Origin of the sequence: Bradyrhizobium sp. CCBAU 25360 (assembly GCF_028128695.1) — a bacterium.
GTDB lineage: Bacteria > Pseudomonadota > Alphaproteobacteria > Rhizobiales > Xanthobacteraceae > Bradyrhizobium > Bradyrhizobium ottawaense.
On the sequence record NZ_LBJA01000045.1, the window covers coordinates 783588 to 840750 of the forward strand.

Here is a 57163-nt window from a genome sequence, read left to right on the forward strand (position 1 = left end):
CGGTCGAGGTCGCCGATCGCGCCCGTCTCACCCAGGTGCTGGCCGCGCGGACCGAGGCCGAGCGCAAATCGACGGAGCTGATCGTCGCGGCCGAAGCCGAGAAGAAGGCCTCGCTCGATCGCGCCGAGGCCGTGAAGACGCTGGCCACGGCCGAAGCCGAGTCCAACAAGATCAAGGCCGTCGGCGTGCGCAACATCGGTGAGGCGGAAGCTGCCGTCATCACCATGAAGAACGAGGCGCAGAACAAGCTCGGCAGCAACGTCATCGACTTCGAGATCGCCAAGAAGCGGATCGAGACGATGCCGTCGGCGCTGGCCGAGATGGTCAAGCCGATCGCCAACCTCAAGGACGTCCGTATCCTGCACACCGGCGGCGCCTTCGGCGGCAACGGCGCCGGTGGAGGCAATGTCGGCTTCGGCGAGGGACTCGCCGGCGAACTCCTCAAGGTGCATGCGCTGCGTCCGATGATCGACGAGATCCTGCGCCAGAGCGGCTTTGCGCCCGACGACGATCCCGTGAAGGCGCTGGTCGGCGCCGTGACGGGGAAGAGCAACGGCGCCGCCGTGCCGGCTCCGGCACCGGAGAAGACGAACACCGCCGATCTATGAATGCCCGTTCATTGCTGCGGAGAATTCGAATCGATAAACAGGCTGAGCGCGTCTCGCGTCGCGCAACGTGCCGGAGTGACGATCGATCGTCTTGAACCTTCGATCGCACTCCGGACGAACCTTCCAAGGCAACGACATTGGTTGCCGCGGCGCCTGCGCCGATCGACGCCAGGCGCTGAAGCCTGTTTCGATCGGGGAATTTCATATGAAATATTTTCTGTCTGGACTGATCGCGATCGGCCTTTCGATCGCCGCCATGCCCTCGTTCGCGGCCGATGCCCGCAACGTCACCGTCGTCAACGAGACCGGCTATGCCATCAAATTCCTGGGCTTCAACGCGCCGGACGATGGCCTGGACGAATGGGACAATGAACTCGAGAAGGTTTTGCAGAACCAGGCCAGCACCTATGTCGAGTTCGACGAGGACGACGAGGGCTGCGTCTGGAACATCCGCGTCGACTGGCAGAACTACGACGAAGCCGTGCTCTGGAAAAACGTCAACCTCTGCAAGATGACCGCGCTTCGGCTGCGCTACGATCCCGGCACCAAGACCACCTCGTTCCTCGCCGAGTAGCGTTTGGCCGACACGGCCCGGAGGAGGGGGCGTCCCAGCCTTCCTCCGGCGCATTGCGGATGATGACGAATTCGTCCTTTGCAAGCGCAAGCGGCTTTGTTATACGCAGCCGCGCGCGAACGACTGGTTCGCCTTTTCCTCGGTAGCTCAGCGGTAGAGCATCCGACTGTTAATCGGATGGTCGCTGGTTCGAATCCAGCCCGGGGAGCCAAATTCTGCCGCAGATTCAATGATTTATGGCCGCGCCCTCATGTAGCGCGCGACGTCGTTGTCTTGCTCTCTGAGCCGCGCATCCATAGATTCTTGCCCGGAATCATCCTCAAGCAGATGTGTGCATGGGCGCCGTCACGCCATGCGGGTGGCGCCAAATCGACTCAATTGAAATCGAGCCTCGGGTTTGCCGGATCTCAACGGAGCTGATTCCCATGCCAGACATCCAGGTCGACCATATGGCCCCCTCGATTCTGCCGGCCGACATTCCCGAGCTCAGCGACGACGAATGCCTCGCCTGTCTGGCGCGTGCGGTCGAGACGCCCGATTCGGCGCGGCTGGACGAAGTCGCCGCTCTCATCGGCCGCCTCGCGGTGGCCATCGAATAATCCGTCCCGACCCTGATGCGGTAACATGCGGATGCCCTAGCTGCGCAGGCTAACGGCCGTGTTGCGTTTTGGCCGTGCATGCTCCAAAGATGCCGCGAATTTCGTCCGCGGCATCGTCCGCCTTGCAGGGTCCGCAAATGTCCGGTTTCTCGACCGCGCGCCTCAAAATGGTCGATGGCCAGGTGCGCACCAATGACGTCACCGATCGTCGTGTTCTCGATGCCATGCTCACGGTTCCACGCGAGGCCTTCGTGCCGGCCGACCGGCAGGCGCTGGCCTATCTCGATCTCGATCTCGACGTGAGCGAAGGCGCTGCAAAGCGGTTCCTGATCAAGCCGCAGCTGACCGGCAAGCTGCTCCAGGCCGCCGAGATCGGCGAGGGCGACAACGTGCTGGTGGTCGGTTGCGCCACGGGTTACCTCGCCGCGCTGACCGCCAAGCTGGCCGGCCAGGTCACCGCCACCGAATGCGATTCGGCTTTGGCCGCGAAAGCCAAGGCCGCCCTGAACCTTGCCAACGTCACCTGCAAGGCTGCGGCCTGCGCCGACGGCGATCCGTCCGCCGCTCCCTATGACGTGATCATCCTCAATGGCGCGACTGAGGTGACCCCGGAAGCGCTACTCGGGCAGCTGAAGGAGGGCGGGCGTCTGGTGGGGGTGTCGGCCGAATCCAGGCCGCCGCGCGCCATAATCGTGACCCATACCCATGGTGAATTCGGCCATCGGGCCCTGTTCGACGCTGCCGCTCCGGTCCTTCCCGGGCTGGAGCGGGCGGCCGCCTTCGTCTTCTGACGCCTAAAACGCGATAAAATCCCGTTCTGAATCAGAAGTGTGGCCGGGATGCTGCACGTGAAGAGTTTCCACCGAGAACTACCCTCAGGTAGTTCCGTCGCGCTTGACCGCGTCTTATGTTGCGGCGGGGCAACGACTCCACTCGTAGACGGTAACCCAGCTCGCGGGCACGAGCCGGGCGTTAGAATGAACGGAATTTTTGGGATGCATGGGGTGAAGCTCTTCACCGGAGCTGCGGTTTCGGTCCTGCTGCTCGCGCTTGCCGGGCCGACGCCTGCCTTGGCGGACACGATCGAGTCCGCGCTGGTGCGCGCCTATCAGAACAATCCACAGCTCAACGCACAGCGCGCCCAGGTGCGCTCGACTGATGAAAACGTGCCGCAGGCGCTGTCGGGATATCGCCCGAAGGTCTCGCTGACGGCGAGCGGGGGCATTCAGTACTCGGACTTCAAAAGTGCCACCAACAGCGATCCGATTAACGGTAAGGGCTATCCCCGAAGCGTGGGACTGACTGCCACCCAGACGCTCTACAACGGCAACCAGACCGCCAACAGAACGCGCGCCGCGGAGAGTCAGGTTTCCGGCTCCCGCGAAGCGCTGCGCAGCCTCGATCAAACCGTGCTGCTCCAGGCCGCCACGACCTACATGGATTATCTGCGCGACGCGGCGACGCTCGAAGTCCAGCGCAGCAACGTGCGGGTGCTCGAGCAGACGCTCAAGCAGACCCGTGACCGCTTCAATGTCGGCGAGGTGACACGCACCGACGTTGCGCAATCGGAAGCACAGCTGGCGGCTGGCAGGACGCAGGCCCTGACCGCGGAAGCAAATCTCACCACGACGCGCGCGAACTTCCGTCGCATCATCGGCAACGAGCCGACGAATCTGGCACCCGGCTCGCCGGTGGATCGTTTTCTGCCCGCGACGCTCGCTGCCGCGGTCGAGCTCGGCCTCGTCGAGCATCCGAACGTCACGGCCGCGATGTTCGGCATTGACGTCAATTTCTTGCAGGTCAAGGTTGCCGAGGGCGCTCTGCTGCCCACGGTCACCCTGCAGGCGGGCGTGACCCAGGCCTACGAACAATCTTTGATTCAGTACCGCTCGCTCAGCGCTTCCGCGCTCGCGCAGATCTCGGTGCCGATCTATCAGGGCGGTTCCGAATATTCGCTGATCCGCCAGTCCAAGGAAAACCTGGCGCAGCAACGTCTCAACCTCGAAAACACGCGGGATCAGACCCGCGCGACCGTCGTGCAGTGGTGGGGTTCGCTGCAGGCCGGCAAGGCGCAGGTGCAATCGGCGCAAGCGCAGGTGACGGCGTCCGAGATCGCGCTGAACGGCGTGCGTGAAGAGGCAAAGGCCGGTCAGCGCACCACGCTCGACGTGCTCAACGCGCAGCAAGCGCTGGTCAATGCGCGCGTCGCGCTCGTGACCGCGCAGCACGACCGTGTCGTCGCATCGTACAACGTCCTCGCCGCCGTCGGCCGTCTGGCGCCGCAGGTCCTCGGCCTTGGGACGACGGTTTATGATCCCAGCGTTCACTACCATCAGGTCCGCGATAGCTGGGCCGGCGTGCGTACGCCTGACGGGCGCTGATTCCCGTACTCGTCCGGTCGGCCTCGTGAATTGCCGAGGCCGACCGGCGCTTTGCTTGCAATCACCAAAATCCCTGACATAGCCTTGCCAAGACGATGCGGGTCGATTCGCCTCGCAGTGATGCCGTATGCGTAAAGCTTGAGTGCCGGGGGCAGGGGCGCACCGCTGCACGTTGAGCCGTGATCTGGGGACAAGTCGGGCTGCCGCGACGAAAATGTCGGGCCACCCATCCGGAACCGGCCAATCCTGTCGTGCTTGGTGTAAAACAACGCATGCGAGGGCGTTGATGATGTGGAGTCGGAGATGACGCAGCCTGCAAAGGTCACAGAACCCTCGATGGAGGAGATTCTGGCCTCGATCCGGCGCATCATTGCCGACGATGAGGCCAAGCCGCCGCCGGCTGAGGCTGCAAAGCCGGCGCCAGCTCCTGCAGCGCCCGCACCCAAGCCGCAGGCGATGAACGACATTCCGCCCTCCAAGGTTGCCCCTGCCAAGCCTGCCGCTGAAAAGCCCGCGCCACCCCCTGCCGCAAAGCCAGCACCGGCCGCACCGCCTGCACCTGCGGCGGATGCATCCAATAACCAGGACGATATCGACGCGCTGCTGGCGGGGCTCGATACGGCAACACCTGCGCCGGAGGTCCGCGAGCCCGAGCCGGAGCCCGAGCCTGAGCCCGACGTGCTCGAATTGACCGACGAGATGGCGATGGACCCGACGCCGCCTCCGCCGCCGCCGAGCTTCCGCAAGGTCGAGCCGCGCGACGATCTCGAATTCGCCGAATCGCCGCCGCCGCGTCCGACCCCGCCGTCGTCCTACGCGCCGGTGGACTTCGATGCCCCGCCGCTGCCGCCGCAGCAGCCCATGCTCGCGCAGTCGACGGTCTCGGCGGTCGAATCCGCCTTCAACTCCCTGGCCCATACGGTGCTCAGCAGCAATGCACGGACGCTGGAGGATCTGGTCAAGGAGATGCTGCGTCCGATGCTGAAATCCTGGCTCGACGACAATTTGCCGGGGCTCGTTGAACGCATCGTGAAGGCCGAAATCGAGCGGGTCTCGCGCGGTGGCCGCTGAGACGGTCGTGCGGCCCCGATAAAGCCCTGCTCCTGTGGCATATTCGGTCTGCGGACCGGGCTGGAAAGCCTTTGCCGCTGAGCTTCCCGTTGACTTGACCCGCACACGCGGCTTTCTAACAGCCCCATGATCGAGAAAAATTACCAGCCCGCCGATATCGAAGCCCGCATGTCCGTGGTGTGGGAGGACAGCCTTGCCTTCAAGGCCGGCCGCCCCGACCGCCGCGACGCCGTGCCCTTTACCATCGTGATCCCGCCGCCGAACGTGACGGGCTCGCTGCACATGGGCCACGCCCTCAACAACACGCTGCAGGACATCCTGTGCCGGTTCGAGCGCATGCGCGGCCGCGACGTGCTGTGGCAGCCCGGCACGGACCATGCCGGCATCGCCACCCAGATGGTGGTCGAGCGGCAGCTGATGGAGCGCCAGCAGCCCGGCCGCCGCGAGATGGGCCGCGAGAAGTTTCTCGAGCGCGTCTGGCAGTGGAAGGCCGAGAGCGGCGACACCATCATCAACCAGCTCAAGCGGCTCGGCGCCTCCTGCGACTGGTCGCGCGAACGCTTCACCATGGACGAGGGCCTGTCGAAGGCCGTCGTCAAGGTGTTCGTCGAGCTGCACCGCGACGGCCTGATCTACAAGGACAAGCGGCTGGTGAACTGGGACACCAAGCTGCTGACCGCGATCTCCGATCTCGAAGTGCAGCAGACCGAGGTGAAGGGCCATCTCTGGTATCTGCGCTATCCGATCGAGGGCAAGACATTCAGCCCTGAGGATCCCTCGAGCTTCATCGTCGTCGCCACCACGCGCCCCGAGACCATGCTCGGCGATACCGGCGTTGCCGTGCATCCCGAGGATGAGCGCTACCTGAAGCTGGTCGGCAAGAACGTGATCCTGCCGCTGGTGGGCCGCAAGATCCAGATCGTCGCCGACGATTATTCCGATCCCGAGAAGGGCTCGGGTGCGGTCAAGGTGACGCCGGCGCACGACTTCAACGACTTCGAGGTCGGCAATCGCCACGGCCTGCGCCGGATCAGCGTGATCGACAGGGAAGGCTGTCTCGATCTCGTCGACAACGAGGACTATCTGCGCGACCTGCCGGAAGGCGCCGGACAGTTCGCCGAGGAATTCCACAAGGTCGACCGCTTCGCCGCGCGCAAGCGCATCGTCGAGCGGCTGGAATCGTTCGGCTTCGTCGAGCGGATCGAGCCGCACACCCACATGGTCCCGCACGGCGATCGCTCCAACAGCGTGATCGAGCCGTATTTGACTGACCAGTGGTACGTCGACGCCAAGACGCTGGCAAAGCCCGCGATCGCGGCGGTGCGTTCGGGCGAGACGTCGTTCGTGCCGAAAAACTGGGAAAAGACCTATTTCGAGTGGATGGAGAACATCCAGCCCTGGTGCATCTCGCGCCAGCTCTGGTGGGGTCACCAGATCCCGGCCTGGTACGGACCTGACGGCAAGGTGTTCGTCGCCGAGACCGAGGAGGAGGCCGTCAGCCACGCGCTCGGCTACTACGTCGAGCAGGAAGTCATCACGGCCGAGCAGGGCCGCGAGATGGCGCTCGACCGCAACAAGCGCGAGGGCTTCATCACGCGCGACGAGGACGTGCTCGACACCTGGTTCTCCTCGGCGCTGTGGCCGTTCTCGACGCTCGGCTGGCCCGAGGATGCGCCCGAGGTGCAGCGCTATTACCCGACCAATGCGCTGGTGACCGGCTTCGACATCATCTTCTTCTGGGTCGCCCGCATGATGATGATGGGCCTGCACTTCATGAAGGAGGTGCCGTTCTCGACCATCTACATCCACGCCCTCGTCCGCGACGAGAAGGGCGCCAAGATGTCGAAGTCGAAGGGCAACGTCATCGATCCGCTCAACCTGATCGACGAATACGGCGCCGACGCGCTGCGTTTCACGCTGGCCGCGATGGCGGCGCAGGGCCGCGACATCAAGCTCGCCACCAGCCGCGTCGAAGGCTACCGCAATTTCGCGACCAAGCTCTGGAATGCGTCCCGCTTCGCCGAGATGAACCATTGCGCCGTGCCCGAGGGTTTCGAGCCGGCGAAGGCCAAGGAGACGCTGAACCGCTGGATCGCGCATGAGAGCGCGCACACCACGCGTGAGGTGACCGAGGCGATCGAGGCCTATCGCTTCAACGATGCCGCCGGCGCGATCTATCGCTTCGTCTGGAACGTCTATTGCGACTGGTATGTCGAGCTCGCCAAGCCCGTGCTGCTGGGCCCCGACAGCCCCGCCAAGGACGAGACCCGCGCCATGGTCGCCTGGGCGCGCGACGAGATCCTGAAGCTGCTGCACCCCTTCATGCCTTTCATCACAGAAGAGCTGTGGGAGGTGACGGCCAAGCGCGACGGTCTGCTCGCATTGGCGCAATGGCCGCTGAAGCCGGCCGAGCCGACCCCGGAGCAGCTCGCAATCCTCGCCGCAGCGGCCGGACCGACCGAACCGCTGATGTCGCCGATGCTGGTCATGCCGATCTTCGACCACGCGGACTTCACCGATCCCAAGGCGGAAGCCGAGATCGGCTGGGTGATCGACCTGATCACGCAGATCCGTTCGGTGCGTGCCGAGATGAACATTCCGCCGGCGACGCTGACGGCGCTGGTGCTCGTCGGCGCTTCCGCCGAAACCAGGGAGCGCGCGCCGCGCTGGACCGACGTCATCAAGCGCATGGCGCGGCTGTCGGACATCTCCTTCGCCGATCGCGCGCCCGACGGAGCGGTTCAGCTGCTCGTCCGCGGCGAGGTGGCCGCGCTGCCGCTCAAGGGCGTGATCGACGTCGCCGCCGAGCGCACGCGTCTCGACAAGGAGATCGGCAAGGCCGACGCCGACATCAAGCGCGCCGAGTCCAAGCTCGCGAACGAAAAATTCGTCGCCAACGCGGCCGAGGAGGTCGTCGAGGAGGAGCGCGAAAAGCGCGAGACCGCGCTGGCGCGCAAGGCCAAGCTGCTCGAGGCGCTGGAGCGGCTGAAGCAGGCGTCCTGAGACGCTATTTCGGGAACGGCTTGCTCAAAAACTTCGAGCCCCTGACGCCATAGCGCCAGGGCAGCTCGACGGCCTTGGTGATGCCGATCCGGATGCCGGCAACCACCTCCAACTCCTCGGTCCTCGCATGCAGCGCGATCGGAGACCGGTCCAGCGGCAGCGTGTTGTGCGCGATGGTGATGCCGAGCGCCTCGGTCAGCTTGCCCGGACCCGAGCACAGCGCGTGCGCATCCTGGAGGTGACGCCGGCGGCGCATGACGGCGATCCCGTGCGTCGGCTCCAGCGCGCGGATCAGCACGGCGCTGGCCGAGCCTTCCTCCTCGCAGACGAAGTTCACGCACCAGTGGATGCCGTAGGAGCGATAGACATAGGCATAGCCGGGCGGGCCGAACATCACCTGGTTCCGCGGCGTCGGCCCGTTGTAGGAGTGCGCCGCCGGCTCGGTATGATGATAGGCCTCGACCTCGACAATGAGGCCGCCGACGCCGTCGACCAGCATGGTGGCACCGATCAGGTCCCGGGCGACCTCGCGGACGTCGCGGTTGAAAAAGGCCCGCTTCAGAACCTTGCCGAGCCGCGGTGTGGAAGTCTTCGATACTGGAGCCATTCGAGGTGAGAATCGCCTGAGAACAGAGCAAGATATTGCCCATATCTGCCATGTTCCCTGAAGCGGCGCGAGCCGGGTTGCGATGCGTGGCGAGACCGACTAGGTAGGACCTGAACAGACCGGACACCCCATGGTCGTTATTGTCGATACCATCACGAACCCGCTGCGCCCGCGCCACCCCGAAAAGGTGAATCGCCCTGACTCCGCTTCGCCGCCGAAGCCGGACTGGATCCGCGTGCGCGCGCCCAATACCCGCGGCTACGGCGAGACCCGCAACATCGTGCGCGCCAACGGCCTGCACACGGTGTGCGAGGAAGCGGGCTGCCCGAACATCGGCGAGTGCTGGGACAAAAAGCACGCCACCTTCATGATCATGGGTGACACCTGCACCCGCGCCTGCGCCTTCTGCAACGTCAAGACCGGCCTGCCCAATGCGCTGGATGCAGCCGAGCCTGAGAACGTCGCCGAGGCGACCGCCAAGCTCGGCCTTGCCCATGTCGTCATCACCTCCGTGGACCGCGACGATCTCGCTGACGGCGGCGCCGAGCATTTTGCCCAGACCATCCGCGCGATCCGGGCGGCGTGCCCCTCGACCACGATCGAGATCCTGACGCCGGACTTCCTGCGCAAGGAGGGGGCGCTCGAGGTGGTCGTTGCCGCCAAGCCCGACGTCTTCAACCACAATCTCGAGACCGTGCCGTCGCGCTATCTCACGGTGCGGCCGGGCGCGCGCTATTTCCATTCGATCCGGCTGTTGCAGCGGGTCAAGGAGCTCGATCCCACCATCTTCACCAAGTCCGGCATCATGGTCGGCCTCGGCGAGGAGCGCCACGAGGTGCAGCAGGTGATGGACGATCTGCGCTCCGCCGAGGTCGATTTCCTGACCATCGGCCAGTACCTGCAGCCGACCCGCAAGCACCACGCCGTGATGCGCTACGTGCCGCCGGACGAGTTCGCCTCTTACGAGAAGGTCGCCTACACCAAGGGCTTCCTGATGGTGTCGGCGAGCCCGCTCACCCGCTCGTCGCATCATGCCGGCGAGGATTTTGCGAGACTGAGGGCCGCGCGGGCCGCAACCGCCCGCTGAACCGCCATGCCCAAATTTTCGAGCAAGCGCCGTGTCAATCACAGCGCCTCCGAGATGTTCGATCTGGTCGCCGACGTCGAGCGCTACCCGGAATTCGTGCCGCTCTGCAGCGCGCTGAAGGTGCGCCAGCGCATGGCCAAGCCTGATGGCACCGAGGTGCTGGTCGCCGACATGACGGTCTCGTTCAAGCTGGTCAAGGAATCCTTCACCAGCCGCGTGAGCCTCGACCGCGCCAATCAGAAGATCCTGGTCGAATATCTCCAAGGTCCTTTCAGCAACCTGGAAAACCGCTGGACGTTCGAGCCCAAAGGTGAGGGCGTTTGCGACGTCGGTTTCTTCCTGTCTTACGAATTCAAGAGCCGCATGCTGGCGCTGCTGATGGGCTCGATGTTCGACGCCGCCTTCGCGCGGTTTTCGAGCGCGTTCGAAAAGCGCGCGGATGCGATCTACGGCCGGCCGAAGCTGGCGTCGTCGTAGGTAACTCTCGTGTCCCGGACGCGCTGCAACGCCCTCGGCGTTGCTGCGCAGAGCCCGGGACCCACGCCGCCCGAACGCCTCGGAGAGATGGGCCCCGGCTCTGCAGCGCACCGCTGAAGCTGCGCTGCGTCCGGGGCACGAGAGCCATCCTCAATCCACCGCCTTCACCACATCAGGCGGCTGCGAGGCGTAGTACGCCGCGGCCTGCTCGATCTCCTGCGGCGTCATTCCGCGGGCGATGTTGCGCATCTGCTGGCTGATGTCGTTGCGCCGTTCACCGGAGGCGAAGGCGTGAAGCTGCGCCTTCATGTAGGCTTCGGACTGTCCCTCTAGCCACGGGCTGCCGGTCTTGTTGTCGAGGCTGCCATGGCAGGAGCCGCAGGGCGCGATCCCGCGCATCGGCGCGCCGTAGATGACGATGTTGGGTTTCGGCAGTTGCGGCGTCGGATGATAGGCTGGAAGCCGCGGCAGATAGGCGTAATAGTTGGAGAGATCGGCGATCTCCTGGTCGGTCAGGTTGATCGCGAACGGCGACATCACGGCATTGGCGCGCGCACCGGAGCGGAAATCGTGCAGCTCCTTGTAGATCACGGCCGCATACTGGCCGGCGAGATTGGGCGAGTCCGCGCGGCTGACGCCGGTGGGGCCATGACAGATCGCGCAGCGCTGCGCCAGCGTCGCGCCGCGCCCGATCGCCTCCTGGCTCGGACGTGACAACGTGTTCGAGGTCAGCACGACCTCGGACAGGCGTTTTGCCTGCTCGGGCGCCGTGACGCTGGCCGCACGCTGCGGTACGCCGGCGGCGCTGCAGATCGCATCCCAGACGCCGGCGAACTGAACCCAGGGCTGTGCGAAAGGCAGCACAATGAAGCCGGCAATCGCGGTGACGACGAGGATCGCGGCGGTGATGCCGACGCCAGTCCTGAAATGGCTGTTGCGGAGAGTAAAGAGGTCGCGCGTGCTCATCACTGCGCTCCCACATAGACGGCCGGCACCGAGGTGCCCGAACTCAGCGCCAGATTCAGGATCGGATAGCCGTAATTGGTGAGGGTGAGGCCGATCATCAGTGCCACCCATAGCGCGTGGGTGTTGAGTGCGACCGGCACCGTCTTTGGTTCATGCACGGCGAGCGCGAAGCGATAGGGCCCGGCGTCGATTTGAGGCGCGCGCATGCCACGCGCCAGGATGACGATGAACATGATGCCCGAGGCCAGCAGGATGAAGCCGCCGATCGCCGACAGGGTGACGGAGAATGCCTGCGGTGCGATCGCGGGATCGCCGAAGTCGAAATAGGCCATGCGGCGCGGCATCCCCAGAATGCCGACCCAGTGCCACGGGAACGTCGTCACGATCATGCCGATGAACCACAGCCAGAGCTGGGTGCGGATCAGGCGGATATCGATCAACTCCCGGCCCGTCAGATGCGGCCAGAGATCATAGGCGATCGCGAAGTACATGATGACGATGGCGCCGCCGAAGATCAGGTGGAAATGCCCGGTGATCCACTGCGTGTTGTGGATCGAGGCATCGAGCTGATAGCTCATGTTGATGAGGCCGCCGGCGCCGCCGAAGCCGAGCATGATGAAGGAGAACGCCAGCGCCAGCATCATCGGATTGTCCCAAGGCAGGGCCCCGATCCAGCCGAACATGCCGCGGCCGCCGCGCAGCCGCGCCGCGATCTCGACCGAGGCGCAGATCGTGAATACGGTCAGCAGCGTCGGCAGCGCGACCAGCGCCGTGAAGGCGGAATGGATGAACTTGAAGCCGGCGCCTACTTGCGGATCGGCAAAGGTGTGGTGCATGCCGATCGGCATCGCCACCACCAGGAACAGGATGAAGGAGATCCGCGCCATCGAGTCGGAATAGACGCGACCGCCGATCGCGCGCGGCACGATGGTGTAATAGGCGATGTAGGTCGGCATCAGCCAGAAATAGACGATGGCGTGCAGCGTCCATGAGAAGAAGATGCGCGCCAGGCCGGCATCGATGGTGGCCTTGAGGCCCGCCGCAACCGGAATGATCTGGAGCAGCAGCTCGAGCGCGGCGCCGACCGCGGTCCAAGCCCACAAATACGAGCCCGCGACGTTGGCGAACATGGCGAGCGGCACTGGCGCGCCGGGATTGGCCTTGCGCCAGACGCGCAAGTTAATCGACATCAGCGCGACCCAGATCCACGAGCCGACCACCACCAGGACGACGCCGAGATAGTAGAAGACGTTGCCGATCAGCGGCGGATAGAAGGTGTAGAGCACCGAGGCACGCCCCATTGCGATCGGAATCACCGCCATGATGCTGCCGGCGACGATCAACCAGAATCCTGCCCAGGCCCAGCGCACGCCGACCAGGCGCTGCTGCAGCGCGGACTCGCTGATGGCGTAGCCGAATGCCATCGCCACCAGGGTCGGGAAGACGTAGCCCATCACCGTGCCGTGGGCGGTCAGCGAGCGGTAATAGAGCTCGGGGTTGGAGAGCCAGGTGCCGATCGGGCTGCGGATGAACATCTGCCAGGCGCCGAGCGTGAGCGCGATGCCGAATACGGCGAAGGCCAGCCAGAAATGGGCGAGGATGAGCTTCCTATTGACCAACACAGCTCAGCCTCCCGCCACCCTTCGCGCGATCGGCGAAATCGGTCTTGTCGATCACCTTGACCTTGCCCCACATGCCCTCGTGGCCAAAGCTGCAAAACTCCTGGCAGGGCATCAGATAGTCGCCGGTTTTCGCGAAGCGCATCAGCTGCTCCGAGATGTAGCCCGGCACCAGCATGGTGTTGACGTTGGTGCCCTGAATGAGGATGCCGTGGACGACGTCGGCGCTGGTGGCCCGCAGCGTGATCGGCGTATCCGCGGGCACCACGATGCAGGCAGGCGTGAAGGAATATTGCTGGCCGATTGCACGCACCGTGACGTTGCCGTTGGCCTCCAGCACGCTGCCGAGATTGCTCTCGACGAATTCGCCGGACAGATGCAGGCGCGAGGGATCGGTGATCTCGACGCGCGGCTGCGGCATGGTCGCGCGATGGATGCCGGCGAAAGCCGCCAGCAGCGCCATCATCACGATGATGATCACGGCGATGGTCGCCCAGCGCCGCTCGACGCGGGCCGCGACCTCGGCGCTGTCGTGATGAGTTTCCTCTGCGCTCATTGCAGCGATCCGCGGGGCAGGAAGACGAACAGATAGAAGGCGAGCCACATCGCGACCACGCAGGCGGTGGCGATGCCGGCGAGCACGATCGCGCCGGACGGGCCTTGCGCGACGACCTCCTCGACGGCCTGGTCGGCGCTAGCAGGGCTGGTCGGCGGATCGGAGTTGATCATGTGATTCTCAATTCAGCGGTGCGGAGCGCAGCTCGTTGGCCTCGCGCGCCGAGACCGGCGTGCCGCGATTGCCCCAGGCGGTGCGGATGTAGGAGACGACGGCGGCGATCTCGTTGTCGGACAGGAGGCCAGCGAAAGGCGGCATGCCGTAGGGCATCGGGTTGCCCCTGGTGCCCGGTGGATAGCCGCCATTGAGCACCATGCGGATCGGATTGACCGCCGACTGCATCTCGATCGACTGGTTGTTGGCGAGCGGCGGCCAGTGCGGCGGCTTGCCTTCGCCCTGCGTGCCATGACAGCTCGCGCACTGCTTGTCGTAGACGGTCTTGCCGAGGCTGATCAGCAGGCTGCTCTCGGTGGTCGGCAGCGTCGAGCTTGCCGGCGGCGGAGGCGAGGGCTCCGCGATGCCCTTGAGGTACACCGCCATCGCCTTGGTGTCCTCGTCGTTGAGATATTGCAGGCTGTTGTGCACGACCTCGGCCATCGGACCGTAGACCACGCCGCGCATGGAGACGCCGGTCTGCAGCAGGTCGGTGATGTCCTTGATGCTCCAGTCGCCGAGGCCGGCCTCGCGGTTTGAGGTGAGCGAGGGCGCGTACCAGTTCTGCATCGGGATCAGGCCGCCCTTGAAGGCATCCGATTGCGAGGTGCCGCCGAGCGCGTTGATCGGCGAATGGCACATGCCGCAATGGCCGAGGCCTTCGACCAGATAGGCGCCGCGATTCCATTCCGCTGATTTCTTCGGATCGGGCTTGAACTCGCCTTCGCTGAAGAACAGCGTGCGCCAGCCGAGGATGAGCTGGCGGTTGTCGTAGGGAAAGCGCAGCTCATGCGGCTTGTTCTTCTGATTCACCGGCGCGATCGAGCGTAAATACGCGAAGATCGCATCGCTGTCGGCGCGCGTGACCTTGGTGTAGGACGCGAACGGCATGGCCGGATAGATCAACCCGCCGTCCGGGAAACGGCCGCTGTGCATGGTCTTGTAGAAGTCGTCGGCGCTCCACTTGCCGATCCCGGTATCCGGGTCCGGCGTGATGTTGGAGGTGTAGAGTGTACCGAACGGCGTCGGCATGGCGCGGCCGCCGGCGAACAGGCGGCCCTCCGGCGCGGTATGACAGGCCGTGCAATCGCCGGCACGGGCGAGATATTCGCCGCGGGCGATGATGTCGCTGCTCTTGTCTTGAGCCTTGTCTTGCGCCTGCGCGGCCGTGGTGAGCGCGGCGAGGGCCAGGAGCTTGATCGATATGAGTGCGGTCGATAGTTTCGAGCCCATCATCCGCCTCGTCAGTTGGGCTGGCTGCCGCAGCCGAAAGGCAGCGCGTAGCTGCCTTTCGGCACGGGAGCCGGGTTCGTGGGCGCCGGTCGTGTCGCGAGCCAGGCCGCGACCGCGGTGACGTCGGCCTCGGTCAGATGGCCTGCGACTTGCTGCATGCAGTCTGGCGATTTCGCCGTGCGGGTGCCGTAGCGCCAGGCGCCGAGCTGGGCGCTGATGTAATTGGCGCGCAGGCCGAGCAGGCCGGGGATGCCGGGTTGCATGCCTGCGAGTCCCGGGCCATGGCAGCTCACGCAGGCCGGAATATTGCGGCTGGCATCGCCGCTGGTGGCGAGCAGCTCGCCCTGCGCCAGCACGTCCTTGCTGACCTCGCTCGGCGCCGGCTGCGGCAGCGGCGGATGTTCGCCGGCAAAATATTCCGCCATCGCCTCCAGATACGGATCAGGCAGAAACTCCAGCAGATAGTTCATGGGCGGATATTTGCGGCGGCCGCTGCGGAAGGCGAGCAGTTGATTGTAGAGATAGCCGGCGGGCTTGCCGGCAAGCCGCGGGAAATAGACGTCGCTGGTGCCTTCGCCCTTGTTGCCGTGACAGGGCGTGCAGGCCTCGACCCGCGCCGCCATCGTATCCGGCGGCTGGTTCGCCGTTTGTGCGGCCGCACCGTCAATGGTGGCCAAGGTGATGGTGGCCAAGACAATGGCGGCCAAGACAACGGCGGCCAAGGTGATAGTCACGGCGACCGAGGCCGCAGCGCGAGCGAACAATTTCGTCGCCCTCCAAAATGCTGGTCCGGTTGATTCCGGATCACAACGTAGAGCGGCATTATTGCGCCAATATTTTCTCGCGCAAGATCGGAGACGCGTGATGACGTTTGGTCGCGCCGTCTGCATTCGCGATTCCGATCGAATTGGACGAACTTGCGTGCTTTTTTCGAAAACTGAACATAACGCTGCGGTCTCGCGACAGTTCCTGCCCGAGTCCTGCATTGGTCATGTCGCCCTCAGATGTCAGAGGGCGCAGGGAAGGCCGGGTGCCGGCTGGCACCCGCGGTCCACTGTGCGAAACCTGCGTGACAAGAATCTGCACAGCGGCATACAGGTGTAGCCAAGACAACCCGGCCTTCCCTGCGCAGTGGTTTGACGGCTTATGCCGAGCTCTCCCCGGGGAGCGATGCACTATTGCCCCCGTCGCCTCACGAATAGCTGACGCGCGCACCCGGTCGGGCAACGCGCATCACCGCAAGACTTGACGCACAGACCCCGGGCGTCAGGACGACACGGTTTTGCCGTACGCAGATCACACCGGTCGTGTGCGCAAAAGGCTCGTCGCTCACGGTTTGCCCGCCCTGCGATGCCTCTCGCGCCGATGTGACTAGCGTCCACCGCAGCTCACCCCACGTTTCGTGACGATCGCGATACGCCCCTCTGACCGGGGTGAGGTGGCGGGACAATGCGACAAAGCCGAAATTCTGTAAAGGCGAATATTTTCGCCTGCGCGCCTTGCCCTACCGCTAGCGTGTTTTGCCCGTCGGGCAACGCAACCGCTTGTAGGTGCGCGGGGTGGGTTGGGAGAAGGCGTAATCCACCATGTCTGCCGAGCAGGCATGAGAAGAGGTGGATGACGCTTCGCTAATTCCCCTACGACGTGTTTCGTGCCGTGTTCCGCTTCGATCCGCACCGCGATCATGTCGCGGCATCGCGAGTTCTCAACGTGCTGTTCGTGCCGAAGCTGGAACGAAACTAATTCCAAGCAGCGCGCTGTTTGTCCCAGCGCAACCAGATTCCCGGTGCGCGCGGCGAGCTTCGCGCGAGATCGCGACGGCGTTCAGCGTCGCCCGCGGGAAAAAGTGGGGCTGGAGTGGGAAGTAGGATCATGAGTCCGTCGTTGGGGCGAGGGCGTTCGTGGCGCACAGGCAGAACGCAAGGCACGGTGCTGCTGTCCTGGACAGCGTCTGCCTTGCTGCTGCCGGCCCTTGCCGGAGAGGCTTGCCTGGCGCAATCGGCGGCGCCGGGCGCGGCGGTCCAGCTCGATCCTGTCGTGGTGGAGGCGCCGAAGAGCGCGGCGAAGCCCGCGGCGGTATCTCGCGAGCGGGTCGCGGCGCGGCGCCGGGCCGCCGAGCCGCAACCGCGCGGCGGTGCCAACCTCGGCGACGAGGTTGCGGGGCCGGCTGCCCCGGCCGCATCGGTGCAGGAGCGCTTCGAGGCGCTCGCGGGCGGCGTCGCGCTGGTCCGGCGCGAGGATCTCTCACCCACCGGCAATCCGACCGCGTCGCGTGCCCTCAGCGGGGTTCCCGGTGTCGTGGTGCAGAACTTCTTCGGCGGCAACGACCAGCCGCGTATCCAGATCCGTGGCTCCGGTCTGCAGCAGAATCCGGTCGAGCGCGGGCTGCTGGTGCTCCAGAACGGCCTGCCCATCAACCGGGCCGACGGCTCCTACATCGTCGGCTTCGCCAACCCGCAACAGGCGGAGGCCATCGAGGTCTATCGCGGCTACATCGCCAACCGCCTCGGCGCCACCGTGCTCGGCGGTGCGCTGAATTTCGTATCGCCGACGGGATCGTCCTCGCCGGGCACGCAGGCCGCCATCAGCGGCGGCAGCTTCGGCCAGATCAATGCCAGCGCGCAGACCGGCGGCAGGAAAGACAATGTGGACGCGCTGGTGCAGGCCGATTTCAGCCGTCGCGACGGCTTTCGCGACTACAACAGCTCCGAGCGCAGCAGTTTCAATGCCAATGTCGGCGCCGTGCTGTCCGAGAACGTCAGCACGCGCTTCTTCATCGGCTACACCGATCTCGGCTTCGATGTGGCGGGACCGCTGACCAAGAGCGCAATGCAGGCCAATCCGCGGCAGGTGTTTGCCGGGCCGACCTTCATCCCGCCGTCGACCTCGATCAATCCCGGCCCCAACGTGGTGCGTGACCGGCCGCGCCGCGAGGCCGAGCAGTTCGTGGCGGGCTCGCGGACCACCGCGACGTTCGACGCGCATCTGTTCGACGTCGCGCTCGGCTATACCCACACCGACGACATGTTCCGCTTTCCGATCTCCTCAGGCGTTCGCGCCACGCGGGGTGACGATGCGACCGGCGTCTTCCGCTACGCCTACAAGCCCGACAGCGCGGCGGCGTTACCGCTGCTCGAAACGACCGCGCAATATTCGGTGGGATCGGCGGATCGGGAGAATTTCATCAACCAGGCCGGGCAGACCGGCGCCAAGTTCGGCGAGAGCCGGCTCGATGCCACCACGCTGGCGCTGCATACCGGCCTCAATCTGCCGGTCTGGGACCGGATCACCGTCTCGCCGGCGATCGCCTATGGCTACGCCACGCGCGACAATGACGACGTCTACCGGAGTGCGACGCGGCCGACGATTGCCTACAATCCGGCAAATCCGACGATGCTGCTGCCGAACGGCGCGGTGCCGACGCAGAGCTCGAGCTATGCGCTCAGCTATTCGGCGTGGAGCCCCAGCCTCGGCGTGACCTTCCGCCCCGTGGCCGGCCAAACCATCTTTGCCGCGGTCAGCCGCAGCTTCGAGCCGCCCTCGCATGACGATCTGCTCGCGACGGTCAACGGGACGCCGAACAGCAGTGCCGGGCGGCCGACGCCGGGCAATCCGGGCCTCGTCGCAGCGGCATTCGCGACGCCCGATCTGAAGGCCCAGACCGCCACCACCGTTGAGGGCGGCTGGCGCGGCCGCGCGGGCATCCTGTCGTGGGACGCGGTCAGCTACTATTCCTGGGTCGACAACGAGCTCTTGAGCCTGCGCGACTCCACCGGCGCGCTGATGGCGGCGTTCAATGCCGACCGCACCACGCATCTCGGCGTCGAGCTCGGCCTCGGCGTCAGGATCACGCCGCGGCTGACCGGCCGCGTCGCCTACACCTACCAGGACTTCCGCTTCGACAACGATCCGCTGCGCGGCAACAACCGTCTGGCCGGCGCGCCGCCGCATCTCGTCAACGCGGTCCTGCAATATCAGGCGACCGACGCCTGGAAGCTGGAAGGCGCGGTGCGCTGGAGCCCCGGCCACATGCCGGTCGACAACATGAACACGCTGTTTGCCGATCCGTTCGTGGTCGCCGATGTGCGCACCGAGTACCGGATCAGCGAGCGCTTCGCGGTGTTCGGCGAGATCACCAATCTGTTCAACGCGACCTATGCCGCGTCGACCCTGATCGTCGATCAGGCGCGGCCGGACCAGGCCGCGTTCATCCCCGGCGACGGACGCGGCTATTACGGCGGCATCCGGGCGCGGTTCTAACTTGCAAAGGAGACACCCATGATTGCAGACCACACGATGCCATCGGTCGACCTGCCGGGCGCTGATCTCGACGTGGCGAAGATGCCGGGCCATTGGCTGCTGGCCCGGCTAGGCAAGCGCGTGCTGCGTCCCGGCGGGCTTGGCCTGACGCGCGCGCTGCTGCACGGGCTGGTGATCGGCGCCGAAGATGATGTCGTCGAGTTTGCGCCGGGGCTCGGCGTCACCGCACGCCTGATCCTGGAGCGAGGCCCGCGGCGCTATGTCGGCGTCGAGCGCGATGCGCAGGCTGCGGCGTGGACGAGCCGGCAGCTTCCGGCGAAGGGAAACGTCTCGGTCGTCGTCGGGACCGCCGATCAGACGCCCCTGCCGGCCGGCTCTGCATCGATCGTGATCGGCGAGGCGATGCTGAGCATGCAGCCCCAGGAGCAGAAGCGCCGCATCGCGGCGGAGGCGTTCCGGCTGCTTCGCCCCGGCGGGCGTTACGGCATCCACGAGCTCGCCGTGACGCCGGACGACATGCCGTTCGGCCAAAGGCAGGAGATCGATCGCGCTCTCCGGAGCCATCCATGTCGGGGCACGTCCGTTGTCCGGCGAAGGATGGAGAGGGCTGCTGGAGAGCGTCGGCTTTCAGATCGAGGCGGTCGAGTTCGCGCCGATGCATCTGCTCCGACCGCGGCGCCTGGTGCAGGACGAGGGCCTGGTGGGCGCGTTGCGGCTCGCCAGGAACCTGCTGCTGGATCGGGCGGCGCGGCGCCGGGTGCTGGCAATGCGGCGGGTGTTCGAGCAGCATCGCGCCAATCTGGCTGCGATCCGTGTGATTGCGCGCAAGGTGTAAGCGGGGGTGCTCAGCCCCGCGGCGACCGTGGCGTCCGGCGTTTGGCCACATGTCGGCGCGGCGAGCGTGTCACGCGCGGGCGCAAGCGGGTGACTGCGGCGGCGCGTTTCGGCTTGGCGGCAACTTGCGGGCCGCGGGCCAGATCCATCAGCATGCGCAACGCCTCGACCACCGAACGGGCGCGGACCGCGCTGCGGCCGATCGCGCCGAAGCGATGCTCGCGGTGGATGATGCGGCCGTCGCGCGCGGCGACGGCGAAATGCACGAGACCGATCGGCTTGCCGGGCGTCGCGCCGCCGGGACCGGCAATGCCGGTGATGGCGACGGCGAGATCGACGCCGGCACGCTCCAGCGCGCCGACCGCCATCGCGGTCGCGGTCTCCTTGCTGACGGCGCCGAAGTTCGTGAGCGTGCCGGCTTCGACGCCGAGCATCGCGCGCTTGGCGTCGTTGGAATAGGTGACGAAGCCGCGGTCGATCACATCGGAGGAGCCGGGGATATCGGTCAGCGCGCCGGCGACGAGGCCGCCGGTGCAGGATTCAGCCGTCGCGATCGTCAGCTTGCGCATCCGGCACAGGTCGAGCAGCGAGCGGGAGAGGGCGCGTGCGTCGCTGCCGCCCATGGCCTAGACGCTCCAGGGAAGACGGATGGTGGCGCTCGCGGTGGCCGCGATGCCTTCCTCACGGCCGGTGAAGCCGAGCCGCTCGCTGGTGGTCGCCTTCACCGCGACGCGCGAGATGTCGACGCCGGAAATCTCGGCGATGCGCGCGCGCATGGTGTCGCGCAGCGGACCGATCTTCGGCCGCTCGCAAATCATGGTCACCTCGAGATTGGCAACGCGGCCACCGCGCTGAGTGACGCGTTCGATGGCGTATTTCAGGAACTGGTCGGAGGAGGCGCCCTTCCACTTCGCATCGCTCGGCGGAAAGTGCGAGCCGATGTCGCCGTCGGCGAGCGCGCCGAGGATGGCATCGACCAGCGCATGCAGGCCGACGTCGCCGTCGGAATGGGCGAGAAAACCCTTGGTGTGCGGCACGCGTACGCCGCAGAGCATGAGATGGTCGCCTTCGCCGAAGGCGTGCACGTCATAGCCGGTGCCGGTCCTGATATCGCCGAGCTGGGCAGCCAGGCGCGCTTCCTCGCGCACGAAATCCTCGGGAGTGGTGAGCTTCATGTTGGCAACATCGCCTTCAAAGGTTGCAACCGTCAATCCCGCCCATTCGGCAATCGCGGCATCGTCGGTGAAATCGCTGCGGCCGTCCTTCGCCGCGCGACGATGCGCTTCGAGGATGACGTCGAAACGAAAGGATTGCGGCGTCTGCGCGATTCGCAGGCGCGCGCGGTCCGGCGTGCCCTCGACATTGCCGCCATCGCCGGTGAGCTTGATGGTGTCGGTGACGGGAACGGCGGGGATCGCAGCGCCAGTGCGGCTCGCCGCCTCGATCGCACGCGAGATCAATCCTTCCGAGACGAAGGGGCGCGCGGCGTCGTGGATCAGCACGATATCGGGCTCGTGCTTGACCAGCGCCTCGAGGCCGGCAAGCACCGAGGCCTGCCGGGTCGCACCGCCATTGGTCGGCGGCTCATGCTTGAGCCCCGCGACCGCGGCCGTGAACATGGCGCTGTCATCGGGGTTCACCACCGGCTGCACCACAAACACGTCGGCGTGGCGGCTGAAGGCTTCCATGGCGCGATAGATCACGGGCACGCCGCCGATCTCGCGATATTGCTTCGGCCCGCCGGCGCCTGCACGCAGTCCACGCCCGGCTGCCACGAGGACGACTGCGGTGCGTTGTGATTTCGCCATAGGACTCGAATACTCGGTTGGTGATGAAGAGTCGGGGAGTGGGGTGATTGCCGCATGCCTCTAGCACGGCAGGCCCGCAAAAAAAGGGGGTTTCCCCGGATTGTTGGAAACAGCATTTTGCTGCACTGCACTTGAAAGATTTGCAGAATTGTCTAAACTGTAGGCATGACGCTTGACTGCACAAGAATTGTGCGCAAGATAGGTCATGGCAGGCGCGATGAGGCCCTGCCCAGTCAACGAGACCCCTGTGACCGGTTCGGCAGCATCCGGCTCTAAGCCGTTGAAAATAGGCGATATTGATGTCGCCACCCCGGTCTTCCTGGCACCGATGTCGGGGGTGACGGACTCGCCCGTCCGCCGGTTGGCTGCCGAGCTTGGCGCGGGTCTCGTCGTGTCCGAAATGACGGCCAGCGATGAGCTCGCGAGCGGCCACCGGATGTCCCGGTTGCGCTGCGAAGCCACCGGGATCGGCCCGCACGTGGTCCAGCTCGCCGGGTGCGAGACGCACTGGATGGCGGAGGGCGCCCGGATCGCCGAAGCCGAGGGCGCCGACATCATCGACATCAACATGGGCTGTCCGGCCCGCCACGTCACCGGCGGCCAGTCCGGTTCGGCCTTGATGCGCGACCTCGACCATGCCGTCAGCCTGATCGATTCGACTATCGCGGCGGTGAAGGTGCCGGTGACGCTGAAGATGCGGCTCGGCTGGGACGACCGCAGCCGCAACGCGCCGGAACTGGCGCGGCGCGCGGAAGCCGCCGGCGTCAAGCTCGTCACGGTGCATGGCCGCACCCGCAGCCAGTTCTACAAGGGTGAGGCCGATTGGGATGCGATCCGCGCCGTGCGCGAGGCCACCTGCCTTCCACTCGTCGTCAACGGCGACATCACGACTTACGACAAAGCGCTTGCGGCGCTCGAGGCCTCCGGCGCCGATGCCGTGATGATCGGCCGCGGCGCACAGGGCCAACCCTGGCTGCCCGGCCAGATCGGCCGCCGCCTGAACGGCGGGGCGGCTGAGGCCATGCCGACGCTCGCCACCCAGCTGCATTACGTCCGCACGCTTTATGAAGGCGTCTGCGCGCTTTACGGCCTGCGCGTAGGCCTCAAGCACGCCCGAAAACATCTCGGCTGGGCGCTCGACGTCGCCGCGGCTGCGAGCGGCGCTCCGGTCGAGAAGCTGAAATCCTGGCGCCAGAAGATCCTGACCTCGGAGGATCCGCGCCTCGTCCAACAGTCGCTGCAGGATGCCTTCGACGATTTCGGATGGAGCGCTGCTGCATGAGCTCCGCCGCTGACCATCGCCGGCCCGCCGACAGCGACGCGATCCTGGATGCGTTGCCCAATCCCGTGCTCATGATCGGGCCGGACGGCAAGATCGTCGCCGCCAATATCGCGACCGAAGCCTTCTTCGACATCTCGACGCAGTTCCTGAAGCGGCAGTCGCTGAAAGAGCTGGTGCCGTTCGGCAGCCCCTTGCTGGCGCTGATCGACCAGGTGCGCTCGTCGAACTCGCCGGTGAACGAATACAAGGTCGATCTCGGCACGCCGCGGATGGGCGGCGACCGCCAGGTCGATCTGCATGTCGCTCCGCTGACCGAGCGGCCCGGCCATATCGTGGTGATGCTGCAGGAGCGCTCCATCGCCGACAAGATGGACCGCCAGCTCACCCATCGCAGCGCGGCGCGCTCGGTCATCGCACTGGCCGCGATGCTGGCGCACGAGATCAAGAATCCGCTCTCCGGCATCCGCGGCGCGGCGCAGCTTCTCGAGCAGCAGGCCTCGTCCGAGGACCGCATGCTGACGCGCCTGATCTGCGACGAGGCCGACCGCATCGTGACGCTGGTCGACCGCATGGAGGTGTTCGGCGACGAGCGTCCCGTGTTGCGCGGCCCCGTCAACATCCATTCGGTGCTCGACCACGTCAAGCGGCTGGCGCAGTCCGGCTTTGCCCGCAACATCCGCTTCATCGAGGACTACGATCCCTCGCTGCCGCCGGTGCTGGCGAACCAGGACCAGTTGATCCAGGTGTTCCTCAATCTCGTGAAGAACGCCGCAGAAGCCCTGATCGACGTCCCCGACGCCGAGATCCAGCTCACCACCGCGTTCCGCCCCGGCGTGCGCCTGTCAGTCCCCGGTCAAAAATCCCGGGTATCCTTGCCGCTCGAATTCTGCGTGAAGGACAACGGACCAGGCGTGCCCGACGATCTTCTGCCCAACCTGTTCGATCCCTTCGTGACCACCAAGCAGACCGGCTCGGGGCTCGGCCTGGCGCTGGTCGCCAAGATCGTCGGCGATCACGGGGGCATCATCGAATGCGAATCTCAGCCGCGCAAGACCACCTTCCGCGTGCTGATGCCGATGTATTCCACATCGGTGAAACATGCCGATCAAAGCAGTCGCGCCGACTCTGCCGGGAAGCCGTCGCCTGCGTCACAGGGGGCGAAATGAGGATTAACGATGCCCGCAGGTAGCATTCTCGTAGCCGATGACGATACCGCCATCCGCACCGTTCTCAATCAGGCACTGTCCCGCGCCGGCTATGAAGTGCGGCTGACCGGCAATGCCGCAACGCTGTGGCGCTGGGTCAGCCAGGGGGAGGGCGATCTCGTCATCACCGACGTGGTGATGCCGGACGAAAACGCCTTCGACCTCTTGCCGCGGATCAAGAAGATGCGGCCGAATCTGCCCGTCATCGTCATGAGCGCGCAGAACACCTTCATGACGGCGATCCGCGCCTCCGAGCGCGGGGCCTACGAATATCTGCCGAAGCCGTTCGACCTCAAGGAGCTGATTGCCATCGTCGGCCGCGCGCTGGCCGAGCCGAAGGAGCGGGTCTCGACGCCGGACGAGGACGCCGAGATGGAGGCGATCCCGCTGGTCGGCCGCTCGCCCGCGATGCAGGAAATCTACCGCGTGCTCGCGCGCTTGATGCAGACCGATCTCACGGTGATGATCACGGGCGAGTCCGGCACCGGCAAGGAGCTGGTGGCGCGCGCGCTGCACGATTACGGCAAGCGCCGTAACGGCCCGTTCGTCGCGGTCAACATGGCGGCGATCCCGCGCGACCTCATCGAATCCGAACTGTTCGGCCATGAGCGCGGCGCCTTCACCGGCGCCAACACCCGCGCCTCCGGCCGGTTCGAGCAAGCCGAGGGCGGCACGCTGTTTCTCGACGAAATCGGCGACATGCCGATGGAGGCACAGACCCGTCTGCTGCGCGTGCTGCAGCAGGGCGAATACACCACCGTCGGCGGCCGCACCCCGATCAAGACCGACGTGCGCATCGTCGCGGCCTCCAACAAGGATCTGCGCGTCCTGATCCAGCAGGGCCTGTTCCGGGAAGATCTGTTCTTCCGCCTCAACGTCGTGCCGCTGCGGCTGCCGCCGCTCCGCGAGCGCATCGAGGATTTGCCCGATCTCATCCGTCACTTCTTCGCGCTGGCCGAGAAGGACGGCCTGCCGCCCAAGAAGCTCGACGTGCTGGCGCTGGAGCGGCTGAAGCAACACCGCTGGCCCGGCAACGTGCGCGAGCTGGAAAACCTCGCCCGGCGCCTCGCCGCGCTCTATCCGCAGGACGTGATCACGGCTTCCGTCATCGATGGCGAGCTCGCGCCGCCCTCGGTCAGCCCGGGTGCCGCGGTCCAGCAGGGCGTCGACAATCTCGGCGGCGCCGTGGAGGCGTATCTGTCCTCGCACTTCCAGGGCTTTCCCAACGGCGTGCCGCCGCCCGGCCTCTATCACCGCATCCTCAAGGAGATCGAGGTGCCGCTGCTCACGGCCGCGCTCGCTGCCACCCGCGGCAACCAGATCCGCGCCGCCGACCTGCTCGGCCTCAACCGCAACACGCTGCGCAAGAAGATCCGGGATCTCGATATTCAGGTCTATCGGAGCGGGGGCTAGTTCCCTCGCGACAAACGCTAAACGCGTTTACGCGGACGGTGGCTCAGCTCCCCCTACCAAAGCGGAGCTGAGCCTGTCCGGATCGCGCTGGCCGTTTTGGCTGACGCGGTGAGCAGAAGTCGGAAGGGGGCCGAAATGTTCCGCGGTCACACATGTTCCGCGGTCACACAAGGGTGAGGAATTCAGCCGCCCGCGACGGCAATCCATCACCTGAACAGTCGTTCGGTCGACGGCACCAGGCGCGCTACGTCTGTCGTCGGCTCCTGCAGACCAGGACCGTTGACCAGCAGATCGGACGCCACGATCAGCAGCAGAACGGCAGAAACCATTATCGCGAGGAAGAACCTATCCATGCCGGGTCAAGCCGGAAGGGCCGGAAACAGTTCCCCGTCTGACATTATCGATCTACCTCTAGAAGGTTCTAAGGTTCTGGCGTCCGCTATGCCCGGAACCGCCGACCGTTGACCTATGTCAACGTCGCCGGTGACATCTCTCCTTGACTGGCCTCGCACGACAACGAGGTCAGATTGCGATGGAAAATCTGAAGCTGCCTGCCGGTCCCATGTCGGGGTTGGTCACCTCCGCCGTGGAGTATCTGGTCGATGCCGGACAGCGGAGCGTGTTGTTTCTGGATATCATGCGACAACGCGGCGACCAATATCGCGAGCACGTCGCGCAGACCGCACCGCATGTGCTGCAATATGCCGCCGAGTTGATTACGGACGGCCGCAAACTCGACGAGCCTGTCAACTACGCGCTCGTGCGCATCATCCCGCCCAAGAATGTCGCGATCGACATGAGGCGGCGGCCGTTCGTCGTCGTCGATCCGCGCGCCGGCCATGGTCCCGGCATCGGCGGCTTCAAGGCGGACAGCGAAATCGGTGTCGCGATGAAGGCGGGACATCCCTGCTACTTCATCGGGTTTCTGCCCGAACCCATGCCCGGCCAGACGATCGAGCGCATTGCGCGAGCCGAAGCGAAGTTTCTTGAAACTGTCATCAGCCGTCACCCCGACGCCGACGGCAAGCCTTGCGTCATCGGCAATTGTCAGGCCGGCTGGGCGATCATGATCCTGGCGTCGCTAAGGCCGGAGCTGTTCGGACCGCTGATCATCGCCGGCGCGCCGCTCGCTTATTGGGCGGGCGTCCATGGCAAATATCCGATGCGCTATTCCGGCGGCCTCTTGGGCGGAAGCTGGCTGACGGCGCTGACGAGCGATCTCGGTGCCGGCAAGTTCGACGGCGCCTGGCTGGTGCAGAATTTCGAGAACCAGAACCCCTCGAACACGCTCTGGACCAAGCAATACAACGTCTATTCCAAAGTCGACACCGAGGCCGACCGTTATCTGGACTTCGAGCGATGGTGGGGCGGTCACGTCAACCTCAATGCCGAAGAGATCCAGTTCATCGTCGACGAACTGTTCATCGGCAACAACCTCGCCGCTGGCCGGATCGAAATGTCGGACGGGGAGAAGGTCGACCTGCGCAATATCCGCTCGCCGATCGTGGTGTTCTGCTCCAAGGGCGACAACGTCACCCCGCCGCAGCAGGCGCTGGACTGGATTCTCGACTGCTACGCCGACGTCGATGAGATCAGGGCATATGGCCAGACCATCGTTTACACCATTCACGAAAGCATCGGTCATCTCGGGATCTTCGTGTCCGGCGGCGTCGCCAACAAGGAGCATGCCGAATTCTCCAGCAACATCGACCTGATCGACGTGCTCCCGCCCGGGCTCTACGAGGCGACGTTCGAGGCGAGGGGCAGCGAGACGCTCAACGCCGACCTTGCAACGGGACAATGGGTAATGCGTTGCGAGGCCCGAACGCTCGGCGACATCCGGGCCATGGGCGGCAATTCCCCCGAGGACGAGCGGCGGTTCGCCACCGCCAAGCGCATCTCGGAGCTCAATCTTGCAGCCTATCAGAAATTCGTGCAGCCCTGGATCAAGAAGATGGTGACGCCAGAGGCGGCCAACTGGGCGCGCGGCATGCATCCGCTGCGAATGCAATATGAGGCTTTCAGCAGTCAGAATCCATGGATGTCCATGGTGAAGGCGGCGGCCGATCGCGCCGAAGAGAAGCGCAGGCCGGTATCGCAGGACAATCCGTTCCTGGCCTTCCAGGAGCAGGTGTCGAAGCAGATTGTGCATGCGCTCGATAGCTGGCGCGATGCCCAGGAGGCGTTAAGCGAGACCCTCTTCCTCAACGTCTATGGCTCACCTGCGCTCCAGGCCGCGGTCGGCATCGACCCCAACGCCGTGCCGACACGGCGCCGCGAGATGTCGGACGAGCATCGCGCCATGCTCGAAAGCAGGATTGCGGAGTTGAGGGCGAAGATTGGTGACGGCGGCCTGCGGGAGGCTGCTATCCGCGCGCTGCTCTATATCGGCTCCGCGCGCGGCATGGTGGACGAGCGCAGCATCGAGGCGCTGCGCCAGGTCAGGCGCGACCATGCCGGCTCCCGGATGACCCTGTCCGAATTCAAGATGCTGGTACGCGAGCAGTTCTTCATGCTGCTGCTCGACCGCGAGGGCGCCGTGGCGGCCATTCCAAGGTTGTTGCCCGAGGACATGAACCGGCGGCGCGCGGCCTTCGCGGCGATGCGCGAGGTGCTCTCGGCAAGCGCGGACATCACCGGCGAGCGCGCCAATCGCCTGAGGCGAGTCGCCGAGTTGTTTGGCCTGGACGGAGAGGGCGAGATGACGTCGAACGTCGCGCCATTCGATCCCCAGGCAAGAGCGTCGTAGCGCGGTTTGGCGAAAGCGGGAGTGACCTCATGTCGGCCGATATGACGCACGAGACCGGCGGCAAGTACGACCGGCTGATCGCGGCGGCGAGGGCTGCGCCCCCGACATCGACCGTCGTCGTGCACCCCTGCGACGAGACTTCGCTGCGCGGGGCGATCGACAGCGCCGGCGCGGGGATCATCCGTCCGATCCTGGTCGGGCCGGAAGGGAAGATCATGGACACCGCCGCGAGGTTCGATCTGGACATATCAAGCTTCGAGATCGTGCATGCCGCCCATAGTGACGACGCCGCGGCCAAGGGCGTCGAGCTCATCCAGGCCGCCAGAGGCGAGCTGTTGATGAAGGGCAGCCTTCACACCGACGAGTTGATGCGCGCGGTCACGGCAAAGACCGGCGGCCTGCGCACGGATCGGCGCATCAGCCATGTCTTTGTCATGGATGTGCCGACTTATGCCGAGACGATTTTCGTCACCGACGCCGCGATCAATATCTTTCCCGATCTCGATGCCAAGCGCGACATCATCCAGAACGCGATCGACCTCTACAATCAGGCCGGCTTTGGCCGAACGCCGCGCGTGGCGATCCTGTCGGCGGTCGAGACCGTGACGTCCAAAATTCCGTCGACCATCGAAGCCGCCGCCCTCTGCAAGATGGCCGATCGCGGCCAGATCACCGGTGGCGTGCTCGACGGTCCCCTGGCGTTCGACAACGCCATCGACCCGGAAGCGGCACGTATCAAGGGCATCGAGTCCGAGGTCGCCGGTCGTGCACAGATCCTGGTCGTTCCAGATCTGGAGTCTGGCAACATGCTGGCCAAGAATCTCGCCTATTTCGCCAAAGCGGATGGTGCCGGCATTGTCCTTGGCGCGCGGGTACCCGTCGTCCTGACGTCGCGCGCCGATACGCCGCGTGCGCGCATGGCCTCCTGTGCTGTGGCGGCGCTCTACGCGCACGCCCGGCGCCAGAAGGCGCCGTCAGTGGCCGCGTGATCGCCATGGACACGATCCTGGTCGTCAATGCCGGCTCTTCGAGCGTCAAGTTTCAGGTCTATTCGGCATTGGGCGACGGTGCGCTCCGGCGTCAGATCAAGGGACAAATGGACGGCATCGGCAGCCGCCCGCGCCTGCGCGCCAGCGGTGCGAGCGGCGATGCGCTGGCCGATCGCGCCTATTCGGTTGAAGCTGTGCCCGATGTGCCCGCCGCCATGTCGGTTGCCGGCAACTGGCTGCGCGACGAGCTCCGGATTACGCCGATCGCGGTCGGTCATCGCGTCGTTCATGGCGGGCCGGACCATGTCCGCCCGGTCCTGATCGACCACGGCGTCGTCTCCCGCCTCGAACGCCTTGTCGACTTGGCGCCGCTGCATCAGCCGCACAATCTCGCGCCGATCCGCTCGCTGCTCGCGAATTTCCCTGGGCTGCCGCAGGTGGCGTGCTTCGACACGGCATTTCACCGCACGCATGATCTCGTCGCCGATCACTACGCGATTCCGCAGCAGCTCTATGCCGAGGGTGTGCGGCGCTACGGCTTTCACGGGCTCTCCTACGAATACATCGCCCGCGCGCTGCCCGGCGTGGCGCCCAAGATCGCCAAGGGGCGGGTCATCGTTGCCCATCTCGGCAGCGGCGCCTCGATGTGCGCGATCAAGGAGGGGCGCAGCGTCGAGAGTACCATGGGGTTCACGGCGCTCGACGGGCTGCCGATGGGAACGCGTCCAGGGCAGATCGATCCCGGGGTCATCCTCTATCTCATCGCCGAGAAGGGCATGCCGGCCGCGAAGGTGCAGGACTTCCTCTATCGAGACTGCGGTCTGAAGGGGCTTTCCGGCGTCAGCAACGACATGCGCGAGCTGGAAGCTAGCACGGACCCGCGTGCGCGGCTCGCAATCGACCATTTCGTCTACCGGATCGGCCTCAACGCGGGCATGCTGGCTGCCGCCTTGCAGGGCCTGGATGCCTTCGTCTTCACTGCCGGCATCGGGGAGAACTCGGCATCGATCCGCGCACGTATCGCCGAGCAGCTCGGTTGGCTCGGCGTCCGCCTCGATGCCGGTGAGAACGCCCACCATGCGCCCCTGATCTCGGCAGCCGACAGCCGCGTCCCCGTCTACGTCATTCCGACCGACGAGGAGCTGATGATCGCACAGCATACGCTATCGCTATTGATGGACGGTCAGTTGATCAACACGAGACCTAAGAGGGTGTCATGATCCCAGTATTTCCGGACAGCAAGGTCGCCCTGAAGGGAAAGAAGGGACTGATCGTCGGCATCGCCAACGACCAGTCGATCGCCTGGGGATGCGCGCGCGCGTTTCGTGCGCTCGGTGCTGATCTCGCGGTGACCTATCTGAACGACCGCGCCAAGAAGCATGTCCAGCCGCTGGCGCAGGCGGTGGAAGCGCCGATCTTCATGCCGCTGGACGTGATGGCCGAAGGGCAGACCGAGGCGGTGTTCGAGCGCATCGCGTCGGAATGGGGGCAGCTCGATTTCATGCTTCATTCCATAGCCTTCTCGCCGAAGGAAGCGCTGCACGGCCGTGTCGTCGACGTCGGCCGTGACGGCTTCCTCAAGACCATGGACGTCTCGTGCTGGTCGTTCTTGCGGATGGCTCATCTCGCCGAGCCGCTGATGAAGAACGGCGGCACGCTTTTCACCATGACCTATTACGGCAGCCAGATGGTGGTGGAGAATTACAACGTGATGGGTGTCGCGAAAGCCGCGCTGGAAGCCTCGGTCCGCTATATCGCCGCGGAGCTCGGCCCGAAGGGCATCCGCGTGCACGCGATCTCGCCGGGTCCGCTAGCCACCCGCGCGGCTTCGGGGATTCCCGAGTTCGATGAGCTCATGGACAAGGCGCAGTCGAAGGCGCCGGCGCGCAGTCTCGTCAGCATCGACGATGTCGGGAATGCCACCGCGTTCCTCGCGCTCGACGGCGCCAAGCTGATCACGGGCGGCGTGCTCTACATCGACGGCGGCTATCACATCATCGATTGAGGCCGCCGACGGATCAGACGTTCATTTCCGGGACGTTGTCGGGAACAGCCAGCTCGGCTTCCGTGAGCGCCATGACGTCGCCGACACTGACCCCGGGCGCGGTCTCCAGCAGCGTCGCCTTGCCGCCGGAGAAGCCGATCACGGCCAAGTCCGTGACGACGAGATCGACCGACCGCGCCGAGGTCAGGGGCAGGGTGCATTTGGCGACGATCTTCGACTTGCCCTTGGCCGCGTGCTGCATGGCGACGATCACCCGCCTGGCACCGCTGACGAGGTCCATCGCCCCGCCCATGCCGGGCACCATCTTGCCGGGGATCATCCAGTTGGCGAGGCGGCCCTGCGCGTCGACTTGGAGGCCGCCGAGCACGGTGACGTCGACATGGCCGCCGCGGATCAGCCCGAACGACATCGCGCTGTCGAATGTGCTGGCTCCCGGCAGCGCGCTGATCGGGCGTCCGCCGGCGTCCGTCAGGAGCGGATGCGCCATTCCCGGCTCGGGAATGGGCCCGGTGCCGATCAGGCCGTTCTCCGATTGAAAGAAAACCTTGAGATCGGAGGGCACGTAGTTCGCAACCAGCGTCGGGATGCCGATGCCGAGGTTGACGAGGTTGCCCTCGCGGAGCTCCCTGGCGACGCGGCGGGCGATAATGATCTGCGGGTCCATGGGTCACCCGTTCATAACGAGGTAATCGACGAGCGGCGCCGGCGTCATGACATGGTCGGGCGCGATCACGCCGACTGGTACGATATGCTCGGCTGTCACGATCACCGTATCGGCCGCCATCGCCATGATCGGGTTGAAATTGCGTGCGGTCAGCGCATAAGCGAGATTGCCGAGATGGTCGGCGAGAAACGCGTGGAGCAGCGCGTATTGCGCCGTCAACGCCGTCTCCAGCAGGAACGGCTTGCCCTCGATCTCGATCTCTCGCTTGCCTTCGGCGACAACGGTGCCGACGCCGGTCGGCGTCAGGACGCCGCCCAGGCCGCAACCACCGGCCCGGATGCGCTCGACGAGGGTGCCTTGCGGCACGAGATCGACCTCGATCTGGTTCGCCAGCATCTGCTGCTGGGCCTTGGGATTGAGCCCGATATGCGTCGCGGTCAGACGCGACACGAGCGATGCGTCAAACAACTTGCCGACGCCTTTACCCGGTAGTGCGGCATCGTTGCAGATCACCGACAATCCGGTCTTCTGCTGCCGGACCAGTTCATCGAGCAAGCGCTCCGGTGTTCCAATGCCCATGAAGCCGCCGACCATCACGCTGGCGCCAGCGGGAATCATCGCAACGGCTTCTTCAACGGCCACAGCCTTCATGGGCGGAACTCCGGTCGGGCAATGAGCCCACATTGGCGCGAGCGGCCACCGCGCACCCTTGATCTGCGTCAAGGCTCACCCTCGTTCGCGAATGACGATGCCGGTGCCTTTGTCCAATTCCGTCCAGAGACGGTACGATTGCTGACCGATCAGATCACGACACGCGCCGCCAGAGCTGTGGATGCGCCGGTCCGCCGCGGTGGGGGCGCCGCGGAATTGTCGCAATTCGGCAACAATGTGGTACGAATACATCAGTATCCGCCCATCGCGGCCCCGTTTTCAGCACCACCATTGCCGGAATGACCAGCGCAGACACCTCGGCCGCACACTTTGACACGGCCCCAGCGGAAGAGCCCCGGCGTTGGTCGGCGCGGCGCTGGCTGGCGCCCTTTGCCGTGGCGCTGGCGCTGCTCTCGGCCTTCCTGACCTTCCTGGTTCTGACCGGCCTGACCACGATCGAGCCGACGCCGGCGGTGGTCCGCTCGATCTACCTGATCAACGCGGCGACGATCCTGCTGCTGGTCGGAATCATCGTCCGCGAGCTCTGGCAGCTGATCCTGGCGCGGCGGCGGGGCAGGGCGGCGGCGCGGCTCCATGTCCAGATCGTCAGCCTGTTCTCGATCGTGGCGGTGCTGCCGGCGGTGCTGGTCGCCGTCGTCGCCAACGTCACCATCGAACGCGGCCTCGACCGGCTGTTCTCCGGCCCGACCAAGGAGGTGATCCAGAATTCGCTGACGATCGCGCGGGCCTATATGCAGGACCATGCGCAGCTGATCCGCGGCGACATTCTCGGCATGGCCAACGATATCGCGCATGCCCGGCCGCTCTATGACCAGGATCGCCGCTCGTTCCGGGAGATGCTGAGCGCCAGCGCCAGTTCCCGCAACCTGCCGGGCGCGATGATCATCGACAAGAACACCAACATCCTGGAATCCGCCGACACCGGCATGCGGCTCGCCTATTCGCCGCCCGCGTCCGACTTCCTCAGCAACGTCAACGAGTCCGAGCCCGAGATCGCGGTCCTTCCCGATGCGAGCTTCGTGGCCGCCGTGATCCGGCTGCGCGCCTTCAGCGACACCTTCCTCTATGTCGCCCGTCCGCTTGATCCGAATGTCGTCAATCAGCTCAAGCAGACCGAGGTCAGCGTCGCCGAATACGCCCAGATCGAGTCGCGCAGGCTCGGAATCCAGGTTGCCTTCGCGCTCATGTTCGCCGTGATCGCGCTGACCATCCTGATGGCCTCGGTGCTGATCGGCCTGAACTTCGCCAATTCACTGGTCTCGCCGATCCGGCGGCTGATGAACGCGGCCCACACGGTCTCGACCGGCGACCTCCATGTCCAGGTGCCGGTGCACCAGTCGGAAGGCGATCTCGCCCAGCTAGGCGAGACCTTCAACAAGATGACTCAGGAATTGCGCAGCCAGCGCGACGAGCTCGTCAACGCCAGCGACCTGATCGACAGCCGCCGCCGCTTCATCGAAGCGGTGCTGTCCTCCGCAAGCGCCGGCATCATCGGCGTCGACACCTCCGGCAGCGTCGGCATTTTGAACCGCTCGGCCGAGAAGCTGATCGGGCACGCCGAATCGGAAACGCTTGGTCATCCGCTTTCCGACGTGCTGCCCGAGCTGGACGAGATGATGAAGGCGGCGCGGGAAGGGAGCCAGCGTCTAGTGCAGGGCCAGATCACGATCACCCGCGACGGCACCGAGCGCAATCTCTCGGTCCGCGTCAGCGCCGAGAAGAACCAGCCGCATGACAGCTACATCATCACGCTCGACGACATCACCGAGCTGGTCTCGGCGCAGCGCACCTCGGCCTGGGGCGACGTGGCGCGGCGCATCGCGCATGAGATCAAGAACCCGCTGACGCCGATCCAGCTTTCGGCCGAGCGCATTCGCCGCAAGTTCGGCAAGGGCATCACAGAGGCCAAGGACAAGCAGATTTTCGAGCAGTGCACCGACACCATCGTGCGCCAGGTTGACGATATCCGCCGCATGGTCGACGAGTTCTCGCGCTTTGCACGGATGCCGAAACCGGTGATGGAGGGCGAGGACGTCGCCGACGCCGTGCGGCAGGCCGTGTTCCTGATGAAGGTCGCCCATCCCGAGATCGATATCGAGGCCGAATTCAAAGAGGATCCGCTCCGCGCCCAGTTCGACCGGCGGCTGATCTCGCAGGCGGTCACCAACATCGTCAAGAACGCCACCGAAGCGATCGAGCAGGTCCCGCCGGAGGAGCTCGGCAAAGGTCATATCGACGTCGTGGTGTCGCGTCAGGGCGAGGACGTGCTGATCGACGTCATCGACAACGGTATCGGCCTGCCCAAGGTCGCGCGCTCGCGGCTGCTCGAGCCCTATGTCACGACGCGCGCCAAGGGCACCGGCCTTGGCCTTGCGATCGTTGGCCGCGTGCTGGAAGACCATGGCGGACGCATCGAGCTGAAAGATGCTTCCGACTTCCGCGAGGGCCAGCGCGGTGCCTGGATGCGGATGCGCTTTGCGATCTCCGGGCAACCCGCGAAGTCCGAGGGAGCCGAGCAGGCCCCGGCGGCCGCGGTCAAGGAAGCAACCGGCGAGCAGGCCGGCGCTCCTGTCAAGGACCCGGCGCAGGAAACAAAAGAGCTGGCGGCCGAAACCAAAGAGGCCGCTGAAAAGACCAATGATTCAACGAAAATCGAAGCCTCGACAGGCATCTGACAAGACAGGCGCGACCCATGGCAAGTGAAATTCTGATTGTCGATGATGAGGCCGATATTCGAGATCTCGTCGCAGGCATTCTCGAGGACGAGGGTTTTGTCACGCGGACTGCGCGCGACAGCGACTCTGCACTGGCTGAAATCGCCAACCGGCGGCCGCATCTGGTGTTCCTCGACATCTGGCTGCAGGGCTCCAAGCTCGACGGCTTGCAGCTGCTGGAGCAGGTCAAGAAGGACAATGCCGACCTGCCGGTCGTGATGATCTCCGGCCACGGTAACATCGAGACCGCGGTGGCCGCGATCAAGCGCGGCGCCTACGACTTCATCGAGAAGCCGTTCAAGGCCGACCGGCTGATCCTGGTCGCGACCAGGGCGCTGGAGAACTCGCGGCTCAAGCGCGAGGTCAAGGAGCTGAAGCAGCTGGCGCCGAGCGCAAGCCAGCTCGTCGGCCGCTCGCCGAGCATGAACCAGTTGCGCCAGACCATCGAGCGCGCGGCCAAGGCCAACAGCCGCATCCTGATCGTCGGTCCCGCCGGCGCCGGCAAGGAATTGACGGCACGCACGCTGCATACGGCCTCGGGCCGCGCCGACGGTCCCTTCGTCGTCATCAACGCCGCCGCGATCACGCCCGAGCGCATGGAGCACGAGCTGTTCGGCGTCGAGCAGTCCAACGGCGAACAGGCGCGCAAGCCCGGCGCGCTCGAGGAAGCCCATGGCGGCACGCTGTTCATCGACGAGATCGCGGACATGCCGCGCGAGACCCAGAACAAGATCCTGCGGGTGCTGGTGGAGCAATCGTTTCAGCGCGTCGGCGGCACCGCCAAGGTGCAGGTCGATGTGCGCATCATCTCCTCGACCGCGCGCAATCTCGAAGAGGAGATCGCGGCCGGCCACTTCCGCGAGGACCTCTATCATCGGCTCTCGGTGGTGCCGATCCGCGTGCCTGCGCTCTCCGAGCGGCGCGAGGACATCCCGGAATTGATCGACTATTTCATGGAGCAGATCTCGGCCGGTAGCGGCCTGCCCAAGCGGCAGATCGGGCAGGACGCGATGGCGGTGCTGCAATCGCATGTCTGGCCGGGCAATGTGCGCCAGCTCCGCAACAACGTTGAAAGAGTCATGATTCTGGCCGCCGGTGGACCGGAGGTCATCATCACGGCCGACATGTTGCCGCAGGACGTCGGCTCCATGGTGCCGGCGATGCCGACCAGCAACAATGGCGAGCACATCATGGGCCTGCCGCTGCGCGAGGCGCGCGAAGTGTTCGAGCGCGACTATTTGATTGCACAGATCAGCCGTTTTTCAGGAAATATTTCTCGCACAGCCGAGTTCGTTGGCATGGAACGGTCGGCGCTGCATCGAAAGTTGAAAGCGCTCGGTGTCGGCTAGCGCGTTTTTGTGCAAGGAAAACGCCGTCGAAACAAGATTCTAACGCCGCGACGTTGCGGCGACACCTTTGACGAAAACGAGGAAATTCATCGATTTCCGTAGTTTTTCGGGGCAATACCGCGCCAGCTGCCGCGTGAAGCGGCTTGCCTAATAGGTCCACCTGTCCTCTAATTGCACAGCTGTTCCTTCCGAGGGGGATCTCATGAGGAACGGCAACCGGGAGAGGCTCCGACCTTCACAAAGAGGGCCGCAACCGGCGCAATAAAAAGAAACTCAAAGCGAGAAAAAAACAATGGCGGCAGACCGCGCACAAAACCTACAGGACACCTTCCTTAATCACGTTCGCAAAACCAAGACGCCACTGACGATCTTTCTGGTCAACGGAGTGAAGCTCCAGGGCATCGTGACCTGGTTCGACAATTTCTGTTTACTGCTTCGGCGCGACGGTCATTCGCAGCTCGTTTACAAGCATGCGATCTCGACCATCATGCCGGGTGCGCCGATCCAGTTGTTCGAAGGCGGCGAGGATCAGCCGGCTTGAGAGTGATCTGATTGGAACCCCGGAATTTCGACGGGGATGCCGACCGTCCACGGTCGGCAGGGGCTAAGCAGACGGGGCGGGTGCTTGTCATCGGCCCCTATTTGCGGGTGCGCGCAGGCGGTGCCGACGCGCAATCGGAGACTCATATCCAGCGCAACGCCGAGGCCCGGCTCGATGAAGCCGCCGGCCTCGCGCGTGCGATCGATCTCGTCATAGCCGACGCCATCATCGCGCCGATCAGCCAGATCCGTCCCGCGACCTATATCGGCAAGGGCAAGGTCGAGGAGATCGCCGCACTCGCCAAGAGCCTCGATGTCGAGCTCGTGGTGATGGATTGCGCGCTGGCGCCGATCCAGCAGCGCAATCTTGAGAAGGAATTGCACGCCAAGGTGCTCGACCGCACCGGGCTGATCCTGGAAATCTTCGGCCGCCGCGCCAAGACCAAGGAAGGCTCGCTCCAGGTCGAGCTCGCGCATCTCAACTACCAGCGCTCGCGCCTGGTGCGATCATGGACCCATCTGGAGCGCCAGCGCGGCGGCTTCGGCTTCATGGGCGGTCCCGGCGAGACGCAGATCGAAGCGGACCGACGCCTGATCCAGGAGCGCATCTCCAAGCTCGAAGGCGAGCTGAAGAAGGTGCAGGCGACGCGGCGGCTGCATCGTGCCGGCCGCCAGCGCGTGCCGTATCGTGTCGTGGCGCTGGTCGGCTACACCAATGCCGGCAAGTCGACGCTGTTCAACCGCCTGACGCGTGCCGACGTGCAGGCTGCCGACATGCTGTTCGCCACGCTCGACCCGACGCTGCGCGCCCTCAACCTGCCACATGGCGGCAAGGCGATGCTGTCGGACACCGTCGGCTTCATCTCCAACCTTCCGACGCAGCTCGTCGCCGCCTTCCGCGCCACGCTGGAAGAGGTGCTCGAAGCCGACGTCATCCTGCATGTGCGCGACATATCCCATGAAGATGCCGAGGCCCAGCAGAGCGACGTCGACGCCGTGCTGCGCCAGCTCGGCATCAACCCCGATGATTCCGGCCGCATCATCGAAGTCTGGAACAAGATCGACCGCTACGATTCCGAGCAGCGCGAAGAGCTGTTGAACATCGCCGCGCGCAGGCCGGAGGACCATCCCGCGATGCTGGTCTCGGCCGTGTCAGGCGAGGGGGTCGACGCCCTGCTTGCCGCGATCGAGGAGCGGTTAGCGGCCAAGCGCACCACGCTCGACCTCTCCATCGACGCCGCCGACGGCGCCGGCATCAGCTGGCTGCACCGCAATGCCGAGGTGCTGGCCAAGGAGCTGCACGACGGCCGCTTCGACATGACCGTACGGGTCGACGAGACCAAGCGGGATATCGTGGTGAACAGGTTCGACGCAGTGCCACGCCTCTCGGCCTAGGCGCTGCTGCCTGAGAAGATCACCTCGACAGATCGAGGCTCATGAACTGGTTGTGCAGGCTCGCCTGATAGTCGGCGAACGGCGCGCAGGGCACGAAGCCGACACTGCGGTAGAGCGAGATCGCGGGGCCGTGCAGCGGCGCAGTGCCGGTCTCCAGGCTGAGACGCGCATAACCGCGCTTGCGGGCTTCGGCAACGATGTGGTCCAGAATAGCTCGCCCGACCCCGGTTCGCCGCGCAGTGGGCGCGGCCCGCATCGACTTCACTTCGCCATGCGTCTCATCCAGCTGCTTCAGGGCACCGAAGCCAGCTAGCACTCCGTCTTGCCAAGCAGTCCAGAACGTCACCGACGAGGCCGACAGGCCGCTCGCGTCGAGCGCCTGCGCGTGCTCGCCCATGACGCTGCGGAGTTCTTCGAGGTGATGTGCCAACAAGTCGGCGACATGCGGTGCCTTCGGATCGTCCTGCCTGATGTCCACTGCGTGCCCCGTATCAAGTGGCGGTCTTCGCCGCATTCCACAGCGCATCCATCTCCGCCAGCGACGCCTGCTCCAGCGTGCGGCCCTGCGCCTCCAGCGACCGTTCGATGTAGGCAAAGCGCCGCTCGAATTTTGCGTTGGTCGCACGCAATGCGGCCTCCGGATCGGCATCGACGTGGCGGGCGAGGTTGACGAGGGCGAACATCAGGTCACCGGTCTCTTCCGCAATCTCCTGCTTGTCGTTGCGGTCGAGCGCGGCCTCGATCTCGTCGGCTTCCTCGCGGATCTTTTGCAGCACCGCGCGCGGGTCGTTCCAGTCGAAGCCGACGGTGGAGGCCTTGCGCTGCAGCTCCATGGCGCGGGTCAGTGCGGGCTGGCCGGCCTTGACGCCTGACAGCAGCGATTTGTGCGCAGGCATGTCCTCCGGCGCCCGGCGCGCGGCGCGCTCGGCTTTTTCCTCCGCCTTGATGCGGTCCCAGACTTCCTTGACATGGGAGGAGGCGAGATTGCCGTCCTTGTCGGCGAAGACGTGGGGATGGCGCCGGATCATTTTTCGCGTGATCGCCTCGACGACATCTCCGAAAGCAAAGGCGTTCTGCTCCGAAGCCATCTGGGCGTGGAAGACCACCTGGAGCAGGAGGTCGCCGAGTTCCTCACGGAGATCGTCGAGATCGCCGCGGCTGATGGCCTCGACCACCTCATAGGCCTCCTCGATCGTGTAGGGCGCGATCGTCGCAAAATCCTGCTCGAGGTCCCAGGGGCAGCCGGTCACCGGCGTGCGCAGCGCCGCCATGATCTCGATCAGGCGGGAAATGTCGCGGGAAGGGGTCATTGCGGGGCGCTCTCCTGGCTCCAAAACCTTATGCCAAAAGCGGCCCGCCGTTCCCAGCGTCGCGGCGCGGAACGGGCCGATTTCCACCGATTGGCGGGCCGCGTCCGCAGTGCTAAAGCGCGGACCATGAGCGACGCAATTTCATCACAAACCGCGCTGGTGCTGTTTTCCGGCGGCCAGGACTCCACCACCTGCCTCGCCTGGGCGCTCAGCCGCTTTGCACGCGTGGAGACGCTGGGGTTCGACTACGGCCAGCGCCATGCCATCGAGCTCGATTGCCGCGACCGGCTGTTCGACGGCATCAAGGGCTTGCGCGCCGATTGGGCCGCAAAACTCGGCGAGAGCCATACGCTGTCGATTCCGACGCTGGCGGCAGTGTCCGAGACGGCGCTGACGCGCGATGTCGCGATCGCGATGGGCGCCGACGGCCTCCCCAACACCTTCGTACCCGGCCGCAACCTGGTGTTTTTGACCTTCGCCGCGGCGCTGGCCTATCGGCGCGGCATCACCCATATCGTCGGCGGCATGTGCGAGACCGACTATTCCGGCTATCCCGATTGCCGCGACGACACCATCCGCGCCATGCAGGCCGCGCTCTCGCTCGGCATGGCCAGACCATTCGAGCTGCACACGCCCTTGATGTGGATCGACAAGGCCGCGACGTGGCAGCTGGCGCAGGATCTCGGCGGCGAGGGGCTGGTCGACCTCATCCGCGAGCATTCCCATACCTGCTATCTCGGCGAACGCGGCGCGCAGCACGAGTGGGGCTATGGCTGCGGCGAGTGCCCGGCGTGCAGCCTGCGGGCGAAGGGGTGGCGGGAGTTTGTGGCGGGGAGGTAGATTCGTTGCACTGCTCTCGTGCCCCGGATGCAGCGCAGCGCTCCCGCGGCGATGCGAAGCATCGTCCGGCAGCGGTGCGCTGCAGAGCCGGGGCCCATGCTTCCGCAAGGTATCGTGTCGCCGTCTGGGTCCCGGCTCTGCGCCGCAACGCTTGCGCGTTGCAGCTTGTCCGGGACACGAGCGTCGCAACGCCGAACTTCGCGCCAGCTAACCAAAATCCTCCGGCCTGAGCTCGATCGGCTTGCCGTGCGGGGTGCGATCGGCCGCATGGTCCCAGGCGTCGCGGTAGCGGTGCAGGGTTTCCGTCGAGGCGACGCCCTTGCGCGCAACCAGACCCTCCAGCGTGGCGAGCCAGTGCAGATAATAGGTCTCGCCCGTATCGGGATCGCCGGCCGCCTGCGCGCGCTTGATCTCGGAGGCCAGGCTTGCTGCCCATTCCGGCCAGGTGAAGACGCCGCGCTCGTGCAGCGTCAATGCCATCGCGAACGCGTGCGCCTCCCACGGCGCGCGGAACACCGGGCCGTCGTCATCGCGGGGAATGCTGGGTATGGCCGCGGTGGCTGCGGCAGCAGCGGTACCGCTCATCGCGCCGGGTCCAGATAGGGCTCGAACGCGTCGATCGAGACTTTCAGGGTGGGATCACCATCCTCGCCCCAGAGATCACGGCCTTCGAACACCACCGTGTAAAGCCACTGCGGGTTCTCGCCGAGCTCCATCGCCGCTGAATCCGGAAACACGTGGCAGCCGTGGTTCAATTCGACCACGCCGACATGGCCGCGCACATAGCGCGGCAGCCGCGTATGCGTGGCCGGATGGATGTTCCTGGCGCGCACGCGATCGCCGATCTTGAACTTGGCGGGCGCGGGGGCAGGGCGGGCGAACTTGCCGCGCACCATGGTGCGCTCGACGCCTTCGACCTTCAGCTTGCCGTGCTTGAGGGCCTTGGCAGGCTGCATCGCGTGGCGGGCGGCGAGTTCCTCGCGGGTGAGGTAGCCCTTCTCGATCAGCATCTCCTCGAGCCCGAGAAACCATTTCTTGTAATAGGAGCTCGACAGATACACGTGCGGCGGGATCATCTCGCGATAGAAGCGCGAGGTGTCGATGTTAAAGGCGCCGGCCGCGCCCATTGCACGCACCATCGCCAGCACGCGGGATTCCCATTCCGCATGGAACACCGGCTCGTTGGGCTCGGGTTCGACCTTGCCGAACCCGTCCATGCCGCCCATGTCGTGCACGCCGTTCATGACGGCGCTCCGGGCTGTCGCGGGAAGCCGGTGCCGATCATGGAATCGCGCGTGACGAGCTCGGCGAGCTGTTCCTCGCTCCAGCCCTCGGTACCTTCGGGGCGCATCGGCAGCACCAGAAAGCGCGTTTCGGCGGTGGAATCCCACACCCGGATCTCGATGTCCTTCGGCAGGGTGACGTCGAAGTCGGCGAGCACGCCGCGCGGATCCTTCACGGCGCGGGAGCGATAGGGCGCCGCCTTGTACCAGACCGGCGGCAGCCCCAGCATTTCCCAGGGGTAGCAGGAGCACAGCGTGCACACGACCATGTTGTGGCGCGCAGGCGTGTTCTCGACCACGACGAGATGGTCGCCGACGCGGCTGACATGGCCGAGCGTGCCGATCGCCTTGGAGCCATCCTCGAGCAGCGCCTTTTTGAACGCCGGATCGGTCCAGGCCTTGGCGACGACGCGTGCGCCGTTGTGCGGGCCGATCTTGGTCTCATAGGCCTGGATGATGGCGTCGAGCGCGGCGGGCTCGACATAGCCTTTTTCGGTCAGGATCGTCTCGAGCGCGCGCACGCGCAGCTCGGTCTCCGACAGCTCGGAATGGTCGTGATCGTGGTGGTGGTGATGGTCGTGATCATGGCTCATGGCGGCGAAGATTAAGCGCAATGGCCCAGGCCTGTCGAGTATGCGCTGCGGCGCAACCGGGTCCCATATTCGTGAGGCCGGATGTAGGCTAGCATCGCCGCAAAGCAGATGGGGAGACGTTGGTGACGGACTACGTGAAGATCGAAAAGGGCCTCGGACCCGAGGGACGGATTGCGGTGGTGCGTTTCGATCGGGGCGACGGCATCAACGCCCTGTCACCCGAGGCAATGCGGCAGCTGACCGCGGCGGCGCGCAGCTTCGAGGACGATGCCGCGACGTCGGTCGTCGTATTGACCGGCAGCTCGGGCGCGTTCAGCGCCGGCTTCGACCTCAAGGACGCCGAAGGGCGCTCGCGCAAGGAGATGGACCTCGGCACGCTGCGGCGGCACCTCAAGCTCGGACCGCGCCTAACGCACACCTGGCAAGAGATGGAGCAGATCACGATCGCGGCGATCGAGGGTTTTTGTGTCGGCGGCGGCGTGGCCCTCGCCGTCGCGCTCGACTTCCGCATCATGGGCCGCGATGCACATCTGCGCGTGCCCGAAATCGGCCTCGGCATGAACATGAGCTGGCAGAGCATCCCGCGCATGCTGCACCTGATGGGGCCGGCCCGCACCAAGCAGGCGGTGATCCTGGCTGATGAGCGCATCTCAGCGGATGAGGCCCATCAATGGCGCCTGGTGGAGCAGGTGGTCGATCCCGGCCATGCCTTCGATGCCGCCATGGATCTTGCGCGCAAGGTCGCCGCGCAGCCACCGCTCTCGGTCGCGATGACCAAGCTGACCGTCAACCGGCTCGCGCATGCGCTGGACGATCTCGCCAGCCACATGGACGTCGACCAGTTCGCGCTCGCCAGCCTCAGCGAGGATCACAAGGAGGGCGTCGAGGCGTTCCTGGGCCGCCGCAAGCCACGCTTCAAGGGGCGATAGATTGATGCCAGGCCATTGATCGCACAACCGGCAGTTCGTATACGCGGCGCAGGGACAAGAGCAGGCTCGCCCACGGGCCGCACAGGCGACGACGATCGAGGGGGAGGGCCCATGACTGCTAGCTCGCAGGCGCCGGAGGCGAAAGGCTTTCGCTGGAAACTGGTCGCGCCGCTCGCGGTGTGGCTGGTGATCTATCTGTGGCCGGTGCCTGCAGGGCTCAACGTCAATCAGTGGCACTATTTCGCCGTGTTCGCGGCCGTCATCACCGGGCTCATCCTGGAATCGATGCCGGTCGGCGCGGTCGGCTTCATCGGCCTCACGGTCGCGGGCGTTGCCGGCTATATCGATCCCGATCCCGGCAAGTCGCTGCGCTGGATGCTGGCGGGCTTTGCCGAGAGCACGGTCTGGCTCATCGTCGGCGCCTTCGTGTTCTCGATCGGCTATCGCAAGAGCCAGCTCGGCCGGCGCATTGCATTGGTGCTGGTGCAGCGCCTTGGCCGCAACACGCTCGGCCTTGGCTATGCCGTGGCGATGTCCGACTTCCTGCTCGCGCCGGCGACGCCGTCGAACACCGCGCGCAGCGGCGGCATCGTCTATCCCATCATCAGCAACATCCCGCGCATCTATGGCTCCGAGCCGGGGCCGACCGCCGGCAGGATCGGCACCTATGTGATGTGGACGGCCTTCGCCGCGACCGCCGTCACGAGCTCGCTGTTCTTCACCGCGCTTGCGCCCAACGCGGCGGCGCTGGCGATCGCCAAGAAGACCGCCGGGGTCGAGGTCAGCTGGGGCCAGTGGTTTCTCGGCTTCGCGCCGCTCGGCATCCTGCTGATGGTGCTGGTGCCGCTGCTCAGCTATTTGGTCTGCCGTCCCGAGGTGAAGCGCAGCCCGGAAATCACCGAATGGGCGGCGAAGGAACTCGCCGGGATGGGCCCGATGTCGCGCAACGAGTGGATCATGCTCGGCCTGATCGTGCTCGCGATGTTCCTGTGGATCGCAGGCTCCAGCCCGGACATCCACGTGCCCGTGCTCGGCTCGAACTTCGTAAATGCCACCACCGTGGTGTTCATCGTGATCTCCCTGATGCTGGTGACCGGTGTGATCGAGTTTGCCGACATCGTCAGCGAGAAGAGTGCCTGGGAGGTGTTCTTCTATTTCACCTCGCTGCTGACGCTGGCCTCCGGCCTCAACGAGATCGGCTTCATCAAATGGTTCGCGACCGAATACGCAAAGCCGCTCGCCGGGCTATCGCCGTCGACCGCGATGCTGCTGCTGGTCGCGCTGTTCTTCTGGATCCACTATTTCTTCTCGAGCATCACCTCGCATGCCGCCGCCGTGCTGCCCGTCGTGCTCGCGGTCGGATCGGGCATTCCCGGTCTGCCGGTCACGACCCTCGCCATGCTCTGCATGTACTCGCTCGGCCTGATGGGCGTGATCTCGCCTTACGCGACAGGACCGGCGCCGATGTATTTCGGCAGCGGCTATATCGGAAAGGGCCAGTTTTGGGGTTTTGGCCTGCTCTTCGGGCTGCTCTATTTCGCAGGTCTTCTGCTGATCGTGCTGCCCTGGTTGCAGATGGGATGAGCCCGGGCGGGAGACTGATACCCTCTGCGAAGGAATATTCTTCTCCGGAGAGGGATTGGGGAATCTTCGTCCATCTCCTCGCAAATATCTGAAATTGCAAGAAAGACTGGAAAAGGCGATGGTGCGTGCTGCGGTGCAGCGCGTTGCCCCCAGAGGCGTTTGCTGCTGTTCCATCTCCAGTCGCTGATGCGACCCGGCTTTCGTTTGCCTTTTCGGGTGGGCGAGAGAACTATTGTGCATGAAGGCCGTCTCCATGAACGCTCACCAATCGCTCGCCGTCGGACAGCCGATTGCGCCGCCTGAAGCGATTTCACCTGCCACAGCCGAGCCGGACGCGATGGTTCGCTTCGCCGGCATCTCGAAAATCTATCCGGCCTATCGCGGCAAGCCCGGCGTCAACGCGCTGCAAGATATCGATTTCGCAATCCCGCGCGGTTCCATCACCGGCGTGATCGGCCGCTCCGGCGCCGGCAAGTCGAGCCTGGTCCGGCTCATCAACGGGCTGGAGAAGCCGACCACGGGACGAGTCGTCGTCGACGGCCGCGACATCTCGGCGCTGGCGGGCCGCGAGCTGCGGCTGGCGCAGCGCTCGATCGGCATGATCTTCCAGCACTTCAACCTGCTGTCGTCGCGCACTGCCGCCGACAACATCGCGCTGCCGCTCGAGATCGCCGGCTGGTCCAAGGCCGACATCAAGGCCCGCGTCACCGAGCTGCTCGCGCTCGTCGGCATCGCCGACAAGCACGACCGTTATCCTTCGGAGCTCTCCGGCGGCCAGAAGCAGCGCGTCGGCATTGCCCGCGCGCTGGCGACGCGGCCGAGCGTGCTCTTGTCGGACGAGGCGACGTCCGCGCTCGATCCGCAGACGACACGCGCGATCCTCGATCTGCTCGCCAACATCAACCGCGAGCTGGGCGTGACCATCGTGCTGATCACCCACGAAATGTCCGTGGTACGCCAGCTCGCCAAGGAAGTGGTCGTGCTCGACGCTGGCCACGTGGTCGAGAGCGGCCATGTCGCCGACATCTTCACCCATCCAAAACATCCGATCACGCAGTCCTTCCTCGCGGAGGTCATCGGCGACAGCCTGCCGGTCTCGCTGGCGAGCCGGATCGTAGCGGAGCCGCCCGTTGGCGGGCAGGCCGTGATCCGCGTCCAGGTCCGCGGGGCAGGGGCCGGCGACACCGTGGTGGCGCGGCTCGCCCGCGAGCTCGGCCTCGACGTCGCGCTGCTGTCGGCGCGCATCGACGAAATCGGCGGCCAGCATGTCGGCTCGCTCGTTCTCGGCATTCCCGGCCGCGAGGACGCGCAGGCGCGGGTCCTTGCCTGGTTGTCTCAATATCAATTCCCGGCGGAGCATCTCGGCTATGTCGCCTGAACTCATCAATTTGATCATCCAGGCTACCTTCGAGAGCCTGTACATGGTCGGCATCGCGGCGCTGCTCGGCACCGTCTTCGGCCTGCCGCTCGGCGTCTTCCTGGCGACCAGCCGGAAGGGCGAGCTGTTCGCGGCCCCAGTCGTCAACCGCGTGCTCGGCATCGTCGTCAATGCGACGCGTTCGACGCCGTTCATCATCCTGGTCGTGGCCATCATCCCGTTCACCCGCCTTGTCGCGGGCACCTCGATCGGTTCGACCGCCGCAATCGTGCCGCTGACGATCGCGTCGGCGCCGTTCATCGCGCGTCTGGTCGAAGCTGCGATCCGGGAGGTCGATGGCGGCCTGATCGAGACGGCGTCCTCGTTCGGCGCCTCGCCGCTTCAGATCGTGTTCAAGGTGCTGATCCCCGAGGCGCTGCCGGGCCTGTTGCTGGCGCTGACGCTCGCAGTGGTCAGCCTGCTCGGCTACTCCGCGATGGTCGGTGCGGTCGGCGGCGGCGGCCTCGGCGATCTCGGCATCCGCTACGGCTATCAGCGCTTCATGCCGGAGATGATGCTGGCCGTCGTCGTCGTGCTGATCGCGCTGGTGCAGCTCGTCCAGAGCGCGGGCGATTATCTGGCGCGGCGGGTCAATCGCCGGCTGCGGCATCACTGATACCACCATCCTGAAACTGGAGACTTCAATGCGCTTTCTCGCAACCCTTGCGGCTGCAGCCTTGCTTGCGACCACGGTCCATGCCGAAACCATCCGCGTCGGCGTCACCGCCGGTCCCCATGCCGAGATCATCGACGTCGTGAAGAAGGTCGGCGCCGAGCGCGGCCTCGACATCAAGGTGGTCGAGTTCACGGACTATGTGATCCCGAACCAGGCGCTGGCCCTGAAGGATCTCGAGGCCAATTCGTTCCAGCACGAGCCGTATCTGAAGAACCAGATCTCCAAGACCGGCTGGAAGATCGTCAAGGTCGCCAACACGATCGGCTCGCCGCAGGGCGTCTATTCGCAGAAATACAAGACGCTCGCCGACCTGCCGGAAGGTGCCCGTGTCGCGATCGCCAACGATCCCTCCAACGGCGCGCGCGGCCTGATGATCTTGGCGCTGCACGGCGTGATCAAGCTGAAGGACCCGAACAACGTCGCCTCGACCATCGCTGATATCACCGACAACCCGAAGAAGCTGCGCTTCGTCGAGCTCGATGCCGCCCAGCTGCCGCGCGCGCTGCAGGACGTCGACGTCGTCTCCATCAACAACAATTACGCGGTGCAGGCCGGCCTCAATCCGGCGACCGACGCGATCGCCCGCGAGAATCCCGACGGCCCCTGGGTCAACATCCTCGCCGTTCGCGAAGAGGACAAGGACAAGCCCTGGGTGAAGCCGCTGATCGAGGCCTATCACTCCGCGCCGGTGAAGGAGTTTTTGGAGAAGCGCTTCAAGGGCACCTATCTGCCGACCTGGTAAGGCGAGCGGGCGCGTCAGGCCGCCAACCTGGCGCGTCGCAGCGTCTCCGAGGGCTTTTCGGCGAAGTGACGCTTGTAGTCGAGCGAGAACTGGCTGAAGTGCCAGAAGCCGTGCTGCACGGCGACGTCGTAGACCGAGGCATCGGTGCCGCCGGCGCGTTTCAGATCGCGCCGCACGCGGTTCAGCCGCATTGCTCGCCAGTAGTGCATCGGGCTCGTTCCCAAAACCTCCTGGAAGCAATAGCCGAGCTTGCGCGGGCTGGCGCCGACCGCCTTGCAGACCTGCAGCAGCGAGAGCGAGCGATCGCCGCTGCCATGCATCAGCGCCCGCGCACGATCGACGGTGCGCTTGCGCGCCGCGGCGCTGCGGCCGGGATCGCTGGGGCGTGCGGTCGGCAGCATGTCCATGATCTCGACGAGAAGGCCGTCTTCCAGCGCCTGCCCGACGGCCGGATCGTCGAACCGCTCGGGGGCAGTCGAGATGGTCTCGTGGATCGCGGCAAGGTGAGCGCGCAATCGCGCGACCGGTGCCTGCGCCATCTCGATCACCCGCAACTGGTGCCAGACTGCGCGCGGCAGCTCGATATCGAGCCGGGCCGCAAGCTCCTCGATCAGCGCCGCGCTGGCGACAACACCGCGCAGCTCGAATGATTTCGGCGTGCACATATCGACCTCGGCGTCGATGCAGGCGATGACCTGGGCACCTGCAACGCTGGCGCCGTTGCAATTGACCTCGCCGTCACTGTGCCAGGGCAGACCGATGCCGAAGCTGTCGGCCCCCAGCTGGCCGTATTGGCGGACCTGCTGGCTGGTGATCTCGCGGAAGACGTCGAGCTGGGGCAGGGAGAGTTGGGTGAAGCTGCCCCTGAAGGCTCCGGCGCTGATCTGGTCGTAGCTGAGCCGCCAGCGACCAAGCGAAGCGCAATGCTCGTCCACATCGGTGCTGCTGGCCTGAAACAGGCCGGCAGCCGAGTCCAGAGTCGGAAGAGTTGCGCCTAAGGGCATGACGACACGTCGAAATTCACCACCCAAGAGCCAGCAAGAACCACGCCAGACTGGCACGGCCATAGGCGCTGTCCAGCAAAATATTGCCGGATCTCGATAACGCCCGATGGCGCCGCGGTGCAGGCTTCGGTCCTGCCGTTCCGACATCGCAGCCGGGACGGCGCTTTGCGGAGGGATCGAGATGCGACCGACCGAGATCATGCGCGGCAGCCCGCCCGCGCCCGAGGCGCAGGTGACGCGCGCCAATTGGCGCAGCTTTCCCGCGATCCGCTGGGGCTTTACCCACACCCGCGAAGTGCTGCCGACCGCAGAGATCCGCCGCTCGGCCCAGCCGACGCTAATGCGAAGCGCGCCGCGCGAACTGGCAAAACTCGGCTTCACCGCGCCTGATGGCAAAGCGACCACGATCGAAGCCACGCTCCGCGAGACCTTTGCCGATACGCTCCTCGTCATGCACCGGGGCACGCTAATCCACGAATGGTACGGCGACGGCATGGGCGTGACCACACCGCATCTGATCTGCTCGATCAGCAAGGCGATCGCCGGCACGCTCGGCGGCGTGCTCGCCGCGCGCGGGCTGCTCGATCCCGAGGCGAGGGTGGTGCGCTACGTGCCGGAGCTGGAGACGTCGGTCTACGCCGGCTGCACTGTCCGCAACCTGCTCGACATGGCCGTCGCCATCAAGTTCGAGGAGGATTACGAGGACCCCGCCGGCGACGTTGCGCGCTATCGGTTCTCCTCGGGCTGGGACGTGCCGCCGTCGGGCGCCGAGGCAGGCCACCAGCGCGCCTATCTCACGACCTTGCGCGGCACCGGCAAGCCGCACGGCAAGGTGTTCCACTACGTCTCGCCCAATACCGAGGTGCTCGGCTGGGTCTATGAGCGTGCCTGCGGCATGCCCTATCATCGCATCCTCTCCGAATATCTCTGGCAGCCCCTGGGCGCGGAGGAGGACGGCTCGCTCACGCTCGACAGCCACGGCATGGGCCGCATCGCCGGCGGCATCTCCGTCACCGCGCGTGACCTCATCCGTTTCGGAGAGATGATCCGCTGCCGCGGCGTGGTCGAGGGGCGGCAGGTGGTGCCGGGCTGGTGGATCGACGACATCCGCGAGAACGGCGATCCCAAGGCCTGGGCCGACGGCGACCTCGCCGAGTTCTTCCCGGGCGCGCGCTACCGCAGCAAATGGTTCACGATCGACCCGTCGCGCAACGCGCTGACCGCGATCGGCATTCATGGCCAGCACCTCTATGTCGACCTCGACTCGGACGCCGTCATCGTCAAGCTCGCGACACAGCCCAAGGCGATGGACGTGCCGATCGACCAGCGCTGGTTTGCCGCCTTCAGCGCCATCACCGCGCATCTCGCCTGATTTCTGGACATCCCCATGCTCGATACCGTCAAGGCCAAATCGCAACCAGAGACCGCGACGCCGCATCCGCTTGATCCGCTGACGGCCGAGGAGATCACCGCCGCCTGCACGCTGGTGCGCGCCGACGTGACCTCACCCGAGAACTGCCGCTTCCCGACGGTCCGGTTGGAGGAGCCGACCAAGCATGAGCTGGCTGCAGGCGGCGTAGGGCGCCGCGCCTTCGCGTTGACGCTCGACGTCACCACGGGCGAGGCCATCGAGCATATCGTCGATCTCGGACGTGGCGAGATCGTCGGCCGCAAGGTCGTCCCGAACCGCGAGGCGCCCTACGGGCAGCCGCCGGTGATGCTGGAGGAGTTCTTCAAGTGCGAGGCCGTGGTGAAGGCCGATCCCGGATGGCGCGCGGCGATGGCGCGGCGCGGGCTCTCCGACAAGGACATCGAGCTGATCCAGGTCGATCCGTTTTCGTCGGGTTTCTTCGACAAGGAGTTCGAGCGCGGCGCCCGTATCGTGCGTGCCGTCAGCTATTTTCGCGAGCATCTTCAGGACAACGGCTATGCGCATCCCATCGAGGGCGTTGTCGCTGTCGTCGACCTGATCGGCGGCAAGGTCATCGACCTCACGGATGAGGATCCGATCGTGCCGATTCCGCGCAAGAAGCGGAACTACGGCGCGCATGAGATGACCAATCTGCGCACCGACATCAGGCCGCTGCACATCGAGCAACCCGAGGGCGCGAGCTTTCGCGTCGATGGCTGGAAGGTCGACTGGCAGAAATGGAGCTTTCGCATCGGCTTCACGCCGCGCGAGGGCCTCGTGCTGCATCAGCTCGCCTACCAGGACGGCGCGCGCAAGCGCTCCCTGATCCATCGCGCCAGCGTCACCGAGATGGTGGTGCCTTACGCCGATCCGACCGCGAACCATTTCTGGAAGTCGGCGTTCGATGCCGGCGAATACGGCCTCGGCATGCTTGCGAACGCGCTCGAGCTGGGCTGCGACTGTCTCGGCAACATCCGCTATTTCGACGTACCGGCGGCGGACAGCAAGGGCGAGCCCTTCGTCGTGCAGAACGCCATCTGCATGCACGAGGAAGACTATGGGATCGCCTGGAAACACTATGAGTTCCGCAACGGCCTGTTCGAGGTCCGCCGCTCGCGGCGGCTCGTGATCTCGTTCTTCGCCACCGTCGGCAATTACGATTACGGCTTCTACTGGTATCTCTACCAGGACGGCACGATCCAGCTGGAGACCAAGCTCACCGGCATCATCCAGACCGCCGCCGTGCCATCAGGCGAGACGTACAAATGGGGCGGCATGGTCGACGACAATCTGGGCGGACCGACGCACCAGCACTTCTTCAACGTCCGCCTGCACATGGATCTCGACGGCGGCGGCAACACCGTCACCGAGCACGATTTCGTGCCGCGGCCCTGGGGTGACGACAATCCGCACGGCAATGTCTTCGACACCACGACGCGGGTGCTGTCGCGCGAGCATGACGCGGCGGGCATCGCCAATGGCCAAACCGGCCGGTTCTGGAAGATCAGCAATCCCAACGAGACCAACTCGGTCGGCAATGCTCCGGCCTACAAGCTCGTCGTCAATCCGAGCCCGCTGATGCTGGCGCAGGAGGGCAGTTGCGTGCGCAAGCGCGGCGGCTTCGCCACCAAGCATGTCTGGGTGACTGCATTCGATCCGGCCGAGAAATACGCAAGCGGCGATTATCCCAACGTCCATGCCGGCGGCGATGGCCTGCCGCGTTATGCCGCGAAGGACCGCAACATCGAGAATGCCGATATCGTGGTGTGGCACTCTTTCGGCCACACCCATGTCTGCAAGCCCGAGGACTTTCCGATCATGCCGGTGGAATATGCCGGCTTCCTGCTGAAGCCGACCGGCTTTTTCGCCGCCAATGCGGCCGGCGACATCCCGCCGGACCGCAACAGCCGCAGCGTGCTCGCAACCGCGAGCAACACTGCCGACGAATCCTGTTGCCGCGCCGGCAAGTCATAGAGTTCGATCGGGCTCGATCGGATTCTTCGGTAGCGCCGACCGGCGTGGTCATTGGCGGTTCTCGCGCGGTAGCAAGCTGATCGTTTCCGACCATCGCCGAATGGTGAGGGAATGTTTCTTTCTAGAAGCATTCCAAACGTGTGGAGCACGACGGCTGCGTGGACCGTACGCGGCATCGGCATGAGCGCATTCGTCGCACGCGCCGCGCACGCCTCTGGAGAGATTCTAACTTCGTTCCTATCGCACTCCCAAACCGCCTGAGTTAGGGCGGGACACCAAAAACGATACCGGCAAAGCCGGCAGTGCGTGGGGCCTCGAAAGACGTGACCGACTACCAACTTTCTTCGCGTGAATGCGCGCGTCGTGGACAGATTCGGGTGCTGCTCCTCGGGGCGGTCAGTACATTCTCGCTCGTGGTTCCCTTTGGTTCCGTGGAGGCGCAGACACAGATTCCCGCTGTCACCGTCGATGCGCCGGTTGAGCGCGCCCGTCCTGCCGCGGTTGCTTCGTCGCGAAGAGCGGCAACACGCACCTCTCGCGCCAATCGTCGCTCATCTGCGCAACCAGCCGCGCCAACCCAGTCGGCCTCGTCGAACGGCGCGACGGGCGAACGTGCCAATGGCCCGGTGCGCGGTTTCGTCGCCACGCGAAGCGGCACGGCCACCAAGACCGATACACCGTTGATCGAAACCCCGCAGTCGGTCTCCGTCGTCACCACCGACCAGGTCAGGAACCAGGGCGCGGTCTCGATCGGCGAGGCGCTGCGCTACACCGCCGGTGTCAGCGGCGACGTCAATGGCGGCTCGGACACCCGCTTCGGCGCTCTCCAGATCCGCGGCTTCGACACGACCATGTCGGGTCTCTATGTCGACGGCCTGCGAATCCCCTCGAGCAACTACGTGCACTTCAACGGCCTTGATCCCTACGGGGCGGAGCGCCTGGAGGTGCTCAAAGGACCGTCCTCGGCGATGTATGGCGGCAGCGGCACCGGCGGCATCCTCAACTACGTGACCAAGCTGCCGACAGCGCAGCAGTTCGGCGAGGTCTCGATCTCCGGCGGCAGCTTCAACCGCTATCAGGGCCAGTTCGACATGGGCGGCGCCGCCAACAAGGAAGGCACGGTGCTGTGGCGCCTCACCGGCGTCGTCCGCGACGGCCAGACCCAGGTCGACTTCACCAAGGACAACCGCGTCTTCATCGCCCCCGCCGTCACGTTCAAGCCGAACGAAGACACCACCATTACCTTGCTCGCCAACTATCAGAGGGACAGGGCAGGGTGGGGCCTTCAGTTCCTGCCGGCCTCGGGCACGGTGTGGCCGAACAACGGCCGCACCATTCCGGTCTCGTTCTTCGCGGGCGTGCCGAGCTTCAACGCGTTCAACACCGAGATCGCGACCGCCGGCTACCAGCTGTCGCACAATTTCACCGACAACATCACCTTCCGGCAGAACCTGCGTTACGCCTATCAGCACAACGAGGAAAAGACCTTCTACGGCACCGGATACACCGACGAGGCGGCGGGGCAGCTGGGGCGTTTCGGCAGCTACAGCAACTCCTACATCAACTCCTTCGCGGTGGATAACCAACTCCAGGGCAAGTTCAATACCGGCATCCTCAGCCACACCACCCTGGTCGGGCTCGACTATCGCAACACCACGTTTCGCGATACGGCCTTCGCCGTCACGACCTCGGCGCCGGAGATCAACGTCTTCAACCCGGTCTACAGCTACGACTGGGCCCTCGGCGGCATGTACGACAACAAGGGCATCAAGCAGTCGCAGGTCGGCCTCTATGCGCAGGACCAGATCAAGCTCGGCCGGCTCTCGTTCCAGCTCGGCGGCCGCCAGGACTTCGTGACGACGCAGCTCGATACCAATCTGCCCCCGACCGATACTTCAACCTCGAAGGACGCCTCGGCCTTCACCGGCCGCGCTGCCGTCATGTACAATTTCGACAACGGCATCGCGCCCTATTTCAGCTATTCCGAGTCGTTTCTGCCGCAGCTCGCGACCAGTCCGTCCGGACAGATGCTCGATCCCGAGACCGGCGTGCAGTACGAGGTGGGCGTCAAGTATCAACCGCTCGGCTGGAATGCGCTGTTCACCTTCGCCGCCTTCGACCTGACGCGTGACAACGTCGCTGTGTACGTGCCTGCAACCACCTTTTACGAGCAGATCGGGCAGGTGAAGTCGCGCGGTATCGAGCTCGAAGGCTCGATGTCGCTCGCCGACGGCTGGAACCTGCGGGCGGCGTACGCCTATATCGATGCCATGGTCACGCAGGATCCGGTCAATGTCGGCAAGGCGCCGGTCACCGTGCCGCTCAACCGCGCTTCGCTGTGGAGCGACTACACGCTCCAGAACGGCATGCTGGCGGGCTTGCAGTTCGGCGGCGGCGTTCGCTATGTCGGCGCGACCTGGGGCGATGATGCCAACACGTTCAAGGTGGGATCGGCGACCGTGCTGGATGCGCTTCTTGCCTATACCCGTGACAATTGGCGGCTGTCGCTGAACGTCACCAACCTTGCGGACACGCGCTATGTCGCGGCCTGCTACGGCCTTTCGGGCTGCATGTATGCCGAGGGACGGAAAGCCATCGGCAAGCTGACTTATCGCTGGTGAAATCGAAGACGGTCCGGCGATGGCGAGCCGGACCTGCTGGATGAGAGTGCAAGACGATGAGAGCGACATTCGGCAAGCTGCATCGCTGGGCGGGACTGCTCACGGCCGGATTCCTGTTCTTTTCCGGCATCACCGGCGCGATCATCTCCTGGGATCACGAGATCGACGACGTTCTGAACAGCCATCTGTTCGACGTCAGCAGCAAAGGCCCGGCGATCCCCTCGATCGAGCTCGCCAAGACGATCGAGCAGCGCGATCCCCGCGCGCGCGTCGTCTACCTCTTCATGACGCCGGAGCAGGGCCATTCGCTGTGGTTCTTCGTCATGCCGCGGATCGATCCGGCGACCGGCAAGCGCTACGCCCTCGACTACAATCAGGTCTTCCTCGATCCCAACACCGGCGCGGAGCTGGGCCGGCGCTATTGGGGCGCGGTCTGGCCCGTCACGCGGGAGAACTTCGTCTCGTTTCTCTACAAGCTGCACTACACGATGCACATCCCGGAGTTCTGGGGCAGCGACCGCTGGGGCATGCGCGTGCTCGGCGTGATCGCCATCATCTGGACCATCGATTGCTTCGTCGGCTTCTATCTGACGCTGCCCTCGCGCCGGCGCGCCAAGGCGGCGCGGGCGCCTGCCGTCACGCGCCAGCTCGACCGCGGCTTCTGGGCGCGCTGGGCGCCGGCCTGGACCATCAAGACCTCCGGCAGCGCCTACCGGATCAATTTCGACATCCACCGCGCCTTCAGTCTCTGGACCTGGGGCGTGCTGTTCGTCATCGCCTTCACGGCGTTCTCGCTGAACCTCTATTTCGAGGTGTTCTCGCCGCTGATGAAGATGGTCTCGAACTACACGCCGACACCCTATGAGCAGCGGCCTTATCGCGATCTCGACGATCCCATCGAGCCCAAGGTCACCTTCGCGGACATCGCCGCACGCGCCGCCGCCGACGGCAAGGCGCGGGGCTGGACGATCCCGGTGGGCTCGGTCAATTACGGCCCGGCCCATGGCGTCTATGCCGCCGCCTTCTTCCACCCCGGCGACGATCACGGCGCCGGCGGCGTCGGCCCGGCCCAGCTCTATTACGACAGCGAGGACGGCCGCCCGATCGGCGAGCGGCTGCCCTGGGTCGGTACTGCCGCCGACATCTTCGTCCAGGCGCAATTTCCGCTGCATTCGGGTCGCATCGTCGGACTGTTCGGCCGCATCCTGATCTCGATCATGGGGCTGGTGGTCGCCGCACTCTCGGTGACCGGCGTCGTGATCTGGTGGCGCAAGCGCCGCGCCCGCATCCGCGTCCGCGAGACCGCGGCGGTGCGTCTGACCCGGCAGCTGACGCCGGCGGAGTAGGGCGCCCGCAAGGTCGTTGCGGATGAACCTTCCCGCCTGCAGCGGGCACAAAGACTGGAGATCGCTCCCAGTCCGCGGACATCGAATGAAATCGCTTGCCTTGCTCTGCCTGCTTGTCCTGGCGACGCCCGTCCATGCGGCCACGCCCGAGCAGCACTATCTCGACCTGCGCGACCGCTACATCGCAAAATTCTCGAGTGCCAAGGAAAGCGATGAGATCTACAAGCAGCATGATGCGGCGCTCAAGGAACTGGCGGGCGTGCTGCGCGGCCTGGTGGGACCGGTCACGATCAAGGGGCTCCCCGCAGACGGCAAGTCGAACGTCGACACGCTATTCAAGAGTGATATCGGGTTCGGCCATCTCGACGGGCTCGGCTTCGCTTCCGAAGGCGACAAGATGCAGGCCGTGGTGACCACCACGGGGTTGCTCACGCACTGGCTGCGCGAGCATCGCGAGGACGGCATGCCGCAGGACAGCGGCGCCGCGTTCAAGTCCGACCGCTTCTATTATCAGGCGATCCAGGACGCCGCCTTCGCCAAATATGCCGAGCTGCCGATCA

Annotated in this window: 51 protein-coding genes, 1 tRNA gene and 1 pseudogene (2 of these 53 only partly in view); 35 read left to right on the forward strand and 18 right to left on the reverse strand. The window is 65.3% G+C overall.

Annotated elements, in window-relative coordinates:
• From XH81_RS37960 to XH81_RS37995, 8 genes are all read left to right on the forward strand, one after another.
• Window positions 1-608: the 3' portion of a flotillin family protein gene (locus tag XH81_RS37960; protein WP_028144698.1), read on the forward strand. 1087 nt of this gene lie to the left of the window's left edge; only the last 608 of its 1695 coding nucleotides appear in the window; the start codon falls outside the window, past its left edge; the stop codon is at window positions 606-608.
• A 205-nt stretch (window positions 609-813) separates the two neighbouring features.
• Entirely contained in the window at window positions 814-1182 is a 369-nt protein-coding gene (locus tag XH81_RS37965; protein WP_028144697.1) for a hypothetical protein, read from the forward strand.
• A gap of 136 nt (window positions 1183-1318) precedes the next feature.
• A tRNA-Asn gene (locus XH81_RS37970) sits at window positions 1319-1393 on the forward strand.
• Between the two features lie 214 nt (window positions 1394-1607).
• On the forward strand, window positions 1608-1781 hold the full coding sequence (locus XH81_RS37975) for a hypothetical protein (protein ID WP_018320416.1): 174 nt from the start codon (window positions 1608-1610) through the stop codon (window positions 1779-1781).
• Window positions 1782-1918: 137 nt separating this feature from the next.
• On the forward strand, window positions 1919-2572 hold the full coding sequence (locus XH81_RS37980; protein ID WP_038946736.1) for a protein-L-isoaspartate O-methyltransferase family protein: 654 nt from the start codon (window positions 1919-1921) through the stop codon (window positions 2570-2572).
• A gap of 204 nt (window positions 2573-2776) precedes the next feature.
• Window positions 2777-4162 (forward strand): TolC family outer membrane protein, encoded by a 1386-nt coding sequence (locus XH81_RS37985; protein ID WP_028144695.1) that lies wholly within the window; start codon window positions 2777-2779, stop codon window positions 4160-4162.
• Window positions 4163-4465: 303 nt separating this feature from the next.
• The gene (locus XH81_RS37990) at window positions 4466-5233 is read left to right on the forward strand and encodes a PopZ family protein (RefSeq protein ID WP_271596812.1); all 768 of its coding nucleotides are present in this window, start codon (window positions 4466-4468) and stop codon (window positions 5231-5233) included.
• Window positions 5234-5359: 126 nt separating this feature from the next.
• Complete coding sequence (locus tag XH81_RS37995) at window positions 5360-8236, forward strand: valine--tRNA ligase (RefSeq protein WP_095424173.1); 2877 nt, start codon at window positions 5360-5362, stop codon at window positions 8234-8236.
• Between the two features lie 4 nt (window positions 8237-8240).
• Here XH81_RS37995 and XH81_RS38000 read toward each other — a convergent pair whose 3' ends face one another.
• Window positions 8241-8843, reverse strand: a complete 603-nt coding sequence (locus XH81_RS38000) for a DNA-3-methyladenine glycosylase (RefSeq protein WP_038946739.1) — start codon at window positions 8841-8843, stop codon at window positions 8241-8243.
• A 130-nt stretch (window positions 8844-8973) separates the two neighbouring features.
• Here XH81_RS38000 and lipA point away from each other — a divergent pair, with 130 nt between their 5' ends.
• Together lipA and XH81_RS38010 are read left to right on the forward strand one after the other, a co-directional pair.
• Entirely contained in the window at window positions 8974-9930 is a 957-nt protein-coding gene (gene lipA / locus XH81_RS38005; protein WP_028144691.1) for a lipoyl synthase, read from the forward strand.
• 6 nt (window positions 9931-9936) lie between these two features.
• The gene (locus XH81_RS38010; RefSeq protein ID WP_028144690.1) at window positions 9937-10407 is read left to right on the forward strand and encodes a type II toxin-antitoxin system RatA family toxin; all 471 of its coding nucleotides are present in this window, start codon (window positions 9937-9939) and stop codon (window positions 10405-10407) included.
• 150 nt (window positions 10408-10557) lie between these two features.
• Here XH81_RS38010 and XH81_RS38015 read toward each other — a convergent pair whose 3' ends face one another.
• From XH81_RS38015 to XH81_RS38040, 6 genes are read right to left on the reverse strand one after another with little or no spacing between them, the layout of a single operon-like run.
• A complete protein-coding gene (locus XH81_RS38015; RefSeq protein WP_028144689.1) occupies window positions 10558-11373 on the reverse strand; it encodes a c-type cytochrome in 816 nt (271 codons plus the stop codon).
• The gene (locus XH81_RS38020) at window positions 11373-12995 is read right to left on the reverse strand and encodes a b(o/a)3-type cytochrome-c oxidase subunit 1 (protein ID WP_028144688.1); all 1623 of its coding nucleotides are present in this window, start codon (window positions 12993-12995) and stop codon (window positions 11373-11375) included. The genes XH81_RS38015 and XH81_RS38020 overlap by 1 nt, the downstream gene beginning before the upstream one ends.
• Window positions 12982-13548, reverse strand: a complete 567-nt coding sequence (locus XH81_RS38025) for a cytochrome c oxidase subunit II (protein WP_028144687.1) — start codon at window positions 13546-13548, stop codon at window positions 12982-12984. Before XH81_RS38025 ends, XH81_RS38020 begins: the two co-directional genes overlap by 14 nt.
• A complete protein-coding gene (locus XH81_RS38030) occupies window positions 13545-13721 on the reverse strand; it encodes a hypothetical protein (protein ID WP_018320427.1) in 177 nt (58 codons plus the stop codon). Before XH81_RS38030 ends, XH81_RS38025 begins: the two co-directional genes overlap by 4 nt.
• Window positions 13722-13728: 7 nt before the next feature.
• The gene (locus XH81_RS38035) at window positions 13729-14997 is read right to left on the reverse strand and encodes a cytochrome c (RefSeq protein WP_085967555.1); all 1269 of its coding nucleotides are present in this window, start codon (window positions 14995-14997) and stop codon (window positions 13729-13731) included.
• Window positions 14998-15005: 8 nt separating this feature from the next.
• The gene (locus XH81_RS38040) at window positions 15006-15758 is read right to left on the reverse strand and encodes a c-type cytochrome (RefSeq protein ID WP_028144685.1); all 753 of its coding nucleotides are present in this window, start codon (window positions 15756-15758) and stop codon (window positions 15006-15008) included.
• Window positions 15759-16866: 1108 nt separating this feature from the next.
• On the opposite strand from XH81_RS38040, the gene XH81_RS38045 reads away from it, so the two are divergent.
• The 3 genes and pseudogenes from XH81_RS38045 (at window position 16867) to XH81_RS38055 (ending at window position 20089) form a co-directional block, all read left to right on the forward strand.
• Window positions 16867-19254, forward strand: coding sequence for a TonB-dependent receptor family protein (locus tag XH81_RS38045; protein WP_097668644.1), 2388 nt, complete (start codon window positions 16867-16869; stop codon window positions 19252-19254).
• 81 nt (window positions 19255-19335) lie between these two features.
• Window positions 19336-19677, forward strand: a pseudogene (locus tag XH81_RS38810) (class I SAM-dependent methyltransferase); the annotation flags it as partial.
• Window positions 19678-19837: 160 nt separating this feature from the next.
• Entirely contained in the window at window positions 19838-20089 is a 252-nt protein-coding gene (locus XH81_RS38055) for a hypothetical protein (protein WP_028144682.1), read from the forward strand.
• A 10-nt stretch (window positions 20090-20099) separates the two neighbouring features.
• Here the strand turns inward: XH81_RS38055 and XH81_RS38060 are convergent, their stop codons facing one another.
• Window positions 20100-20711, reverse strand: a complete 612-nt coding sequence (locus tag XH81_RS38060) for a CinA family protein (RefSeq protein WP_028144681.1) — start codon at window positions 20709-20711, stop codon at window positions 20100-20102.
• A 3-nt stretch (window positions 20712-20714) separates the two neighbouring features.
• Window positions 20715-21896, reverse strand: a complete 1182-nt coding sequence (locus tag XH81_RS38065; RefSeq protein WP_028144680.1) for a bifunctional 2-C-methyl-D-erythritol 4-phosphate cytidylyltransferase/2-C-methyl-D-erythritol 2,4-cyclodiphosphate synthase — start codon at window positions 21894-21896, stop codon at window positions 20715-20717.
• A 280-nt stretch (window positions 21897-22176) separates the two neighbouring features.
• On the opposite strand from XH81_RS38065, the gene dusB reads away from it, so the two are divergent.
• From dusB to fabI, 7 genes are all read left to right on the forward strand, one after another.
• The gene (gene dusB, locus XH81_RS38070; RefSeq protein ID WP_085967554.1) at window positions 22177-23178 is read left to right on the forward strand and encodes a tRNA dihydrouridine synthase DusB; all 1002 of its coding nucleotides are present in this window, start codon (window positions 22177-22179) and stop codon (window positions 23176-23178) included.
• Window positions 23175-24344 carry a two-component system sensor histidine kinase NtrB gene (locus tag XH81_RS38075; RefSeq protein ID WP_028144678.1) on the forward strand — a complete coding sequence of 390 codons (1170 nt, stop codon included), beginning with the start codon at window positions 23175-23177 and terminating at the stop codon, window positions 24342-24344. Before dusB ends, XH81_RS38075 begins: the two co-directional genes overlap by 4 nt.
• Window positions 24345-24353: 9 nt before the next feature.
• Window positions 24354-25796, forward strand: a complete 1443-nt coding sequence (gene ntrC / locus XH81_RS38080; RefSeq protein WP_028144677.1) for a nitrogen regulation protein NR(I) — start codon at window positions 24354-24356, stop codon at window positions 25794-25796.
• Window positions 25797-26328: 532 nt separating this feature from the next.
• Window positions 26329-28545: a DUF3141 domain-containing protein gene (locus XH81_RS38085; protein ID WP_049824285.1), complete on the forward strand. Its 2217-nt coding sequence runs from the start codon at window positions 26329-26331 to the stop codon at window positions 28543-28545.
• A gap of 29 nt (window positions 28546-28574) precedes the next feature.
• A complete protein-coding gene (locus tag XH81_RS38090; protein WP_097668645.1) occupies window positions 28575-29534 on the forward strand; it encodes a phosphate acetyltransferase in 960 nt (319 codons plus the stop codon).
• A 5-nt stretch (window positions 29535-29539) separates the two neighbouring features.
• Complete coding sequence (locus XH81_RS38095) at window positions 29540-30754, forward strand: acetate/propionate family kinase (protein ID WP_028144674.1); 1215 nt, start codon at window positions 29540-29542, stop codon at window positions 30752-30754.
• Window positions 30751-31539 (forward strand): enoyl-ACP reductase FabI, encoded by a 789-nt coding sequence (gene fabI / locus XH81_RS38100; RefSeq protein WP_028144673.1) that lies wholly within the window; start codon window positions 30751-30753, stop codon window positions 31537-31539. Before XH81_RS38095 ends, fabI begins: the two co-directional genes overlap by 4 nt.
• A gap of 13 nt (window positions 31540-31552) precedes the next feature.
• Here the strand turns inward: fabI and XH81_RS38105 are convergent, their stop codons facing one another.
• The 3 genes from XH81_RS38105 to XH81_RS38115 all read right to left on the reverse strand — a co-directional run bounded on the left by XH81_RS38105 (window position 31553) and on the right by XH81_RS38115 (window position 33106).
• The gene (locus XH81_RS38105) at window positions 31553-32203 is read right to left on the reverse strand and encodes a 3-oxoacid CoA-transferase subunit B (protein ID WP_038946758.1); all 651 of its coding nucleotides are present in this window, start codon (window positions 32201-32203) and stop codon (window positions 31553-31555) included.
• A gap of 3 nt (window positions 32204-32206) precedes the next feature.
• The gene (locus tag XH81_RS38110; protein ID WP_028144672.1) at window positions 32207-32854 is read right to left on the reverse strand and encodes a CoA transferase subunit A; all 648 of its coding nucleotides are present in this window, start codon (window positions 32852-32854) and stop codon (window positions 32207-32209) included.
• Window positions 32855-32929: 75 nt separating this feature from the next.
• Window positions 32930-33106, reverse strand: coding sequence for a hypothetical protein (locus XH81_RS38115; protein WP_244439099.1), 177 nt, complete (start codon window positions 33104-33106; stop codon window positions 32930-32932).
• A gap of 47 nt (window positions 33107-33153) precedes the next feature.
• Here XH81_RS38115 and XH81_RS38120 point away from each other — a divergent pair, with 47 nt between their 5' ends.
• The 4 genes from XH81_RS38120 (at window position 33154) to hflX (ending at window position 38873) form a co-directional block, all read left to right on the forward strand.
• The gene (locus XH81_RS38120) at window positions 33154-35550 is read left to right on the forward strand and encodes a sensor histidine kinase (RefSeq protein WP_028144671.1); all 2397 of its coding nucleotides are present in this window, start codon (window positions 33154-33156) and stop codon (window positions 35548-35550) included.
• A gap of 17 nt (window positions 35551-35567) precedes the next feature.
• Window positions 35568-36938, forward strand: a complete 1371-nt coding sequence (ntrX, locus tag XH81_RS38125) for a nitrogen assimilation response regulator NtrX (protein WP_018320442.1) — start codon at window positions 35568-35570, stop codon at window positions 36936-36938.
• A 292-nt stretch (window positions 36939-37230) separates the two neighbouring features.
• The gene (hfq, locus tag XH81_RS38130; RefSeq protein ID WP_007591126.1) at window positions 37231-37479 is read left to right on the forward strand and encodes an RNA chaperone Hfq; all 249 of its coding nucleotides are present in this window, start codon (window positions 37231-37233) and stop codon (window positions 37477-37479) included.
• A gap of 11 nt (window positions 37480-37490) precedes the next feature.
• Window positions 37491-38873 (forward strand): GTPase HflX, encoded by a 1383-nt coding sequence (gene hflX, locus XH81_RS38135; RefSeq protein ID WP_028144670.1) that lies wholly within the window; start codon window positions 37491-37493, stop codon window positions 38871-38873.
• A 19-nt stretch (window positions 38874-38892) separates the two neighbouring features.
• Here hflX and XH81_RS38140 read toward each other — a convergent pair whose 3' ends face one another.
• Window positions 38893-39351: a GNAT family N-acetyltransferase gene (locus tag XH81_RS38140; RefSeq protein ID WP_028144669.1), complete on the reverse strand. Its 459-nt coding sequence runs from the start codon at window positions 39349-39351 to the stop codon at window positions 38893-38895.
• A 13-nt stretch (window positions 39352-39364) separates the two neighbouring features.
• On the reverse strand, window positions 39365-40183 hold the full coding sequence (mazG, locus tag XH81_RS38145; protein ID WP_038946760.1) for a nucleoside triphosphate pyrophosphohydrolase: 819 nt from the start codon (window positions 40181-40183) through the stop codon (window positions 39365-39367).
• A gap of 126 nt (window positions 40184-40309) precedes the next feature.
• Between mazG and queC the strand changes: the two genes are divergently transcribed.
• A complete protein-coding gene (gene queC / locus XH81_RS38150) occupies window positions 40310-41023 on the forward strand; it encodes a 7-cyano-7-deazaguanine synthase QueC (protein ID WP_028144667.1) in 714 nt (237 codons plus the stop codon).
• Window positions 41024-41230: 207 nt separating this feature from the next.
• Here queC and XH81_RS38155 read toward each other — a convergent pair whose 3' ends face one another.
• The 3 genes from XH81_RS38155 to nthA are packed head-to-tail and all read right to left on the reverse strand — an operon-like array spanning window position 41231 to window position 42899.
• Window positions 41231-41608 (reverse strand): nitrile hydratase accessory protein, encoded by a 378-nt coding sequence (locus tag XH81_RS38155; RefSeq protein ID WP_028144666.1) that lies wholly within the window; start codon window positions 41606-41608, stop codon window positions 41231-41233.
• Window positions 41605-42267: a nitrile hydratase subunit beta gene (gene nthB, locus XH81_RS38160; protein WP_028144665.1), complete on the reverse strand. Its 663-nt coding sequence runs from the start codon at window positions 42265-42267 to the stop codon at window positions 41605-41607. The genes XH81_RS38155 and nthB overlap by 4 nt, the downstream gene beginning before the upstream one ends.
• Window positions 42264-42899 (reverse strand): nitrile hydratase subunit alpha, encoded by a 636-nt coding sequence (nthA, locus tag XH81_RS38165; protein WP_028144664.1) that lies wholly within the window; start codon window positions 42897-42899, stop codon window positions 42264-42266. The genes nthB and nthA overlap by 4 nt, the downstream gene beginning before the upstream one ends.
• 122 nt (window positions 42900-43021) lie before the next feature.
• On the opposite strand from nthA, the gene XH81_RS38170 reads away from it, so the two are divergent.
• The 5 genes from XH81_RS38170 to XH81_RS38190 all read left to right on the forward strand — a co-directional run bounded on the left by XH81_RS38170 (window position 43022) and on the right by XH81_RS38190 (window position 48247).
• A complete protein-coding gene (locus XH81_RS38170) occupies window positions 43022-43828 on the forward strand; it encodes an enoyl-CoA hydratase/isomerase family protein (protein WP_028144663.1) in 807 nt (268 codons plus the stop codon).
• A 111-nt stretch (window positions 43829-43939) separates the two neighbouring features.
• Window positions 43940-45412, forward strand: coding sequence for a DASS family sodium-coupled anion symporter (locus tag XH81_RS38175; RefSeq protein ID WP_028144662.1), 1473 nt, complete (start codon window positions 43940-43942; stop codon window positions 45410-45412).
• Between the two features lie 238 nt (window positions 45413-45650).
• On the forward strand, window positions 45651-46790 hold the full coding sequence (locus XH81_RS38180) for a methionine ABC transporter ATP-binding protein (RefSeq protein WP_028144661.1): 1140 nt from the start codon (window positions 45651-45653) through the stop codon (window positions 46788-46790).
• Window positions 46780-47445 (forward strand): methionine ABC transporter permease, encoded by a 666-nt coding sequence (locus XH81_RS38185; RefSeq protein ID WP_028144660.1) that lies wholly within the window; start codon window positions 46780-46782, stop codon window positions 47443-47445. Before XH81_RS38180 ends, XH81_RS38185 begins: the two co-directional genes overlap by 11 nt.
• A 28-nt stretch (window positions 47446-47473) precedes the next feature.
• Window positions 47474-48247, forward strand: a complete 774-nt coding sequence (locus XH81_RS38190; RefSeq protein ID WP_028144659.1) for a MetQ/NlpA family ABC transporter substrate-binding protein — start codon at window positions 47474-47476, stop codon at window positions 48245-48247.
• Between the two features lie 14 nt (window positions 48248-48261).
• Here XH81_RS38190 and XH81_RS38195 read toward each other — a convergent pair whose 3' ends face one another.
• Window positions 48262-49251 carry a helix-turn-helix domain-containing protein gene (locus XH81_RS38195; RefSeq protein WP_028144658.1) on the reverse strand — a complete coding sequence of 330 codons (990 nt, stop codon included), beginning with the start codon at window positions 49249-49251 and terminating at the stop codon, window positions 48262-48264.
• Between the two features lie 181 nt (window positions 49252-49432).
• Between XH81_RS38195 and XH81_RS38200 the strand changes: the two genes are divergently transcribed.
• The 5 genes from XH81_RS38200 to XH81_RS38220 all read left to right on the forward strand — a co-directional run.
• A complete protein-coding gene (locus tag XH81_RS38200) occupies window positions 49433-50623 on the forward strand; it encodes a serine hydrolase domain-containing protein (RefSeq protein WP_028144657.1) in 1191 nt (396 codons plus the stop codon).
• A gap of 15 nt (window positions 50624-50638) precedes the next feature.
• Window positions 50639-52636 (forward strand): primary-amine oxidase, encoded by a 1998-nt coding sequence (locus XH81_RS38205; RefSeq protein ID WP_028144656.1) that lies wholly within the window; start codon window positions 50639-50641, stop codon window positions 52634-52636.
• Window positions 52637-53262: 626 nt separating this feature from the next.
• Entirely contained in the window at window positions 53263-55257 is a 1995-nt protein-coding gene (locus XH81_RS38210; RefSeq protein ID WP_028144655.1) for a TonB-dependent siderophore receptor, read from the forward strand.
• Between the two features lie 56 nt (window positions 55258-55313).
• Entirely contained in the window at window positions 55314-56603 is a 1290-nt protein-coding gene (gene fsrB, locus XH81_RS38215) for a siderophore utilization protein FsrB (protein ID WP_028144654.1), read from the forward strand.
• A gap of 85 nt (window positions 56604-56688) precedes the next feature.
• Window positions 56689-57163, forward strand: the 5' portion of a protein-coding gene (locus tag XH81_RS38220; RefSeq protein WP_271596813.1) for a hypothetical protein. The gene runs 353 nt beyond the window's last position; 475 of the gene's 828 nt are visible here — the first part of the coding sequence; its start codon is at window positions 56689-56691; the stop codon falls past the right edge of the window.

Coding starts and splice junctions, on each gene's coding strand:
- XH81_RS37965 (WP_028144697.1), top strand. CDS start 814: ATGAAATATTTTCTGTCTGGACTGATCGCGATCGGCCTTTCGATCGCC.
- XH81_RS37975 (WP_018320416.1), top strand. CDS start 1,608: ATGCCAGACATCCAGGTCGACCATATGGCCCCCTCGATTCTGCCGGCC.
- XH81_RS37980 (WP_038946736.1), top strand. CDS start 1,919: ATGTCCGGTTTCTCGACCGCGCGCCTCAAAATGGTCGATGGCCAGGTG.
- XH81_RS37985 (WP_028144695.1), top strand. CDS start 2,777: ATGCATGGGGTGAAGCTCTTCACCGGAGCTGCGGTTTCGGTCCTGCTG.
- XH81_RS37990 (WP_271596812.1), top strand. CDS start 4,466: ATGACGCAGCCTGCAAAGGTCACAGAACCCTCGATGGAGGAGATTCTG.
- XH81_RS37995 (WP_095424173.1), top strand. CDS start 5,360: ATGATCGAGAAAAATTACCAGCCCGCCGATATCGAAGCCCGCATGTCC.
- XH81_RS38000 (WP_038946739.1), bottom strand. CDS start 8,843: ATGGCTCCAGTATCGAAGACTTCCACACCGCGGCTCGGCAAGGTTCTG.
- lipA (WP_028144691.1), top strand. CDS start 8,974: ATGGTCGTTATTGTCGATACCATCACGAACCCGCTGCGCCCGCGCCAC.
- XH81_RS38010 (WP_028144690.1), top strand. CDS start 9,937: ATGCCCAAATTTTCGAGCAAGCGCCGTGTCAATCACAGCGCCTCCGAG.
- XH81_RS38015 (WP_028144689.1), bottom strand. CDS start 11,373: ATGAGCACGCGCGACCTCTTTACTCTCCGCAACAGCCATTTCAGGACT.
- XH81_RS38025 (WP_028144687.1), bottom strand. CDS start 13,548: ATGAGCGCAGAGGAAACTCATCACGACAGCGCCGAGGTCGCGGCCCGC.
- XH81_RS38030 (WP_018320427.1), bottom strand. CDS start 13,721: ATGATCAACTCCGATCCGCCGACCAGCCCTGCTAGCGCCGACCAGGCC.
- XH81_RS38035 (WP_085967555.1), bottom strand. CDS start 14,997: ATGATGGGCTCGAAACTATCGACCGCACTCATATCGATCAAGCTCCTG.
- XH81_RS38045 (WP_097668644.1), top strand. CDS start 16,867: ATGAGTCCGTCGTTGGGGCGAGGGCGTTCGTGGCGCACAGGCAGAACG.
- XH81_RS38060 (WP_028144681.1), bottom strand. CDS start 20,711: ATGGGCGGCAGCGACGCACGCGCCCTCTCCCGCTCGCTGCTCGACCTG.
- XH81_RS38065 (WP_028144680.1), bottom strand. CDS start 21,896: ATGGCGAAATCACAACGCACCGCAGTCGTCCTCGTGGCAGCCGGGCGT.
- XH81_RS38075 (WP_028144678.1), top strand. CDS start 23,175: ATGAGCTCCGCCGCTGACCATCGCCGGCCCGCCGACAGCGACGCGATC.
- ntrC (WP_028144677.1), top strand. CDS start 24,354: ATGCCCGCAGGTAGCATTCTCGTAGCCGATGACGATACCGCCATCCGC.
- XH81_RS38085 (WP_049824285.1), top strand. CDS start 26,329: ATGGAAAATCTGAAGCTGCCTGCCGGTCCCATGTCGGGGTTGGTCACC.
- XH81_RS38090 (WP_097668645.1), top strand. CDS start 28,575: ATGTCGGCCGATATGACGCACGAGACCGGCGGCAAGTACGACCGGCTG.
- XH81_RS38095 (WP_028144674.1), top strand. CDS start 29,540: ATGGACACGATCCTGGTCGTCAATGCCGGCTCTTCGAGCGTCAAGTTT.
- fabI (WP_028144673.1), top strand. CDS start 30,751: ATGATCCCAGTATTTCCGGACAGCAAGGTCGCCCTGAAGGGAAAGAAG.
- XH81_RS38105 (WP_038946758.1), bottom strand. CDS start 32,203: ATGGACCCGCAGATCATTATCGCCCGCCGCGTCGCCAGGGAGCTCCGC.
- XH81_RS38110 (WP_028144672.1), bottom strand. CDS start 32,854: ATGAAGGCTGTGGCCGTTGAAGAAGCCGTTGCGATGATTCCCGCTGGC.
- XH81_RS38115 (WP_244439099.1), bottom strand. CDS start 33,106: ATGTATTCGTACCACATTGTTGCCGAATTGCGACAATTCCGCGGCGCC.
- XH81_RS38120 (WP_028144671.1), top strand. CDS start 33,154: ATGACCAGCGCAGACACCTCGGCCGCACACTTTGACACGGCCCCAGCG.
- ntrX (WP_018320442.1), top strand. CDS start 35,568: ATGGCAAGTGAAATTCTGATTGTCGATGATGAGGCCGATATTCGAGAT.
- hfq (WP_007591126.1), top strand. CDS start 37,231: ATGGCGGCAGACCGCGCACAAAACCTACAGGACACCTTCCTTAATCAC.
- mazG (WP_038946760.1), bottom strand. CDS start 40,183: ATGACCCCTTCCCGCGACATTTCCCGCCTGATCGAGATCATGGCGGCG.
- queC (WP_028144667.1), top strand. CDS start 40,310: ATGAGCGACGCAATTTCATCACAAACCGCGCTGGTGCTGTTTTCCGGC.
- XH81_RS38155 (WP_028144666.1), bottom strand. CDS start 41,608: ATGAGCGGTACCGCTGCTGCCGCAGCCACCGCGGCCATACCCAGCATT.
- nthB (WP_028144665.1), bottom strand. CDS start 42,267: ATGAACGGCGTGCACGACATGGGCGGCATGGACGGGTTCGGCAAGGTC.
- nthA (WP_028144664.1), bottom strand. CDS start 42,899: ATGAGCCATGATCACGACCATCACCACCACCACGATCACGACCATTCC.
- XH81_RS38175 (WP_028144662.1), top strand. CDS start 43,940: ATGACTGCTAGCTCGCAGGCGCCGGAGGCGAAAGGCTTTCGCTGGAAA.
- XH81_RS38180 (WP_028144661.1), top strand. CDS start 45,651: ATGAAGGCCGTCTCCATGAACGCTCACCAATCGCTCGCCGTCGGACAG.
- XH81_RS38185 (WP_028144660.1), top strand. CDS start 46,780: ATGTCGCCTGAACTCATCAATTTGATCATCCAGGCTACCTTCGAGAGC.
- XH81_RS38190 (WP_028144659.1), top strand. CDS start 47,474: ATGCGCTTTCTCGCAACCCTTGCGGCTGCAGCCTTGCTTGCGACCACG.
- XH81_RS38195 (WP_028144658.1), bottom strand. CDS start 49,251: ATGCCCTTAGGCGCAACTCTTCCGACTCTGGACTCGGCTGCCGGCCTG.
- XH81_RS38200 (WP_028144657.1), top strand. CDS start 49,433: ATGCGACCGACCGAGATCATGCGCGGCAGCCCGCCCGCGCCCGAGGCG.
- XH81_RS38205 (WP_028144656.1), top strand. CDS start 50,639: ATGCTCGATACCGTCAAGGCCAAATCGCAACCAGAGACCGCGACGCCG.
- fsrB (WP_028144654.1), top strand. CDS start 55,314: ATGAGAGCGACATTCGGCAAGCTGCATCGCTGGGCGGGACTGCTCACG.